This window comes from Nostoc sp., assembly GCF_054880495.1.
In genome coordinates this window covers 1-49107 of the sequence record NZ_JBTYKD010000224.1, presented here as the reverse complement: position 1 = coordinate 49107, position 49107 = coordinate 1, and the positions used below count along the sequence as shown (strand labels likewise).

General features: G+C 43.1%; 41 protein-coding genes and 4 pseudogenes. 35 read left to right on the top strand and 10 right to left on the bottom strand.

All coding sequences use genetic code 11. The features are described from left to right. Positions 1–155 precede the first annotated feature (155 nt). Positions 156–404, bottom strand: coding sequence for a hypothetical protein (locus ACYTXL_RS21385; RefSeq protein ID WP_461926485.1), 249 nt, complete (start codon positions 402–404; stop codon positions 156–158). A gap of 340 nt (positions 405–744) precedes the next feature. On the opposite strand from ACYTXL_RS21385, the gene ACYTXL_RS21380 reads away from it, so the two are divergent. The 6 genes from ACYTXL_RS21380 (at position 745) to ACYTXL_RS21355 (ending at position 7426) form a co-directional block, all read left to right on the top strand. After that, positions 745–1050 carry a hypothetical protein gene (locus ACYTXL_RS21380; protein WP_461926484.1) on the top strand — a complete coding sequence of 102 codons (306 nt, stop codon included), beginning with the start codon at positions 745–747 and terminating at the stop codon, positions 1048–1050. Between the two features lie 136 nt (positions 1051–1186). Beyond that, entirely contained in the window at positions 1187–2635 is a 1449-nt protein-coding gene (locus tag ACYTXL_RS21375) for a GTP-binding protein (RefSeq protein ID WP_461926488.1), read from the top strand. Between the two features lie 347 nt (positions 2636–2982). Beyond that, positions 2983–3681 (top strand): IS630 family transposase, encoded by a 699-nt coding sequence (locus tag ACYTXL_RS21370; RefSeq protein WP_461926483.1) that lies wholly within the window; start codon positions 2983–2985, stop codon positions 3679–3681. Positions 3682–3925: 244 nt separating this feature from the next. Beyond that, positions 3926–6562 carry a DNA mismatch repair protein MutS gene (gene mutS / locus ACYTXL_RS21365; protein WP_461926482.1) on the top strand — a complete coding sequence of 879 codons (2637 nt, stop codon included), beginning with the start codon at positions 3926–3928 and terminating at the stop codon, positions 6560–6562. Next, positions 6559–6789 carry a hypothetical protein gene (locus ACYTXL_RS21360; protein WP_461926481.1) on the top strand — a complete coding sequence of 77 codons (231 nt, stop codon included), beginning with the start codon at positions 6559–6561 and terminating at the stop codon, positions 6787–6789. Before mutS ends, ACYTXL_RS21360 begins: the two co-directional genes overlap by 4 nt. 250 nt (positions 6790–7039) lie before the next feature. Beyond that, the gene (locus ACYTXL_RS21355) at positions 7040–7426 is read left to right on the top strand and encodes a hypothetical protein (protein WP_461926480.1); all 387 of its coding nucleotides are present in this window, start codon (positions 7040–7042) and stop codon (positions 7424–7426) included. Positions 7427–7428: 2 nt separating this feature from the next. Here the strand turns inward: ACYTXL_RS21355 and ACYTXL_RS21350 are convergent, their stop codons facing one another. Both ACYTXL_RS21350 and ACYTXL_RS21345 read right to left on the bottom strand, forming a co-directional pair. Then, positions 7429–7587: a hypothetical protein gene (locus ACYTXL_RS21350; protein WP_461926479.1), complete on the bottom strand. Its 159-nt coding sequence runs from the start codon at positions 7585–7587 to the stop codon at positions 7429–7431. A 329-nt stretch (positions 7588–7916) separates the two neighbouring features. After that, positions 7917–9185: a glycosyltransferase family protein gene (locus tag ACYTXL_RS21345; protein ID WP_461926478.1), complete on the bottom strand. Its 1269-nt coding sequence runs from the start codon at positions 9183–9185 to the stop codon at positions 7917–7919. A gap of 299 nt (positions 9186–9484) precedes the next feature. On the opposite strand from ACYTXL_RS21345, the gene ACYTXL_RS21340 reads away from it, so the two are divergent. The 4 genes from ACYTXL_RS21340 (at position 9485) to ACYTXL_RS21325 (ending at position 13172) form a co-directional block, all read left to right on the top strand. After that, positions 9485–9913, top strand: coding sequence for a hypothetical protein (locus ACYTXL_RS21340; RefSeq protein WP_461926477.1), 429 nt, complete (start codon positions 9485–9487; stop codon positions 9911–9913). A 63-nt stretch (positions 9914–9976) separates the two neighbouring features. Continuing rightward, on the top strand, positions 9977–10837 hold the full coding sequence (locus ACYTXL_RS21335; protein WP_461926476.1) for an Npun_R2479 family HD domain-containing metalloprotein: 861 nt from the start codon (positions 9977–9979) through the stop codon (positions 10835–10837). A 415-nt stretch (positions 10838–11252) separates the two neighbouring features. Continuing rightward, positions 11253–12368: an ABC transporter permease gene (locus ACYTXL_RS21330; RefSeq protein WP_461926475.1), complete on the top strand. Its 1116-nt coding sequence runs from the start codon at positions 11253–11255 to the stop codon at positions 12366–12368. Between the two features lie 195 nt (positions 12369–12563). Then, positions 12564–13172 carry a hypothetical protein gene (locus ACYTXL_RS21325; protein WP_461926487.1) on the top strand — a complete coding sequence of 203 codons (609 nt, stop codon included), beginning with the start codon at positions 12564–12566 and terminating at the stop codon, positions 13170–13172. Positions 13173–13330: 158 nt separating this feature from the next. Here ACYTXL_RS21325 and ACYTXL_RS21320 read toward each other — a convergent pair whose 3' ends face one another. Together ACYTXL_RS21320 and ACYTXL_RS21315 are read right to left on the bottom strand one after the other, a co-directional pair. After that, positions 13331–14356 carry an ABC transporter permease gene (locus ACYTXL_RS21320; protein WP_461926474.1) on the bottom strand — a complete coding sequence of 342 codons (1026 nt, stop codon included), beginning with the start codon at positions 14354–14356 and terminating at the stop codon, positions 13331–13333. 30 nt (positions 14357–14386) lie between these two features. Then, a pseudogene (locus tag ACYTXL_RS21315) lies at positions 14387–14976 on the bottom strand (ABC transporter substrate-binding protein); the annotation flags it as partial. 679 nt (positions 14977–15655) lie between these two features. On the opposite strand from ACYTXL_RS21315, the gene ACYTXL_RS21310 reads away from it, so the two are divergent. The 9 genes from ACYTXL_RS21310 to ACYTXL_RS21270 all read left to right on the top strand — a co-directional run bounded on the left by ACYTXL_RS21310 (position 15656) and on the right by ACYTXL_RS21270 (position 24668). Continuing rightward, complete coding sequence (locus ACYTXL_RS21310) at positions 15656–15979, top strand: hypothetical protein (protein ID WP_461926473.1); 324 nt, start codon at positions 15656–15658, stop codon at positions 15977–15979. Positions 15980–16405: 426 nt separating this feature from the next. After that, positions 16406–17935, top strand: a complete 1530-nt coding sequence (gene psbB, locus ACYTXL_RS21305) for a photosystem II chlorophyll-binding protein CP47 (protein WP_461926472.1) — start codon at positions 16406–16408, stop codon at positions 17933–17935. Between the two features lie 134 nt (positions 17936–18069). Then, positions 18070–18174 (top strand): photosystem II reaction center protein T, encoded by a 105-nt coding sequence (locus ACYTXL_RS21300; RefSeq protein WP_292763946.1) that lies wholly within the window; start codon positions 18070–18072, stop codon positions 18172–18174. A gap of 293 nt (positions 18175–18467) precedes the next feature. Then, the gene (locus ACYTXL_RS21295) at positions 18468–19601 is read left to right on the top strand and encodes a 30S ribosomal protein S1 (RefSeq protein ID WP_461926471.1); all 1134 of its coding nucleotides are present in this window, start codon (positions 18468–18470) and stop codon (positions 19599–19601) included. A gap of 111 nt (positions 19602–19712) precedes the next feature. After that, positions 19713–20447 carry an HAD family hydrolase gene (locus ACYTXL_RS21290; RefSeq protein ID WP_461926470.1) on the top strand — a complete coding sequence of 245 codons (735 nt, stop codon included), beginning with the start codon at positions 19713–19715 and terminating at the stop codon, positions 20445–20447. Between the two features lie 98 nt (positions 20448–20545). Beyond that, positions 20546–21130, top strand: a complete 585-nt coding sequence (locus ACYTXL_RS21285) for a Uma2 family endonuclease (RefSeq protein ID WP_461926469.1) — start codon at positions 20546–20548, stop codon at positions 21128–21130. Positions 21131–22193: 1063 nt separating this feature from the next. Continuing rightward, a complete protein-coding gene (locus ACYTXL_RS21280; protein WP_461926468.1) occupies positions 22194–22826 on the top strand; it encodes a DUF4360 domain-containing protein in 633 nt (210 codons plus the stop codon). A 387-nt stretch (positions 22827–23213) separates the two neighbouring features. Further along, entirely contained in the window at positions 23214–23864 is a 651-nt protein-coding gene (locus ACYTXL_RS21275; protein ID WP_461926467.1) for a DUF4360 domain-containing protein, read from the top strand. A 156-nt stretch (positions 23865–24020) separates the two neighbouring features. Further along, positions 24021–24668, top strand: coding sequence for a DUF4360 domain-containing protein (locus ACYTXL_RS21270; RefSeq protein WP_461926466.1), 648 nt, complete (start codon positions 24021–24023; stop codon positions 24666–24668). Positions 24669–24864: 196 nt separating this feature from the next. Here the strand turns inward: ACYTXL_RS21270 and ACYTXL_RS21265 are convergent, their stop codons facing one another. Continuing rightward, positions 24865–25881 (bottom strand): sulfate/molybdate ABC transporter ATP-binding protein, encoded by a 1017-nt coding sequence (locus tag ACYTXL_RS21265; protein WP_461926465.1) that lies wholly within the window; start codon positions 25879–25881, stop codon positions 24865–24867. A gap of 446 nt (positions 25882–26327) precedes the next feature. Here ACYTXL_RS21265 and ACYTXL_RS21260 point away from each other — a divergent pair, with 446 nt between their 5' ends. Then, positions 26328–27029, top strand: a complete 702-nt coding sequence (locus ACYTXL_RS21260; RefSeq protein ID WP_461926464.1) for a transposase — start codon at positions 26328–26330, stop codon at positions 27027–27029. A 355-nt stretch (positions 27030–27384) separates the two neighbouring features. Here the strand turns inward: ACYTXL_RS21260 and ACYTXL_RS21255 are convergent, their stop codons facing one another. The 4 genes and pseudogenes from ACYTXL_RS21255 to ACYTXL_RS21240 form a co-directional block, all read right to left on the bottom strand. Further along, the gene (locus tag ACYTXL_RS21255; RefSeq protein WP_461926463.1) at positions 27385–27825 is read right to left on the bottom strand and encodes an AtaL-like protein; all 441 of its coding nucleotides are present in this window, start codon (positions 27823–27825) and stop codon (positions 27385–27387) included. A 396-nt stretch (positions 27826–28221) separates the two neighbouring features. Then, positions 28222–29109 carry an NAD(P)-dependent oxidoreductase gene (locus tag ACYTXL_RS21250; RefSeq protein WP_461926462.1) on the bottom strand — a complete coding sequence of 296 codons (888 nt, stop codon included), beginning with the start codon at positions 29107–29109 and terminating at the stop codon, positions 28222–28224. A 372-nt stretch (positions 29110–29481) separates the two neighbouring features. Continuing rightward, positions 29482–29614: pseudogene (locus tag ACYTXL_RS21245) on the bottom strand (IS66 family transposase); the annotation flags it as partial. A gap of 24 nt (positions 29615–29638) precedes the next feature. Further along, a pseudogene (locus ACYTXL_RS21240) lies at positions 29639–30040 on the bottom strand (DUF6444 domain-containing protein); the annotation flags it as partial. Between the two features lie 410 nt (positions 30041–30450). Here ACYTXL_RS21240 and ACYTXL_RS21235 point away from each other — a divergent pair. The 15 genes and pseudogenes from ACYTXL_RS21235 to ACYTXL_RS21165 form a co-directional block, all read left to right on the top strand. Next, positions 30451–31380: a PEP-CTERM sorting domain-containing protein gene (locus ACYTXL_RS21235; RefSeq protein WP_461926461.1), complete on the top strand. Its 930-nt coding sequence runs from the start codon at positions 30451–30453 to the stop codon at positions 31378–31380. A 303-nt stretch (positions 31381–31683) separates the two neighbouring features. Beyond that, positions 31684–32706, top strand: a complete 1023-nt coding sequence (locus ACYTXL_RS21230) for an IS4 family transposase (protein ID WP_461926486.1) — start codon at positions 31684–31686, stop codon at positions 32704–32706. 71 nt (positions 32707–32777) lie between these two features. Beyond that, complete coding sequence (locus tag ACYTXL_RS21225) at positions 32778–36101, top strand: type I polyketide synthase (protein WP_461926460.1); 3324 nt, start codon at positions 32778–32780, stop codon at positions 36099–36101. A 51-nt stretch (positions 36102–36152) separates the two neighbouring features. Beyond that, positions 36153–36911 (top strand): cyclase family protein, encoded by a 759-nt coding sequence (locus tag ACYTXL_RS21220; RefSeq protein WP_461926459.1) that lies wholly within the window; start codon positions 36153–36155, stop codon positions 36909–36911. Positions 36912–37000: 89 nt separating this feature from the next. Further along, on the top strand, positions 37001–37825 hold the full coding sequence (locus ACYTXL_RS21215) for an SDR family NAD(P)-dependent oxidoreductase (RefSeq protein WP_461926458.1): 825 nt from the start codon (positions 37001–37003) through the stop codon (positions 37823–37825). Between the two features lie 343 nt (positions 37826–38168). Continuing rightward, entirely contained in the window at positions 38169–39464 is a 1296-nt protein-coding gene (locus ACYTXL_RS21210; protein WP_461926457.1) for an FAD-dependent oxidoreductase, read from the top strand. Positions 39465–39473: 9 nt separating this feature from the next. Continuing rightward, positions 39474–40511, top strand: coding sequence for a methyltransferase (locus ACYTXL_RS21205; RefSeq protein WP_461926456.1), 1038 nt, complete (start codon positions 39474–39476; stop codon positions 40509–40511). Positions 40512–40568: 57 nt separating this feature from the next. Continuing rightward, complete coding sequence (locus ACYTXL_RS21200; RefSeq protein ID WP_461926455.1) at positions 40569–41888, top strand: phthiocerol/phthiodiolone dimycocerosyl transferase family protein; 1320 nt, start codon at positions 40569–40571, stop codon at positions 41886–41888. Positions 41889–41999: 111 nt separating this feature from the next. Then, positions 42000–43274 carry an FAD-dependent oxidoreductase gene (locus ACYTXL_RS21195; protein WP_461926454.1) on the top strand — a complete coding sequence of 425 codons (1275 nt, stop codon included), beginning with the start codon at positions 42000–42002 and terminating at the stop codon, positions 43272–43274. Positions 43275–43403: 129 nt separating this feature from the next. Next, complete coding sequence (locus ACYTXL_RS21190; protein ID WP_461926453.1) at positions 43404–44165, top strand: class I SAM-dependent methyltransferase; 762 nt, start codon at positions 43404–43406, stop codon at positions 44163–44165. Then, positions 44162–45712 (top strand): class I adenylate-forming enzyme family protein, encoded by a 1551-nt coding sequence (locus ACYTXL_RS21185; RefSeq protein WP_461926452.1) that lies wholly within the window; start codon positions 44162–44164, stop codon positions 45710–45712. The genes ACYTXL_RS21190 and ACYTXL_RS21185 overlap by 4 nt, the downstream gene beginning before the upstream one ends. A gap of 10 nt (positions 45713–45722) precedes the next feature. Further along, positions 45723–46196, top strand: a complete 474-nt coding sequence (locus tag ACYTXL_RS21180) for an aromatase/cyclase (protein WP_461926451.1) — start codon at positions 45723–45725, stop codon at positions 46194–46196. 14 nt (positions 46197–46210) lie between these two features. Then, a complete protein-coding gene (locus ACYTXL_RS21175; protein WP_461926450.1) occupies positions 46211–47173 on the top strand; it encodes an SRPBCC family protein in 963 nt (320 codons plus the stop codon). Then, a complete protein-coding gene (locus tag ACYTXL_RS21170) occupies positions 47173–48300 on the top strand; it encodes an alpha/beta hydrolase family protein (RefSeq protein WP_461926449.1) in 1128 nt (375 codons plus the stop codon). The genes ACYTXL_RS21175 and ACYTXL_RS21170 overlap by 1 nt, the downstream gene beginning before the upstream one ends. A gap of 208 nt (positions 48301–48508) precedes the next feature. Beyond that, positions 48509–49009: pseudogene (locus ACYTXL_RS21165) on the top strand (helix-turn-helix domain-containing protein); the annotation flags it as partial. Positions 49010–49107: the final 98 nt, after the last annotated feature.

The following is a 49107-nucleotide window of genomic DNA, read 5'->3' as shown; positions in this document are numbered from 1 at the left end:
GTAAGTGGGTCAAATTAAATATAAAACCTTACTCTGCCTCCGGCTTCCCTCTCCGAACTCACGGAGAGGGATTGAGGGTGAGGTTTTATCTTATAATTTAATTGTGCCTTCGTACTTATCTACGTTCCTTAGCCTATTAATCACGTAATCAAAATCTAGAAATTTCCCCGACCATAAACGGTAATGGCAAATGTCGCAAGTACCAAGGAATTGATATCTTGGAATAATAAAAAAGAATTAACGCTACTTCCATACATACCAGCATCACGCAAAATTTTGCTAACCAAATTAGGGATACACTCAGCAACGAGTCGGAAATAATGGTTTCCGTGCTGAAAGGCTGCGACGAGAAAGTAAAATTTCCAGTTTACCCAGAAAGCGATCGCAATATAACAATCCAGCATCGGCGGCGGAAGGCTATGAGTTAAATTTTCCAGGATTTACGTAAGGGCGATGTCTACGACGGGCTACGCCTACGCTAAAACTTGAACATATTTTCATTAAAAACATTTTTTAGCGACCAAAGATTAAAGGTTCCAAGAAGTCGTTACTTGCACCTTTGACATTAAAGTATATAGCTTCAATAATGTTTTTATGTAGAAATACAGACTTGTATAGGACTCCTATTTGATTTTTGCTAAATATACTGAGAGCCAAAACCTGATCCGGCTAGCTCTCAGTCAGTTTGGCTTTTAATAAATCAAATGCGATTGCTATATAAACTGACATTAATAGGGTTGCATTATGCTTTTATCGAATTCAACAACCAGCTTAAAAAGTCGCCAAACAAATAATAAAATCGGCACAGTTTTTTGGACTCATAGTAATATTGTGTTGCTCACGGGGTATTTAATCACTCTACCGATTTGTACATTGATAATTTTATCCTTCTTATTGCCCTTATTCACTACTAGCTTATTCGCTTCCATTGGAACCTCAAAACACTCTACATCGATTCCTTGGATAAATGATGCATCTGAATGTGAATATACTGGGAGAAACTGGCGCGATGGCAAGTGTTGGGATAATCAGCACAATCCCATGTTCTGAATGGATACCGCACAAAGAAGTTATGCAAAGAATCAGAACAATTGCTTAATTTGACAAAACAGGTTAATAGCCTGGGAATTAGATCAAAATGGATATGTAGCCTGTTGTTTGTCCAACCTTGAATCAACCTAACTTTGTGCGTAATCTGCAAGAAACTCACTTAAATCGCGCCCGTGCCAGTCTCAGACAAGCGCTGTCTTGGTATGGATATCTTCGTAAATCAGGACAGCTTTCATCTAACCCAGAATTGGTAGGTTTGGTGAAACCGGAATTGGAAGCTTTGAACGCCACACTCAACAAGCTGGATTCTAACGTGATTAGAATTGCCGCTTTTGGTTTGGTGAGTCGTGGTAAGTCAGCAGTTTTAAATGCCTTGCTGGGAGACAAGATTCTGCAAACTGGCCCTCTAAACGGTGTCACGCAATGGCCTCGTTCTGTCCGTTGGCAGCCAGGGGGTAAGGTGCTGGTAGAGTTAATTGATACTCCCGGATTAGATGAAATTGAGGGTGAGTCACGAGCGGATATGGCACGAGAAGTGGTACACCAGGCTGATTTGATTTTGTTTGTCGTGTCTGGTGATATCACGCGAACTGAGTATAAAGCACTGCTGGAATTGCGACAAGCACAAAAACCTTTGATTTTAGTGTTTAACAAGATAGATTTATACCCAGATACAGACCGGGGAGCGATTTACCAAAATTTACAACAACTGGGTGCAGGGAATCACGCCACATGCTCCACTTGGGGAAACCCCAGACGCTCGCAGACTCGCTACCGCTTCGCTATCGCTTTTAGCGTCTCCCCTTGGGAGAAGACCGCAGTGGCTCCCCAAGGAAAGCCTCTACTACCTGATGAAATTGTGATGGTGGCGGCGGAACCAGCACCAATGGAAGTACGGGTTGAGTGGTCTGACGGTCGTGTTAGTTACGAATGGGAGACACCACCACCGCAAGTAGATGAACTCAAAGAGACAATTCTGAATATTCTGAATCGAGAAGGGCGATCGCTTCTGGCTTTAAATGCACTGATCCAAGCACGGGATGCAGAAGCCGCGATCGCTCAAAAAACTATCGACTTACGCCAACAAGAAGCCGAAAATATCATTTGGCAATTTACCAAATATAAAGCTTTGGCAGTAATGCTCAATCCCATTGCTTTTTTAGATATCCTGGGCGGAACTGTTGCCGATTTGGCTTTAATTCGCGCTCTAGCTAGATTGTATGGTTTACCGATGACTAGCTACCAAGCCGGGAAAATTTTAAAAACGATTTTATTTAGTTCCGGTGGCTTGCTGCTCTTAGAATTAGGTAGTAGTTTAGTTTTGGGTTTGGGTAAGAGTACGGCGGCAATAACCAGTGCTGACAATCCCAGCAATATTACTGCCTTTGCTGGCAGTGCGATCGCTCAAGCTGGTATCGCTGGTTATGGAGCATACTCTGTTGGCAAAGCTGCTCAAGTGTATCTCGAAAAAGGCTGCACTTGGGGACAGTTGGGCGCTAGCAGCGTCATTCAAGAAATTCTTTCTCAAGTTGACCAGAACACAATTCTGTATCGTCTGCGACAGGAATTAGGGTTAGAGTTATAAGCTTTTTGAGTTGTGTTCGGAAAAGTTTCTATTAATACTTCCTGCCTTCTATACGGCGATGCGATCGCGCCAAAAAGGTAAAATATCCTTGAGCATATGCGTAGCCTGCCATAGGTAAAAACAGGATGTAGCGCTCCAGACAGGCGCATTTTCACCTAGCTTCAATGGAGCCACGCCGGAAAGGCGCGGTGTAACGTACCATTATATCATCAGGGGGTTCTACCCCCCGCCTTCAATTGTGGCTGTGCAAATTCTATCTCAAACCAATATCCCTTATCTGACGACTTTTGACCGTTGCCAGAATATCGTTGACGACGAAACGCTTGCGATTGCCAACGTGTAAGCTAATGTACCTTGCTTACCTCTGGGCAAAATATACCCTAGAGGATAAACAAGACCCAAATAAAAGAGAAGCATTTCAAGAAAAGTTAGAAGGATATTTAGAAGCCTCAAAAGCTAGCCCTGAGAAGCTACAAGTATGGTTTTGGGATGAAAGTGGATTTAGTATGAGAGTGATTAGACGTAAAAGTTGGGGGAAAAAAGGGCGGATAAAAAAAGTGACTGGAAAGAGGAGTAGAGGAAAAGTGAATGTCATGGGTGGTATCAGATACCATGATAAAAAAAGAAGGTGTTATTTCATTGAAAAGGGGAATTCAATCAGCTTTTATGAGCAGATTAGAAATTTCTATACAGAACTAAAAAATGAGTGGGTAAATCAAGGAAATATAGAAATTGATTTTGATAGCCAGGGAGCCAAGATAATCATTGTGCTTGATAATGCCAGCTATCATAAAAAGAAAGAGATTTTAGAAAAAATAGAGCAAGAAATGCCTAATATACAACTTTATTTTTTGCCTCCTTATAGCCGTGATTTTAATTTAGCTGAATTAGTTTGGCATTCGGCAAAAGAATATATCGCACATCGTTTATTTAAATCAGTGCAAGATTTGCATGATTTGTTAGATAGATTGCTCAACCAGGATGAACTAATTATTAAATGGAATAGAAAAGTTAAGAATAAGGGTAACGTTATTATTGCAAGTTAAATGTCCTACAGCTTACAACCATAGCATGGAAACAAAACTTAGTGTATAAAATAAATTACCTTTTGACAGCAAACCAATTTTGATAAGTTTTACTTATTTTTAGCCAGATGCAGAGTTAAAGGCAGTCGTTGTTTAAGTCCCAATATAACGAAGGGTAAAAAATTCTTGAGCGATCGCCATTCCTCTCTAACATCAAGCTATCATCATATATTGGGGAATTTCCGTGCGTAACTCAGTAGCATCTATGACCGCTTCTCACTCTGAAACTCCATCTCCCAAACCCGACGCGAGTACTTTTATTTCCGACCATCGACAGGTAGACCGCACCAAGCTAAGTCAAATGTACCTCCACTATGTCGAGACGAAGGATAAATATCCTCACGCCGTATTGCTGTATCGGGTAGGAGATTTCTTTGAATGCTATTTCCAAGATGCTGTAAAACTAGCGCAAGAATTGGAATTAGTCCTGACTAGTAAGCAAGCTGGAGAACAGGGACGAGTGGCGATGTCTGGTGTTCCGCACCACGCATGGGAACGCTACGCGACGCTATTAGTAGAAAAAGGCTATGCAGTAGTAATTTGCGACCAAGTGGAAGATGCTTCGGAAGCTGCTGGTAGATTGGTGCGGCGGGAAGTAACGCGCATCCTAACCCCCGGCACTTTGCTGGAAGAGGGAATGCTGAAATCAAGTCGCAATAATTACTTAGCAGCAGTAGTAATTGCCGTAAATCATTGGGGTCTAGCTTATGCAGACATCTCCACAGGGGAATTTCTCACAACTCAAGGCAGTGATTTAGAACATTTGACACAGGAATTAATGCGCTTGCAACCTTCAGAGGTGTTAGTTCCAACAAATGCGCCCGATTTAGGTAGTTTGCTGCGTCCGGGAGAAACTTCGCCACATCTTCCCGATTGTTTGCCACGATCATTTTGTTATAGTTTGCGATCGCAAGTTCCTTTTTCCCAAGCCGAAGCTAGACCAAGATTATTGCAGAAATTTAAGGTGCGATCGCTCGAAGGACTTGGTTGTGATCATCTTCCCCTCGCCGTCCGTGCAGCTGGCGGTCTTCTAGAATACTTGGAAGATACTCAAAAAGAAAACCCAGTTACCCTTCAAAGACTCCGCAGCTACACTGTTACCGACTACTTAATTGTTGACAATCAAACCCGCCGTAACCTGGAAATTACTCAAACCGTCCGGGATGGCACTTTTCACGGTTCCCTACTCTGGGCGTTAGATAAAACTAGTACAGCAATGGGTGGGCGGGCTTTGCGGCGGTGGTTATTGCAACCACTACTCGATATTAAAGGTATTCGGTCGCGGCAAGATACCATCCAAGAATTGATGGAAAATACGCCCCTGCGTCAAGATTTGCGGCAGTTGTTACGGCAAATTTATGACCTAGAACGCTTGACGGGAAGGGCGGGTTCTGGTAGAGCGAATGCTAGAGATTTAGTAGCTTTGGCAGATTCCCTCTCACGCTTACCAGAATTATCCAGCTTATTAACTGAGTCGCGTTCTCCCTTCCTCAAAGCTTTGCAGAAATTCCCAAGTGTGTTGGAAGAATTAGCACAAAAGTTACACGCGCATCTAGTCGAGTCGCCACCCATACAAATCAAGGAGGGCGGATTAATTCGCCCTAGTGTGAATTCCCTGTTGGATGAAAGAAAGGCGACTGTACAAGCAGATCAGCAATGGATTGCCAATTTAGAAGTTGATGAGAGGGCTAAAACGGGAATTTCGACACTGAAGGTAGGATTTAACAAAACTTTTGGTTATTATATCAGCATTTCCCGCACAAAATCTGACCAAGTACCCGCTAATTATATTCGCAAGCAAACCCTGACCAATGAGGAACGTTACATTACCCCAGATTTGAAGGAACGAGAAGCGCGAATTCTCACAGCGCGGGATGATTTAAATCAGTTGGAATATGAGATTTTTACGGTGTTGCGGGAAGAGGTAGCACAAGAGGCGGAGGTAATTCGCAATCTGTCTCGTGCAGTGGCGGCGGCGGATGTGTTGTGTGGTTTAGCTGAGTTGGCGGTGCATCAAGGTTACTGTCGTCCAGAAATGTTGTCAGGAAGGGAGATAAACATTGCTGATGGGCGTCATCCAGTGGTGGAACAGTCTTTACCTGCGGGTTTCTTTGTGCCGAATTCGACTCAATTGGGAGAAGAGTCATTAGTTATTAGTCATACCCTGCGGGAAGGCAAAGCGCCTATGTCATTAGCAGATGACCAAGGACAAAGGACAAATGACAATCCTGATTTAATCATCCTCACTGGCCCAAACGCCAGTGGCAAAAGTTGTTATTTGCGTCAGGTGGGATTGATTCAGTTAATAGCGCAGATTGGTAGTTTTGTACCAGCTAGGTTTGCCAGATTGGGAATATGCGATCGCATTTTCACCCGTGTAGGTGCAGTAGATGATCTTGCAACTGGTCAATCTACATTCATGGTGGAAATGAATGAAACGGCAAATATTCTCAATCATGCCACATCTAGGTCGCTGGTGTTATTAGATGAAATTGGCCGTGGGACAGCGACATTTGATGGTCTTTCTATAGCTTGGGCGGTGGCGGAATATATAGCAGTGGATATTCGGGCGCGAACGATTTTTGCTACTCATTATCATGAATTGAATGAACTGGCCAGCATTTTGCCGAATGTGGCTAACTATCAGGTGACAGTCAAAGAATTACCTGATCAAATTATCTTTTTGCATCAAGTCCAACCGGGAGGTGCTGATAAATCTTATGGGATTGAGGCGGGACGGTTGGCGGGTTTGCCTGCGGTGGTGATTCAACGGGCAAAACAAGTTATGGGGCAAATTGAAAAACACAGTAAGATTGCGATGGGGCTGCAAAATCTGGATTGAATGGCTTTGAAACGCCTTATGGGATGGAATTATTAGCGACAGTCCACTGGGTTGCCACCAAACACCCCAACCCAGCAAAAGATAGTGAAGAAGCGATCGCTCTTGTGCATAAATGGAGCAATGCCTGCGGCAACCCCTTCGGTGTACGTAAACGCAAGTTATTTAAACCCGAACATATTCGGAAAGCTTGGCAACGCTTAGGTGAACAAAACTGCTTAGTATCCTAACTTAAAGGAGCAGGAGAGTTGCAAAGTACTTGAAATATTGTTAGTATTTATAGTTAAAATTGCACAAAAGGTTTATTTAGCATCTACTAAAATAGGACTTACGCACAAGAGATCCCCCAACCCCCTTAAAAAGGGGGCTTTTAAGGTTCTCCCCTTTTTAAGGGGGGTTAGGGGGGATCTAGGTTTCAGGTTTTGAGTGCGTAAGTCCTGTAAAAGCTAAAGTTGACCCTTTGCAGGACTCCCGTAACCGATGCTGACTGAAATTTTGCCTTTCCGCTTTGAGTTAGACACGATCGCGATCGCCGGAGCGAGTTTGTGGTCGTTGGCGCTATATCTAGGTTTTTCCAGAGTCAGTGAATGGGTAATCGAGCAACTCAATCGCTGGTTTAACTTTGCGGAGCGATCGCTTTACACCAGCCAGTCAGAATTTGAAAAGACTCGTAAAGCTAGAGAATCCCAAAACGCTTTCTATGCCTCATTATTTAGCATCGCGCCTTTTTTGGTAATTGGCGCTTTATTGAACTGGGGTTTGGAAATTAGTTTAGGTGATAGCTGGGGAATTAGTACAGGTATATTAGCTTGTATGTCCGCCGGCATTTATGAACTTGGGCGAAGAGATGGAGAATCTTCTGATTAAATTCATGCACCTTCAACAATAACTATTTCCTCATCAGTTAATGCATAGAGTTCAGACACCAATTGATTTATTTGTCTATCTGTGGCTTGAATTTGTTGTTGAATTCTTTTTTTTGCTGGCGGTGTTTGTGCTTCATTTAGTTGTTTATGGAGTAGAAGCATTTGTTCAACAAGTTGAATTATTTGATTATGAATGTTTTTTCTTGAGAATTGGAAAAATCAATCAGCCGAATTGGTAATTGTTCAATAAACTGAGTAAAAAAGCGAAAAAAGCCTCCTCGCATTGTGGTACTAATATTCTTAAAATAAAAATCTAAAACCTTACTGTATTTTTATCTTTTTTATTGGGATTTTGAAGATATTGAAGAGTAAAAATGAGCAATGAGTTGAATAATACTAGATGGTGCGGTCATAATTAGTCCTTAAAATGGTTGAATTAAGCGATTAATCGCTCATTACAAACCAATTTTATTTTACCTTAATTATAATTTTCAAAATTTATCAATTTCTTCCCTGACCAAAGTTGCTAATTTTTGCGCGGCACCGCTTTCACCACGAATATTACGGAGTTTAGCGCGGATCTTAGCCAATTTTTCGGGATTGGCTAATAAGTCTAAAACCATTTCCCCAACTTCTTGCGGTTGAAGTTTACCCATAAGTTCTGGGACTATCTCTTCCTGTGCCCAGATATTTGGCCATGCTAATAAACCTTTGCGTCTCACAAATCTTAGAAATAGCCAATTAATCACCTTAGCAAAGGGCGTACCTACCCCTGGCAGATTTGCCAACAACCCAGGTAAACCATCCCAAGAACGCATAGCGTCAAGTTGCTGTGTTGGCAGCAAAACAATCATTGGTACTCCTAAAGCACCGAGTTCAGCAGTGTTTGCCCCCACTGTAGTCAAGCAAATGCAGCACTGGGATAATAAGTGATATGCAGGGTTTTCTGGCCACAGTTCCACAGTTAAACCCGTTGTTGTTTTGAGCAATGCTTTGCTTTTAGCATCCTCGGGGACAATTAAGGAAGCACCACTAAAGCCAAAGATTTCAGCAATAGAGTTCTTTTGGGGATCGGCAAAACTAGCTAAAGTTTGTAAATCCAAAGTTGGGGCTACAGGAATCACAAATTTCGTTTGCGATCTTTTTGTCTGGATGTATTCGGCGATCGCTAAACATAATGGCACTCCTTGGGCTAATTTTGCCGCCTTTGACCCAGGTAAAATGCCTATTAGTTCGGTCATTTGTCCTTTGTCCTTTGCCAAAGACGAATAACTAGTAGCTTCTACCATCAAATCTCCGACAACGGTGAATTTGTGAGCATATTTCTGGGGAACACGGGCAGAAACTTCGGTTTTCATCACGCCAAAGCGATCAATCCAGTTATGCCAACGGGCTGACCATTCGGCGTAAACCACTGTGCGATATCCGAGTTTTTTGCCTATGACTACCGGGAAAATTTGATCACCACCGAGGAAAACAACTACACCGCAACTTCTCCAGTCCCAGTTCTCAAATGTTTTGCCCGAAAGCAAAAATTGCCAAAAATGCTCTGCTCCCTGAACTCTATCTATTTCTGGGTAAGAAAGAGCGATCGCAGCTTCTTTACCACTGGCATTTGAGCAAGGTGATAATACCACAGAAATCCTCACCACAGAACGATCATCCCCTAGTTCTTGCCGCAACGCCTTCACTACTGGACGCACCCAGGTTGTTACCTCACCTGGGCCATTTGAAAGGATCAGAATATCTACTTGAGTCATCAGACAAGAGGCAAATATTACCTAATTCGTTCCTATGTTATAGGTATATACTGTAGCTTATTGATGAGATTTAATAACCTGTTCCACATTTAATATGCATAGAGTTAGCAGTCAGGATGCAGTTCAATCCTGGATTTTGAATGCTTGAATTTTGAATTGCTTATCTCTGGTCTAAATGCCTAGCCTCAAACTATCGCTCACTGGACTGCAAATTGTCAAACAAGCTCGTCAGGAAAAAGGTTGGACGATTGATAATCCACTTTGGCTGGAGGCTGCAAGTTAAATTCTCGAACCTGGCCGTGACTGGGAAAATACAGAAGTATTTGCTGCCCGGAGTAGGATTGTATAATGCGATTCCCAATGCATTAGGAGTAATTCCGTCGAATGTCAACCAATCTTGGATTGTTGCGGGTGATAGTCTCTACAGTGCTGACTTACTCAAACCAGATAAAGGTCTATCGCTACAGCAAATCCAACGTCTGGCATTTGCGATCGCATGGCATCCCTTAAATGATATTAACTCCTTGTTTATACACCAAGCTCAAACCCTCTGGAAAATCGATCCAAATGATATTACCTGGCGAAGCGCCACCAGCTATGACGCAGTATTGGTCTTAAGTAAAGCCTTGAGGCTAAGTCCTACCCGCATCGGCATTCAGAAAACACTTGCAATGGCTCAATTCTCGGTTACAGGCGCAACGGGAGTTATTCAATTTCAGGGGAGGTAGCCCTGATTATGAAATTTTGAAATCAAATCAATAAATAATTGGTATTTACCAGAGTAAGCAGATATGTTCAATGCCACTGAAATTTTAATTGATGCCTTCGTAAATGAAATTCGAGAAGGCTACCGTCGCACCTATGGCTGCTTCAAAAATGATTATCAGGACATTATCGCCTGGGCTGGTAACATGGCTTTGGAAAACATTGCTAATAGCGACGCCCTTTATCACAATGTTGAACACACTGTCCTTGTCACCCTAGTCGGGCAAGAAATCTTACGTGGCAAACACATTAGAGAAGGCGGTATTTCCAGTGAAGATTGGTTGCATTGCATCATTTCCTTGCTGTGTCATGATATTGGCTACGTTAAAGGAGTTTGCCGACAAGATCGAGAAACAGCAGGCTTATATGCCACAGGTAAAAATGGCAGAATGATTTCTGTAGCTTCTGGCGCTTCTGATGCCAGTCTCACATCGTATCATGTTGATAGAGCCAAGCTGTTTATTGATGAGCGTTTTGGCGGTCACAAGTTAATAGATGCTGAGGCAATTAAGATCAATATTGAATTGACTCGATTTCCCGTGCCTGCGGCAGAAGATCAGCAAGAGACAAAGTGCTTTGCCGGATTAGTACGTGCTGCTGATTTGATTGGGCAACTAAGCGATCCGCGTTACTTGAAAAAAATTACTTCTTTATTTTACGAGTTTGAAGAAACTGGTGTAAATAAAGTTTTGGGCTATAAAACCCCTGCGGATTTACGGAATAACTACGCTAAGTTTTACTGGAATGGCGTCTATCCCTATATCCAAGAGGGACTGCATTATCTATCACTGACACAACAGGGAAAACAAATTCTCGCTAATCTCTACTCAAATGTGTTTGTTGTAGAACACGAAAAACAACAGCAAGAACAGCAGCGCTATTTATAAAAGTTAGGAGTCGGGAGTTTGGAGAGACGCGATTAATCCCGTCTATACAGGAGTAGGGAGTTTGGAGAGACGCGATTAATCGCATCTGTACAGGAGTAGGGAGAGACGCGATTAATCGCGTCTGTACAGGAGTAGGGAGAGACGCGATTAATCGTGTCTATACAGGAGTAGGAAGAGACGCGATTAATCGCGTCTGTACAGGAGTAGGGAGTTGGGAGTTGGGAGTTAAGAATTATTAATCATGAATGAGTTATGAATTAAGATAAAACTTTGATAAGGGACTTGCAAGAAATAAATTATCTATCTTGTGGGGCGGGTGGGGATATACCCATCCCACAAAAAAATTTGAGATGTTTTTTATTTGGAAGTCCCTAACTCATAACTTATAACTCCTAACTCCTAACTACTAAGAACTATGGATTGGTGGCGACGACTGAAGAAAAATCCTTTGGCACGATTTGGGGCAATTTTGCTGTTAGTTTTCTACATAGCAGTAATTGCAGCTGATTTCGTGGCTCCTTATGATCCCTATGCTTCACAAGCTAATGGTTCACTGCTGCCACCAACTAAGATACACTGGGTTTCTCAGTCAGGGCAGTTTATCGGGCCTCATGTTTATCCGACGACTCAGGGAGACACGAATTTAGAAACAGGCGATCGCCAACTCATTGTAGACTTTAAAAAGCCCTCACCCCTGCGTCTATTTGTCTCCGGTGCAGAATACCGATTGTTGCAGATGAGTTTGCCATTACCCCCGAAGTGGGATGAGGTCACAATCTTTGCTGGTATCCCTTTAAATTGGCATTTATTTGGGACAACAAGTGGCACAAAATTCAACATCTTCGGCACTGATGACCAAGGCCGCGACCAATTTAGTCGCCTACTACATGGGGGTCGCATCAGTATGTTTATCGGGATTTTTGGCATTATCATTACCTATCCCCTCGGTTTGCTCATCGGGGGAATTTCTGGTTATTTCGGCGGTGTGACTGATAGCGTGATTATGCGCTTGGCAGAAGTGCTAATGACCTTCCCTAGTATTTATCTTTTGGTGACTTTGGGAGCAGTCTTGCCAGCTGGTTTAAGCAGTACCCAGCGCTTTTTGCTGATTGTGGTGATTACTTCGGTGATTAGCTGGGCTAGTTTAGCACGGGTCATTCGGGGACAGGTACTATCAATTAAAGAGCGAGAATTTGTCCAAGCTGCGCGTGCAATGGGTGGGAACCCAATTTATATCATCATCCGCCACGTTTTACCGCAAACGGCTAGTTATGTAGTTATCTCTGCGACTCTTGCAATTCCCAGCTTTATTGGTTCTGAGGCAATACTGAGTCTCATCGGCTTGGGAATTCAACAACCAGATCCATCTTGGGGAAATATGCTTTCTCTGGCTAGCAATGCTTCAATTTTAGTACTGCAACCTTGGTTAATTTGGCCGCCGGCTGTGCTGATTATCCTCACAGTGCTAGCATTCAACTTACTCGGTGATGGGCTGAGAGATGCCCTCGACCCGCGTAGTTTGCGGAGATAAGCCCTTAGAATAGCAAATATTCCGGCGTAGCCAACCGTAGGCGATCGCTGAAATAACAAATGCTCCGGCATACCCAGCCATAGGCGATCGCTGAAATAGCACCAACAGAATTGTTGACGGTAGTTTCTACTTTAACTTGGATGTTGGATGGTAATTTCAGTCTTCTGTTTAAAAACGAAAGGGAGTATTCGTTTTATGGCTTACAGCAAGTTTAGTTTAGCTAAAGCAAAACAAGAATTTAGTTTAACCACATTAGAAAAACGCGATATTTTCGCTGCTGTTCCTGAATTAACAGCGAGTAATTTACTTGCAGAAACACTCAATTATAACCTGGAGATCGCTTTAGGGAGTAATAGTGAAAAAGCTCGTTCTGAGTTAATTATTGCTCCAATTTTAGTTGATTTACGCCGACAATTACACGAACAAGTTAGTTTATTTTCTGGAGTAGATTTTACTGTCGACAATAGCAAAGCATTAAACGGCACTTGTGATTTTATTATTACTAAATCTCCAGAAATTCTAATTTTGACAGCACCAGTAATTACAGTTGTAGAAGCTAAAAAAGAAAATATAAATGGGGGTTTGGGTCACTGTGCGGCGGAAATGGTAGCAGCCCAAATTTTTAATGAGCAAGCTGCAAGTGAGATTAAAACAATTTACGGAGCAGTCACAACGGGCAGTATTTGGCAATTCCTCAAACTAGAAGCACAAACATTGACCATTGATTTAAGCGAGTATTATCTCAAAGATGTGAATAAAATTCTTGGGATTTTAGCCAGTGGTATTTCAATACGGTTCGGATAAGGTTTTTTCATGACAGATTCTAGATCACAAAGACGCGATAAATCGCCGTCTTTACAATAATCAGTGCTTTGTAGAGACGGCGATTTATCGCGTCTCTTGCCTTAACCGAACCGTATTGAGTGGTATTTCTCAAGAAATTTAACAAAATGTCCAACAGATTAATAACGAATTCGCGGATCTACATAAGCATTTAAAATATCAATCAAAATGCTGGCACTCACAACGATCGCACCAAAAAACACCAGCACTCCTTGAACTGTAGGATAATCGCGATCGGCGATCGCTTGATACAATCGATTGGCTAACCCAGGCCAAGAAAATGTCACTTCGGTCAAAATCGCCCCACCCAACAGAGACGCAAAAGTTAATCCCAAGACTGTGATCACTGGGATTAGGGCATTCTTTAAGGCATGGGAGGCTAAAATCTTATTTTCACCAATACCTCTGGCTCTAGCGGCTTCTACATAATCTGCTTGCAAGGTTTGTTTTAAATTCACTCTTACAATTCGCTCAAAAATCCCACTGAGCAAAATTCCTAGTGTGAGACTCGGTAACGCAAGATGGTGCAAAGATGTGAAAAATTGGGTAAAGTTTCCACCGAGTAAGCTATCAATTGTATACAATCCTGTTACAGTCGTGGGAGCCGGAAGATTAGGCGGAAAGCGATTGGAATTAGGAAACCAACCCAATTGGACTGAGAAAATCAACTGCAAAAGCATTCCCGCCCAAAACATGGGGAGTGCGTAGGTGATGATACCAAATAAGCGCCCCCCGACATCAAAATATGTTCCAGGACGGGAAGCCGAAAGAGTCCCAACCGCAATTCCGACGATGAGTGCAACGGCCATACTAAATACTGCTAACTCCACCGTCGCCGGGAAATATTGCGCAATTATGTCCCAAACATTCTCTCCGCGACTCATTAAAGAGGTTCCCAAATCAAAACGCAGTATGCTTCCCAAATAGTTTAGGTACTGTAGCCACAGAGGAAGGTTTAAACCTAGTTGTTTTCGCAATTCTTCTTTAGCTGCTTCTGGCGCACGTCCACCGAGAATTGCATCTGCTGGATCTCCTGGTGTTGCTCTTAGTAAGAGAAATACAATGGTGATAATCGTTAATAGCTGAAGTGGCGCGAGAAGCAATCGAGAAACAATGTAATATTGTAAAGCTTTAGAGCGAGACATATTTAGTTAGGAGTTAAGGTGAATTATTGAGGCGATCGCTTGTCTTACCTCTAATTTATCTAAAGGCTTTTGATTCCGGTTTAATACCAGATAACTTACTACACTACCCTCAGCTGCGATCGCTTGCCGCTTAATTGTTAACTCATACTCGCCTGTAGTTTTTGCCGAATCTACTATATCAGCTAGTAAGAATGAGGGTTTTCCTTTATTTTCAATAAAGCGCTGGATGGTAAACGCCATTGCTTTAGCATTGAAGGGAGTTCCATCGTGATAAACGACTCCCTGACGTAACGGAATGGTATAAGTTAAGCCATCTTGACTGACTTTCGGTAATGCTGTAGCTAGCTGGGGCTTAATTTCTGTGCTTCCTGATTCGTAGGTGTAGAGGCGATCGCTCATATTAAACACCAAACCTAAAGATGCTAACTCATAAGCATCAGCCGGATCAAGGGTTCTTGGCTTTGCTCATCACCTGTAGGGCTATTTACAGAACCGGATGGTGGCGTAGCTGGCTGTGGACGAAGAGCGCAACTAACAACTAATAATAAACATAGACAGAACAAAGATAAGAATTGTGTAATTCTACCCCACCGTTTCACGGACAAGGAAAACCAGGTCATAGAGTTAAATTTTATGTAATGATCGGTCAGTGATTATACTATATCTTCGCTAGTTTTATAGCATTTATTACAATTAATTACTAATGTGCCCACTTTTGATACAGGGTTTTGCTCTAATAAATAGATATATTTGAGATTATTAAATGAAAATACTTAGAAAGTTGTGATAGTTGATTCTCTTAAATGCTAACTATAGTATGTAGAATTTTGCCATACATTAAGTTTAATACTATCTTTTGATGCGTAGAGTTAAGAGAACAGTACTTTAATATAAAAAATTCTTTTCCCTTATATCGTTCGCCTTTAAAGTTATCTTTTTTTCTTTTTCCATTTTTTTGATCATCGGTTCTATTAATTGTATAATTTCATTCTTTGTCGTGTATTTCCAATGCCCAGTCATATAGTTCTCTAATTGCATCGCTATTATCATAAGTTATAAGAAATTTGATTCTTTTGCAAAGTTGACAAAAGAATCAAATTAGTAGGTTGAGATCAGATGTTATGAACTTGTTATTTTTTCTACTGAGTCATCTGATGTAAATAATGATTTTTGCTATTAAAACGTGGACACTAAATTAGATAGCCTTAATTTAAAATATTATTAGTTATACATTAACAAATCAGATATGTACGATATGGTAAATAGCAAATAGAAAGTCCAAACAGTGAGACTAAGATCGTGAAGTATTTCTTTCTATCTGAGGGATGGACAGTTGCTAGAGTCTGGGCATCTGATGGACTATGGCAAATAACTGCATGGCGACGCCAACCAGATATTCAGCAAATGAATATTTGTTTAGTCGAACAAAACGAATTGCTATGGCTTTATCGAGTTGAAGAAGCCATTTTAACCGTAGAAGTCAAGCCAACAACACCAGTAATTGCCAGTAAAGCCATAGGCCAAGTAGTACTCAAGCGTCTGATGAGTGCTGAACAGGTAATTGAACGCCTGGGTACGGCTGAGGCGAAGTGTCAATTGCAAAATATCCAGTTGGTGGTTTAGTAGGGCATTGGGCGTGGAAAAGAGACAAGGGAGAGACTTGTTCAATAATTCCCCCTTGTCTCTCCTGGTAAAGAAAATATAAGCAAATTTAATCCCCGACTAGTGATTGGTAGCGAAAAAACTTTCAGATGCTACGCGATCGCATCAATTTACACGCTTGCAAACAATTCCATCAATAGTTACACTTTTTAAAACATTCTCATTTTTGCTTAGGCGATGGCTACCCTACGGGGTAAACCTCCCAAAGCGAGTAAGCATTGCCAAAACACCTACGCTGTCTGACTTTTAAGATTAAGCTGTGGTAAGACTCTGGCTCTGGCAATAACAAAAAACAAGAGAGAGTTTTCTGAGTGACGGCTTTCGTCTCTCAGAACCTCAGTAAGAAAATTGCTTTGTAAACTAACTCATAGAGGAGGAGCGTAGTCAATGGGACTACCCTGGTATCGAGTACATACAGTCGTTCTGAATGATCCAGGTCGGCTGATTTCTGTACACCTCATGCACACAGCCTTAGTAGCAGGCTGGGCTGGTTCGATGGCACTCTACGAACTGGCTGTTTTTGACCCTAGCGATCCGGTTCTCAACCCGATGTGGCGTCAAGGGATGTTCGTACTGCCCTTCATGTCACGTTTGGGTGTTACCCAATCTTGGGGTGGTTGGAATGTTACTGGTGGTCCAGCAATTGATCCTGGCTTCTGGTCATTTGAAGGCGTTGCTGCCGCTCACATTGTTCTTTCCGGTCTTTTGTTCCTAGCCGCCGTATGGCACTGGGTTTACTGGGATTTGGAACTCTTTAGAGATCCCCGCACTGGTGAACCCGCCCTAGACTTGCCAAAGATGTTTGGCATTCACCTGTTCTTATCTGGTCTACTTTGTTTTGGGTTTGGTGCTTTTCACCTCACGGGACTGTTTGGTCCAGGGATGTGGGTTACTGACCCCTACGGTATAACTGGTGCCGCGCAAGCAGTAGCACCGGAATGGGGCCCAGATGGTTTTAACCCATATAACCCTGGTGGGATTGTGGCTCACCACATTGCCGCTGGTGTTGTTGGTATTATTGCAGGCTTATTTCACCTGACAGTCAGACCCCCGGAACGGCTCTACAAAGCCCTGCGGATGGGGAACATTGAAACAGTACTTTCTAGCAGTATTGCAGCAGTCTTCTTTGCTGCTTTCGTTGTTGCTGGTACTATGTGGTACGGTAACGCCGCCACACCCATCGAATTATTTGGCCCTACCCGCTATCAATGGGATCAAAGCTACTTCCGTCAGGAAATTGATCGTCGCGTTCAAACTAGCGTTGCTGAAGGCGCAAGCCTAACGGCAGCTTGGTCGCAGATTCCAGAAAAGCTGGCTTTCTACGATTACGTCGGCAATAGCCCCGCCAAAGGCGGTCTATTCCGTACAGGTCCGATGGTCAAAGGTGATGGCATTGCCCAGTCTTGGCAAGGTCACGCCGTATTCAAAGATTCTGAAGGACGGGAATTGACCGTGCGTCGTCTCCCCAACTTCTTTGAAACCTTCCCAGTGATTTTGACTGATGCAGATGGAATTGTCCGCGCTGACATTCCTTTCCGTCGGGCAGAATCTAAGTATAGCTTTGAGCAATCTGGTGTCACCGTTAGCTTCTATGGTGGCGATCTGAATGGTAAGACCTTTACAGAGCCAGCCGATGTGAAGAAGTATGCTCGTAAGGCTCAAGGCGGTGAAATCTTTGAATTTGACCGGGAAACCTTGAACTCTGATGGTGTATTCCGCACCAGTCCTAGAGGTTGGTTTACCTTTGGACATGCTGTATTTGCTCTGCTGTTCTTCTTTGGTCATCTCTGGCATGGCGCTCGGACAATCTACCGAGACGTATTTGCTGGTGTTGATGCCGATCTAGAAGAACAAGTTGAATGGGGTCTATTCCAGAAAGTGGGTGACAAGTCAACCCGCCGGAAGGAAGCTCTCTAATTTAAGTGCTGAGTTATCAGTGCTGTGTTTCGAGTTAAGGCTCTGACTCAGCACTCAGCACGGGCGAAACGCCCCGCTACCGCTAACAGCACTCATAACTTTAATTACTGGCTAGATAGGCAGAAAATCGTAATATGGAAAGCGTTGCGTACATCTTGATTTTTACACTCTGTATAGGTACTATCTTTTTTGCGATCGCATTTCGCGAACCCCCTCGTTTTGAGAAAAAAGATAAGTAGATCCTATTCCCAGACCTTTAAGCGGATTTAATATTAATATCCGTTGCTACCAAGGATAGTAGTAACGGATATTATTATATTTGTCCTTTGTTGGTTCTAACTACTAAGTAAATAACCAATCATTTTAAGATTGTGATATAATTTCCGATCTTTGGACTAGATATGTGTTAATACTAGCTTTTCTGCGCTAGGATGAAAAAGGTCTTAAGTGTAAGCTGCCATAAAAGCGCTTGCATAAGACATCGCGCTTATCGCCCAAACTTTACGGAGACTAGAACCAGGAACAAATTAGCATGGTCAATCAGAATTTAACCGCTACAGAAATTGGATTCACTCACGAAGATTTCGCTGCTCTACTTGACAAATACGATTATCATTTTAGCCCTGGTGATGTTGTACCAGGAACAGTATTCAGTATAGAGCCGCGCGGCGCTCTGATTGACATTGGTGCTAAAACCGCAGCATATATACCTATACAAGAAATGTCTATTAACCGGGTAGATAGCCCGGAAGAAGTTTTACAGTCAAACGAAACGCGGGAATTTTTCATCCTTACCGATGAAAACGAAGATGGACAATTAACCCTTTCCATTCGCCGTATTGAATATATGCGGGCTTGGGAGCGCGTGCGACAGCTGCAAGCAGAAGATGCTACTGTACGTTCTGGCGTATTTGCAACCAATCGCGGCGGAGCATTAGTACGGATTGAGGGATTACGTGGATTCATCCCAGGTTCCCACATCAGTACCCGCAAACCTAAAGAAGAATTGGTAGGCGAGGATCTGCCATTGAAATTCCTAGAGGTGGATGAAGAACGTAATCGCCTAGTTCTATCTCATCGTCGGGCGTTGGTTGAGCGCAAGATGAACCGCCTAGAAGTCGGCGAAGTAGTAATTGGTACTGTTCGTGGCATCAAGCCATACGGTGCTTTCATCGACATCGGTGGCGTCAGTGGTCTACTGCACATTTCTGAGATTTCCCACGAACATATTGATACGCCTCACAGCGTGTTCAATGTCAATGATGAACTGAAAGTTATGATCATTGACTTGGATGCGGAAAGGGGTCGGATTTCCCTATCTACCAAGCAGCTAGAACCCGAACCCGGCGACATGATTAAAAACCGGGATTTGGTTTACGATAAGGCAGAAGAAATGGCTGCTAAGTATCGTGAACAGCAGTTAGCCAAGCAGCAAGGTGCTACTGCTGCGCCGGCTGCACCTGCGGAAGTTGTAGCAGACGAAGAAATAGAAGTTCCACCAGCAGCAGAACTTGACGAACAAATTCCAGTAGTTGCGGAAATTGAAGAAGAGATTCCAGCAGCGACGGAGACTGAAGAAGAAATTCCAGTAGTTGCGGAAATTGAAAAGGAGATTCCAGCAGCGACGGAAACTGAAGAAGAAATTCCAGTAGCTATTCAAGAGTAATACATTTATAGCTTTACTTGTCTTTAAGTAAGAGTATCACATCATGTTATAAAGAGGGTTTTTCCCTCTTTTTTTCTGTGGAGAATCAGTAAAAGTTAAGAGTTAAAGATTGTGGCAACCATTAAATGTAGAAATATCATTTTTAATAATATCCAGGCAATTTTGTTTGACAAAAACGGTACTCTAGAAGATTCTGAAACGTATTTGCGATCGCTCGCACAAAAAGCAGCAAGATTAATAGATGCTCAAATCCCTGGAACTGGGGAACCCCTATTAATGGCATTTGGTGTCAATGGCAATCTTCTAGATGTGGCAGGTTTAATATCAGTAGCAAGCCGCCGTGAAACAGAAGTTGCGGCTGCGGCATATATTGCCGAAACTGGTAGCGGTTGGTTTGAGTCCTTAAAAATAGCCCGTCAAGCTTTGGATGAAGCGGAAAAATACATTGGACAAACTCCTTCACCACTGTTTGTGGGTAGCTTAGAAGTTTTGAAATCCCTGCAAGAAGGCGGACTAAAACTCGGTATCCTGTCAGCTGCGACAACTGAGGAAGTACGTAAGTTTGTCGCTAATCACCAATTAAGTGATTATATCCAGTTGGAAATGGGAGTCGATGAGGGACCGAGTAAACCAGATCCAGTGCTATTTTTGCAGGCTTGCCAAGCTTTGAAAGTCGAACCAGGAGCTACATTGATGGTAGGTGATTCAGTTGGTGATATGCAAATGGCGCGTAATGCTAAAGCCGCAGGTTGTATTGGTATCACTTGGGTAGGTAAGTCAGATAATGTCCGAGGTGCAGATGTGGTGATTAATCAACTTGATGAAATCCAGATTTTAGAGGATTAATTTATAAGCAAAATATTTTGCCGATATCATACTAATTCTGATATGTCAAGTTAAAGATGGTAGGATATTAATTGCTCCTCACAGTTGCTAAACAAGCCATGCAAAACACAGAAACGACGTTAAAACTGCGCCTGTGGACAGTAGAGGAATACCACCGGATGGCTGACGCTGGGATTTTTAGTGCAGATGAACGAGTGGAACTCCTAGAAGGAAAGATTATCTGGATGATTGCAAAAGGGACAGCCCATAGGTCAGCAGTGGGAAGAACAGACTACTTACTGAAAAATAGGTTAGGAAATCGGGCTTGGGTATCCATTCAAGACCCAGTAAAGTTAAATGAACGGTCTGAACCAGAACCGGATATTGCTGTCGTTAAAGTAGATCTACTGGACTATGCAGACCACCATCCTACCCCTTCTGAAGTTTATTTAATTATTGAGGTAGCAGATAGCAGCTTTAAACTAGACTGTGAAACTAAAGGAAAAGCTTACTCAAAGGCGGGAATTATAGATTATTGGGTGGTAGATGTGATTGGCCGGCAATTGCACGTCTTTCGAGAACCGGCTGAGGATGGCTATCAAAGTCAAGTAATTGTAGAGGCAGATGGGATTATTTCACCTGTACAGTTTCCTGATTTAAGCATTGCAGTTTTGGAAATGTTACCACTGTTGAGAGTAACTTAGAGGATGTTTGAAAAGTCCTCTTGTCGGTAGCAAAAGGTTCTAGATCCCCCTTCTTAAGGGGGACTTTGATTCCGGTTCCCCCCTTTTTAAGGGGAGCCAGTGCGTTGGGCGGCTCCCCCGACTTGTTCGCGCAGCGTCTCCCCTTGGGAGAAGCACCTGGCGTGGGTTAGGGGGGATCTGAAAGTGCCTAAACTTACAGTTAAACACTTTTCAAACAACCTCTTAGGTAAAAAGGAAAATATTTGTCAGCTACTGATAAAACTTATTCTGGATAACGCCAAATTTCAGTTGTGCCAACTTGTTCAAACATAGGCCAAAAAACTGGGTATAGAACTCTGTTACTTCCCTTCATATTCACCAAAACTTAATTTGATATTCACCAAAATTTAACTTGATTGAACACTTTTTGTGCTATGTCAGAAATGAATGCTTGTATTCAAAATACTATACCGACTTTGATGATTTTAAGTTAGCGATGCCTAGATTGGGCTGCGCCTACGCTAATTGTATTGCCACTGCTAAAAAATAAAAGCTGGATACGTTGCTAGCTGTCAATTTCCCATCTTTTAAAAAAGTCTAGGTTTTAGCCAACCCTTCTTTTAACTTTATAAAAAATGAGCTAATCGTCAGCTATTAGTTAATTTGTGTAAATAATTACAAAACATATCTCTTTGGAGAGATTCAATGTAGTTATCATGTTACAGTATGATTGTTAACAGCTTCTTATTATGTCAATTCTTACAGCAGTTTTCATGTATTTGAACCACATCTGTCGTAGGCACAGCATGCTGTGCCCCTACCGCGTGGTCTATTTACCTGAAAATAGTTGTAAATAAATAAAATACGCTGATAAATAATTTAGGAGCCAGAAAATAAATTCATTATTTGTTATTATTTTCTGTCTCCCTTAACCAAAGCGTATTGCAGACAAATAAGAATTGGTATAAATCCCCAAACCCCAAAGAGGCTGCTGGGTTAAATTCCTTTGTTTAGAAGTGTCTTAGGGAATTTTCAGTTGCAGCTAATGTCCAGAGGCAATTACAGGTTTTAGCGGAGTCCTTGTATGAAGATTTTAACTGCTTTTATTTCCAGTTTGACGCTAGTAAGTTTAAATGTTGTGGGTTTGTCTCAGGTACAGGCTCAACCAGTAGGATTTCAGTTTGAAAAAGTTCCAGTAACTCTTTTTGGAAATGGTTGCCCAGCCGGAACAGCAGAGGGAATTTTGAATGGAGATACTCTTTCAATAACATTTTCTGAGTTTGAAGCTTTAGCTGCACCTCCTAAGGTTGTATCAAAATCCTGCAATCTGCGGATCGGTCTGAATGTACCTTCTGGATTGAACGTTCAGCCAATTAACATCAAGTATATTGGCTTTGCAGATGTGCCTCAAGGAGGCAGTGCTGACGTAAATGTTAAAGTACTCTTTCAAGGTCAACAAATTCCAACTATCAATAATCCAAACGCAACGTTTAAGCCTAACTTCTCAGATGTTTGGAGCAAAGATGTAGGTATTATATTAGGGACAATAAATGCCTGTAAGAACCCAGTGAGTTCGATTTTTGGTATCAATACCAATCTGACCGCAAGAGCTAGAGGTATACCTGTAAATCAAGAAACTCAAATCAGAATTGATACAATCGACACCACAATCGGTCCTGTATTGTTCCAAATCAAGTTTGGTTTTAAACCTTGTTAGGTTTTTTAAATGCAGAGTAAGTTTTGCATTTAGTTTTTTATAAAAGCTGAACCCTCTAAAGCTGCTTTATCAACTTCTGGAAAGATTTCTTGCAATCGCTCTGAAGAAATCTTTGACTATCTGTCTTCAGAAATAGTATTGGCAACAAAATAGCAATTCTTAAATAAATGAAATACGCTAATAAATAATTTAATAGTCAGAAATGCCTTTTTTTTCCTATTTCTGTCTACCTTAACTAGAGCCTATTAAACACAATTAAGAATTGCTATAAATCCCCAAAACCTAGAGAGGCTGCTGGGGAAATTCCTTTGTTTAGAAGTATCTTAGGGAATTTTCAGTTGCAGCTTAATGTACACAGGAAATTACACATTTTCGCGGAGTGATTGGATGAAAATTTTAAGTGGTCTGATTTCCAGTTTGACGCTACTGAGTTTAAATGTTCTGGGTTTGTCTCAAGTACAGGCTCAATCACAAGAAGGATTTGAGTTTCAAAAAATTCCGGTAACTCTTGTAGGAAATGGTTGTCCACGGGGAAAAGCACAGGGAATTTTGAATGGAGATACTCTTTCAATAACATTTTCTGATTTTGAAGCTTTAGCTTCACTTCCTAAGGTTGTATCAAAATCCTGCAATCTGCGGATCGGTCTGAATGTACCTTCTGGATTGAACGTTCAGCCGATTAATGTCAAGTATATTGGCTTTGCAGATGTGCCTAAAAAAGGCAGCGCTGACCTGAACGTTAAAATACTCTTTCAAGGTCAAGAAGTTCAAACTAACGATAATCCAAACGCAACGTTTAAGTCAGGTTTCTCAGATGTTTGGAGCAAAGATGTAGATATTACATTAGGCACAATAAATGCATGTAATAAACCAGTGAGTTCGATTTTTGGCATCAATTCAACTCTGACGGCAAGAGCTAAAGATATATCTGTAAATGAAGAAACCCAAATCAGAATTGATACAATTGACACAACAATTGGTCCTGTATTGTTCCAAATAAAGTTTGATTTTACTCCTTGTGTTACAAATCAAACTTGATTTTAATCCTTGTGAGGTTTCTTAAATGCATAGTTAAGTTTTGCATTTAGTTTTTCTACAAAAGCTAAACTCTCTAAAGCTGCTTTAGCAACTTATCGGAAGATTTCTTCCAATCGTTCGGAAGAAATCTTTGACTGTCTGTGTTTAGGAATAGTATTGACAACAAAGCTGATAAACTCTCCTTATTTAATTATGAAAGTCTTAAGCACTCTTGTTTCTAGTTTGACGTTACTGAGTTTAAATGTTGTAGGTTTATCTCAGGTACAGGCTCAATCACAAGGATTTCAGTTTCAACAAGTTCCAGTAACTCTTTTCGGAAATGGCTGCCCGTCGGGAAATCCCCAACCAAGTTTGAAAGGAGATACTCTGTCTGTAAATTTACCTCAATTTCAGATTACAGCTTTAGCTCCTAAGGTTGTATCAAAATCTTGCAATTTGAGAATTGGTCTGAATGTGCCTAAGGGGTACAAAGTTAAGCCCATTAACATCAGGTATGTTGGCTTTGCAAATGTGCCTAAGGGAGGCAGTGCTGACCTAAAAGTTACATTAGTGTTTCAAGGCAAAAATGTTCCAAATTCTAGTAATGATCCAAACCCAAATTTCCCGTCTGGCTTTTCAAATGGATGGGTAAAAAATGTAGCTATTACACCAGATGCAATAAACGCGTGTGCTAACCCAGTGAATTCGGTTTTCGGCATCAACACAACTTTGATAGCACGTGCCAGAGATGTAGTTGCGGGGCAGCAAACCAAAATTCTAATTGATCGTGGCTATCAAATTAAGTTTACTTTTACTCCTTGTTAGGAGGGGCAGATATAACGGGGTATTTAGAAAGTTTGGACTTTGGACAAAAAAACGTGTTCGCGGAGAATATCCCCGAATAATTTATATAGACATCATAAATTACCTCAGTTATTTTAAAAACTGAGTTCAATGACTATAAAGCCAGGATATTTAGACAAGTCCGTAAATGGTTTAGAATTTCGCGCAATACTGCCAACTAAATTGAATAAGACAGTGGAAAGGACTTCGCATCTTTTGGCTTGACATACACTCGCTGTTTTGTTTGCAACTCTAAATCATTAAAGCGATCGCGTGTTAAATGCGCCATCACCACTTGTCCATCATCGAAAGTTAATTCCACCTGAATTTCCCAACCCAAATGTACCAATCGGCTGACTGTCGCAGGTGTAGTGGCACCGTTGGCAACCTTTTCCAAAATCACATCTTGCGGACGCAAAAACACTTGTGGGTGTGGCGCATCAAATCCGCTACTTTGAAAAATCTTCGAGGTGCTGGGTAATATGTTCACCGGACCGATGAAGCTCATCACAAATGCGGTAGCAGGATTATCGTAAATTTCTGCTGGTGTCCCGACTTGTTCGATCCGCCCTTTATTCATGACCACAACTTCATCGGAGACTTCCATTGCTTCTTCTTGGTCGTGGGTGACGAAAACCGTGGTAACATGAACTTCATCATGGAGGCGGCGTAACCATGCCCGTAAGTCTTTGCGAACTTTAGCATCAAGTGCGCCAAAGGGTTCATCTAGCAGTAAAACTTCCGGTTCTACTGCCAGCGCCCTTGCTAATGCTACCCGTTGTCTTTGACCACCAGAAAGTTGTGATGGATAGCGATCGCCTAGTCCAGTCAACTGCACCAATTCCAGTAACTGTTCTACCCGCCCTTTAATCTTCTTTGGCTGTGCCTTACGAATTTCTAAGCCAAAGGCAATATTCTGCCTAACGGTCAGATGCTTAAATAGGGCATAGTGCTGAAAGACAAACCCAATATTTCGCTGTTGCACACTTTGATATGTAGCATCCTTACCGATGAGCAAGATTTTGCCACTATCTGGCATTTCTAAACCTGAAATTAACCGTAGTAGCGTAGATTTACCTGATCCCGATGGACCGAGCAACGCAACTAGCGCACCACTCTTAATTTCCAGGCTGACTTGATCAACTGCCTTGAAACTCCCGAATTGTTTGGAGACGTTCTCAACTACTATGCCCACTGCTACTGTACCTCTGCAACTAAATCTACAGTTCCTTGCTAGGATTACTGTGTCTTATATATACCATACATAATTATTTATAGATGAACAAGATTTGGCTACTGCGGCTGCTGCGATCGAGGAAGCTACAATGAGGCGGTAATATTATGCTTGGCTCAAAAGGCGCAATAGCATCAACCTTTCTATCCCTCTTTTGTCCCTCTCCGGGAGGGTAATAGCTAGAAGCCTCATCAGGCAATCAATACAAGCTATCCTATTAGAAAAAAATGGGTGTTGTATTTGTTATTAGAAAAAAATCGTGTGAACCCTTGGTAGATAAAAGCTCTAGAATTCAGAAATGGCAAATGTTTTCGGAGAGTGACAGAAGAGGGCTATAGGACTCCTATTTGATTTCTGAACAAGACTGCGAAATAATACGTAAATGTATACAAGTCTAATAAGCAACGATGATAAGTCCGCATTTACCAACTGGGACACTTCCACCAGGAGTATCCCGGCAACAGTCAGCAGAGCAAATAGCACTTTACGCGATCGCGGAACTACAAGATTTTATAACTCTGCGTCCAGATGCGCCTGAAGTAAGGAAAGCTTTGGCAGTAAAGTTGGTTTATCAAGGTTACTTGTATGATGAGATTCAAACAATTCTAGACGTATCACGAGGGTCAATAACAGCTTGGAAACAATCCTACGTTCCAGTTGTGAACGAGCGAGATAAGCAGACATACTATGGAGCAGTTGACTATCTCCTTGGAGAATTAGTTCTCAAAGCAAATGAAGCAGGAAACTCAAAAAATACTATCGACTACCTAGAATACTTACTAGCTAACTCTCCCGACCAGCGATTACTAATTTTTTGGGATGGGGCTAGCTACCACTGTTCCAAGGAAATTAGAGGTTTCTTAGACTCTGTTAATCAAAGCTTACCAACCGAGCAATGGAAAATACACTGTGTCCGTTTCGCCCCTAATTGCCCAGTACAAAACCCGATAGAGGATATTTGGTTACAAGCCAAAACATGGGTTAGACGTTTTTGTGCTTTAGCTCCTTCATTTTCACATTTAAAGTGGATATTTGAGTGGTTTATTAGACACACTACCTTTGATTTTGACACTCTACAGATGTACGGAGCTTATTCAAAAATCAAATAGGACTCCTATAGATGTTGCAATAACTATAGCTGTTAATGCTATTAGTGATGAAAATGCTCTAAATTGGTTTAATCATTGTGGTCTGTTTGTTGAGCCTATTAGGTAGTTTTTATTGTGGCTGCTTTGAATGCAAACTGCTGTAAGAGGGCTTTCGATAATATTCGCAGGTTCAGCCATCTCTGCGTTAGCGAAGCTCCTCCCTTTTCCCTTTGGGAGGCTCGCATAAATTCCTACCTTACGATTCAGATTTTCAAATCAGCACTCCATAACCAGAAGCTATATCTTTTACATAGCAGAGGATTTAAATATATCTGCATTATTTGAGCCTTAACTGAACCGTATTGGAAGTAATCCTTCATTGATTCTCGTCGTGCTGTTCTGCTAATTTTTTTGTCTGTAGCAAAACCTGCTGCATGTGTGCGGCAAGTTCTGCTTCATTAACCTTTTCTGCTTCCTCATTCAAAGGATGCCAGTTTCGGCTAAAAGTAAGAATCAAGGGATCGCTAGAGTTTTCAGTAGGTATATCTATCTTGTTAAGAAGATATCCTGAAAACAGAGGATGATCCACCAAAGTAGATTTTATTTCTCTGACTTGCTCGTTGATAGTGATTCTTTCTTTCACGAGCGTGCCACGAACTTTTATTTCCCGCAGCATACCATTCTCATTCTTTTCAAAAAAATTAACCTCTTCAACATCCGCGATATAACTTCGAGGATCTTCCAGTTTCTCCAGCAATATTTTCCAAAGAGTTGTTAAAGAAGCGTTTACCGGAGTGCTAAATGTGCTGTATGGCATAAGTTATCACCTTAGATGATTGATTTTTTAAACTCAATTTTTTGCTTTTTAAAGTGAAATCAAGTGAAAAATGCCTGTTTTCCTGATAAGTAACTGAAAAAATTAACTTGAAATTCTTACAGGTTATGACTTACGCATGGACAGAAATCATCAAATATGGAGTATCAATTTTCCATTGTTTGATAAGGTGGGCAGTGCTCCTAGCGGATCTTTAAATCTGTAGAATTTGAAGAATGCACTGCCTACCCTGTTTCTGTGTGGTTCCAAACCGTGTCGCAGTGTTAGTACACGTGATGGTCAATTTGTACCATAAGTAAGTCCTACAGGTAAAGCTTTCACAAATAATCAGGTTGACTTATCACTTTTGGTAAACGAGAGCCGTTTGCTCCCTATATACTACAAGCCTGCATTTGAAGCATTAACCCGCCCTACAGCTGACCAGTCTATGTCACCGTCACCCCGCGCTACCCCTGAAAGGAAATGATCCCGTAGCAAGCTAGCCAGTGGTAGGGGCACAGCAGCACTTTCTGCGGCTTCGAGGACTAATCGCACATCCTTCAGTCCTAAGTGCAGTTTGAACTCAGCCGGTTCGTACTGCTCTTCGGCAATCATTGTTCCTAAAACCTCGTAGACCGGCGATTTGAAAACTGCCGTGTTAATAATCTCTAGAAATTGTCGGGGAGATATGCCCGACTTTTGTATCAGCACAAAGGCTTCGCTCAAAGTCTCCAAAACTGAGGCGATCGCAAAGTTGCCCGTCACCTTAACCAGATTCGCCAAGTGAGGCTGTTCGCCTACTACAAACACACCCTGACCCATCGATTCAAACAAGGGACGGCAGCGCTCAATTTGCTTTGAGTCACCCGCACTCACAACCCATAACTTTGCCGATCGAGCTGTTTCTGGTCTGCCAAAAACAGGGGCAGCTAAGTATGCTTGACCGGCTGTTTTGTGTGCTTGCTCTAGCTGCTGGGACAGTGCTAAACTAATCGTACTCATCGACACGTGTACGGCATCCCTAGCAAGTTTATCAATTGCGCCGGGAATTTCTGTTGTACCGAAGATCACGTCTTTGAGGGCAGTATCATTGGCTACTATGGTGAGCAATACCTCAGCTTCCTGCACTGCATCGGCAGGTGAATCTGCTACTCTTGCCCCTAATTTTTGTAGTCTCTCAGTGGCGCTGCGGGTGCGGTTGTAAACGGTTAACTCGTGACCTGCTGCCAGAATATGGGGTGCCATTTCAGCACCCATATTGCCAAGCCCGATAAATGCTACTTTCATTTTAATTTCCTGTAATCAATTCCTTGTAATACTTAGCACTACAGTTCCCAAAGCTATAAATGCCACTCCAAGAGCAGCCATAAATAACCTTCGCATACTCATTAATCTCCAAAAAAAGTGTGGGGCTTCAAGTGTGCCAAAACATTGCCACAAGGCAATTTAGTATTAATACTAATTATTAAATAATACACATACATGAAAAATATATTTGATAAATTTTTGTAACTGCCTAGCTAGTAGTAATTGAGGCGAGAAAAACAGAGACATTACCAAGTAGCGCCTCAGTAATAACTTCCAAGAGATTAAGACCATGCTTAGAAGGAGTAGAAACAAAAGAACGAATATTGGCGAATGAAACTGCAAACTCAAAGGAACGAAAGCCGCCAGAAATTTTCTGCTTGCATTTCATCATTCGCAAATCACGTTCTGCTTGATTATTGGTAAAGGGAACATCAGGTTCGGTAAGAAACCGTAAAACATCACCCTGGAAATTTTGAAACCGCAACAGCAGGTTATTACATTTTGGACATTCTTTGACTGCTACTCTGTGTTCTGTGACTATAATTCTTGGGACTGGTACATCAAATACTTGTCGCTTAATAATTTTTTTGACTCCTACAACCCCAATATCACATCCGCATCCTGGACATGAGCATGGTGTTGGATGTTCTACTATTTTCTCTGGCTCCAATACTTGTTCTAATGTCTGCCCTGGATGACCTATCTGTCCTCCTGATGGCCGCTTTCCTTTTTCTCTTAAACTTTTTGTCCGTATTTTACTTGACTTTTTGAGTCCGTCGCTGGCTGGTGGTTTTGAGCTTGTTTGGCTATCTAGTCCCAAACTCCTCTCTAGCTCTGCTATCCGTTCCCGCAGTGCTTGATTTTCTTGCTCCAGCCTCTCTATTTTTTGCTCTTTTTCTTCTGGACTCATGTTTGAACACTACCATCTTTCTTCCCTCGGCGGAATATCCCTGACTTTCCTACCTGGGCAGTTACCATTTTTTTACATCCAATTCTTGAAGGGATTTCAAAGATAAATAAAGTTTTGAAGAAGATGCGGTAAACCTAAGTAAAAGTTTCGAGGTTATGGTAATCTGAGTCGTAAAGTAATCCTAAGTATTACGCCCCTAAAAAGCAAAGAAACAGAAAACCTCGCTAAGGCTACAGCGTAAATGTAGTATCGCAAGTCCATCAGTTTTACCACCCTTGCTGCCGCTGTGGTAAGGGCATACCGAGAGAAAAGTCAAGCAGTCAGTGTAATAACTTGACCCATCAGAACTTTTCAAAAATCCTCTTAGAGAGGTATATTTCAAAACGTCTTTACTTCAATTGGGAAATTATATGACACTTCCGAAAAAACTGACTCTGAACGCTCTTACTTTGGCCGGGTTAGTAACATCCACCCTATTGATGGCTGAATCCGCTAATGCGGCTAAGTTTGACTTTTCTTATTCTGCAGAAGGGCTTTATGCCAGTGGGGTACTCACAGCAACGGATCTAGGAGATGGAAAATATCAAGTAATTGATATTGTCGGGGAACGAAATGGAGCTAGTATTTCGAGCCTGATTCCTTCAGGTTTATTTAATAACGACAACTTCATTTTTCCGTCTCAAAGTAGCGTAGTTGATTCCCAAGGTTTTGCCTATCAGGTCGGTAATAATGTTTCGGTTTTCTCAAGTGACTCCGGTTACAGGGATTTTTCTCTGAACCCCGATCGTAGCACCACCTCCACTACGCTCAACTCATTGACGATTAAGCCCTTTGAGACTCCAACCTCTTTGGTTACTTTTGATTTTACCCAGATATATCCTCAAGGCTCTGTTAGTGGGACGTACACGGGGGCGATTCAACCTGATGCCAAATTTTTGACAGCCTCCGATCTTACTAATTTTTCTGTTTCTCTAAAGAATTCGGGGTTTACCCCATCTTTTGCGGATCAGATACTGACTTTATCAAACGTTAAATCGCTTTGTAGACAGTTAGCCGATATTCCCTGTCCGAATGGTACAGATGTCGATATTACCTATCTAGTTGACGGTCTGCCTTTAGTAGTCAGTGGTAGAAAAGGTTCAAACACGGCAACAGCTACGTTAAATGGGGTATTCTTCCCGACACCACTTGAGAGAATTGAAACGATAACAAGAACATCCATAAGCGTTCCAGAACCTTCTTCAGTTGGAGGCTCCGTGGCAATGGCAGGATTGGTAGGAGCCTTTCTACTCCGCAAAAAGCTGATCTCTCGCCAAACAGCAGCGACAAGCCTGGATTAAAACCAGTGAACATCCTCCCTCACTATACCGCTTGCAGTTAGTGAGGGCTTTCCGAATTCACAGACGGGCATTTCTGCTTCAGAGGCTGAGTAACCTCTAAGCCTCTGAAGCAGACTGATAACGTGAGTCCCACGTCGCTTAATCCACGCTCTAAAATATTCAGTGCAGTATTCCAAAAACCCTTGCTGCGCTTTGTTCATTTTTTGTACCAAATCAGAAGTGTTGAATGTTAAGAAAAATCCGATAAAAATAGCCAGAAATATGGTATTGTGGGGCGAATGCTTAAAATATATTAGTTTGATTGTGATTATAAATTCATTTGCCAAAATTGTCAAAGATATCCTGAAAAGCCTGCCAAAAAACGATTATCCAGTATTGAATAGTCGTCTATTCTTTGAGTGCTGGCTATCCTATGCCCTGGATAACAGTTTAACAAGTATGCGAGATTTATTTCAAAGATTAAATAACACCGGATTTGAAGTAGATATTTCTGCATTTTATAAGGCAAGTTCTCACCGTAGTCAAAAACCCTTTCAAGAAATTTATCAGAAATTGAATGAGTTAGTACAGAAGAAAATTCACAAAAAATTACACGATAAATATGCTATTTGTCCTATTGATTCAATAATTATTACCCTGAGAAGTAAATTGTTATGGGTTTTGGGTCATCATCAAGTGAAACTTTTTAGTTCTTTGAATTTAGCTACAGTTAGCCCAGAAGATAACTTCATAAATTTTGGACACGATCATGATTATAAATTTGGTTCAAAGATGATGTCTAGTCTACCAACTAATGCTGTAGGGGTAATGGATAGAGGCTTTGCAGGATTAAAATTTATCCAAGAATTGGTACAAGAAAACAAATATTTTGTTTTGCGGATTAAAAACAATAGGAAACTAGAATTTGAGGATGCAACTGGATTAGTCAAAGTAGGTGCATCTGATGATGCTCAAGCTTATAGAGTTATTAATTTTTGTGATTTAGAAACGAAAACTGAGTTTCGCTTAGTGACTAATTTACCAGAGTCGGGAAATGCAGCTGTTCATGATGATGAAATTAGGGATATTTATCGAATACGTTGGGGAGTTGAAGTCTTGTGGAAGTTTTTAAAGATGCACTTAAAAATTGACAAATTAATTACCAAAAACCTCAACGGTATCACCATACAAATTTACGTTAGTTTGATAGCCTATCTGATTTTACAGCTTTTATCTATTCTCGCACAATGGGGACATACACTATTAGATAAATTCCGCTATTTGCAATCTTGTATGTGTCAGAAAATCAGTTATGTTCATTGGTTTGAGGAGATGATGTTTTGTTGATTAATTTAAGCTTTTGAGACTTAGTGTAACTAAAGATGTAAAGTTTTATATCAGCATTCAACATTTCTGCTATGAATCAATTTGAAGACAGTTTGAATCTCCGTTCCGCCTTGGAAAACTCGGTTTTAGTTATTCAGAAGCTTGAAAGTCAATTAAATCAGCTAGAGCGAGAGAAAACTGAACCTATAGCAATTATTGGCATGAGTTGCCGATTCCCAGGAGCCAAAGATCCAGAGAGTTTCTGGAAAATATTGCGCTCGGGTACTAATATGGCTCGGGAAATTCCTGAAGATCGTTGGGATATCAAAAATTATTACAGTTCTGACCCAAATATCCCTGGTAAAATGCCACTGCGGTACGGCTACTTTTTAACAGATATCGACCAATTCGATGCAGAATTTTTTAGAATTTCTCCGCGAGAAGCTGGTGCTATCGATCCTCAGCATCGCTTGCTTTTAGAAGTCAGTTGGGAGGCGCTAGAAAGAGCCGGACACGTACCAGATAGATTGGCAGGAAGCCCCACTGGTGTTTTCATTGGTCTAACCTGTGAAGATTACAACGATATCATTCAAAAACGACCGCCCGAACTTAATCAACAACACGAATTGTTTTTTGTTACAGGCGTTAAATCCTACGCTGCATCTGGACGAATCTCCTACACCTGGAATTTGACTGGACCTGCCATGACGATTGATACAGCTTGTTCTGCTTCGTCAGTAGCTATCCATCAAGCCTGTACTAGCTTGCGTCAGCGCGAATGCGAAATGGCTCTGGCAGGAGGAGTGAATCTCATACTCGACCCGACCGTTCACCTCTACACCTACAAGGGCAAAATTTTGACTTTGGACGACCGTTGCAAAGTCTTTGATGCGAGTGCCGACGGATATGTCAGAGCCGAAGGTTGTGGCGTTGTAGTTCTTAAACGTCTATCCGATGCGATCGCCGATCGCGACAATATTTTAGCAGTCATTCGCGGTAGTGGCGTCAATCAAGACGGCGCGAGTTACAGCTTTTCTGCACCGAATGGGGAATCGCAGCAGACATTATTGCGTTGCGTTCTAGATCGAGCTAAAGTCGATCCTTCTGAAGTTAGCTATTTTGAAGCTCACGGTACGGGAACGGCAGTTGGCGATGCAACAGAATTGACAACCGTTCAACAAGTTTTTGGACCCTACCACTCAAAAAAATCCCCGATATTGGTCGGCTCGTGCAAAGCCAACATTGGTCATCCAGAACCAGCGAGCGGTATTGCATCTTTAATCAAATTGGTCTTATCCCTTCAAAATCAGGAAATTGCTCCTCAGATCAATATTAAGGAAATCAATCCCTGTCTTGACTGGGAAAAGACCTCAGTTAAAATTCCCACTCAGCTCACTCCTTGGTCAACCTCTAAGCGGCGCATTGCAGCCCTGAATTGCTTTGGTATCAGTGGCACTAATTCCTGTATGGTGGTGGAAGAATCTCCTGAAATTGCAACTGTAACCTCTGAGCGGGAACGTCCTGAGCATATTCTTGTTCTATCTGCCAAAAGTTCTGTAGCATTAAAGCACTTAGTGGAGCGGTATCGTCAGCATCTAAATAATCATCCAGAACAAGCACTCGCTAATATTTGCTTTACGGCTAATACAGGACGGCTCCACTTGAACCACCGCTTGAGTATTGTAGGAGCAACTCCTGAGGAAATCGGGGCTAAATTAACAGTCTTTGCTCGAAATGAGGAAGCTGTGGGGTTTTTCAATAGCGAAATAAATAATTCAGAACCGCCAAAAATTGCTTTCTTGTTCACCGGACAAGGTTCTCAGTATGTCCAGATGGGACGACAACTCTACGAGACGCAGCCAACTTTCAGGAACGCTCTCGAACAGTGCGATAAAATTTTGCAGTTATATTTAGAGAAATCCCTGCTTGAGGTTATCTATCCTCAAGAGGGCGGTGAGAACTCACCTCTAGATCAAACAGCTTACACTCAACCAGCTCTGTTTGCGATTGAATATGCTTTGTATTGTTTGTGGCAGTCTTGGGGCATTACTCCGACGGCAGTAATGGGTCACAGTGTTGGAGAATATGTCGCTGCTTGTATTGCCGGAGTTTTCTCTCTTGAAGATGGTCTGAAATTAATTGCAGCGCGAGGAAAGCTGATGCAGAAGTTACCAAATGATGGCATTATGGTAGCGCTGACGGCTTCCCAAGAGCGGGTGGCGGCTGCCATAAGCGAGTATGCAGGAAAAGTGGCGATCGCTGCCATCAATGGTAAGATCAGCACCGTTATTTCTGGGGAAGCTCAAGCAGTTAAAGCCGTTACGGCGAAGTTTGAAGCTGAAGGTATTAAAACTCTTCAGTTGCAAGTTTCTCATGCCTTCCACTCGCCACTAATGGAACCAATTATAGCCGAGTTTGTACAAGTTGCTAGCGAAATATCTTATTCGTTACCAAAGATTAGCATTGTCTCTAATCTCACCGGACAAGTCATTTCTGACGATCTGGCAACTCCTGAATATTGGTGTCATCACGTCCTTTTACCCGTAAACTTTTTAGCGGGTATAAACAAGCTACACAGCCTTGGTTATGAGGTATTTGTGGAGTGTGGGCCTAAGCCTCTTTTATTAGGGATGGGACGTCAGTGTTTGCCATTCGGGTTTGGAAGCTGGCTACCGAGTTTATCTCCAGGAAAAGCGGATTCGCAAATACTCTTGCAAAGTTTAGGACAGTTGTATGTAAGTGGTGCGAAAGTAGATTGGTCTGGTTTTGACAGAGATTATCCGCGACGCCGGGTAGTTTTACCCACCTATCCCTTCCAACGGCAACGCTACTGGCTGGAAACTGAAAACGACAAGGGTCATTCAACTGCATCTGTTCAACTTGTTAATCAAGTGAAGCCAAATATGGCTGATGATAAACAGGGGAATCAAATGCTTTCCACCAAATTAGTAAAAGTTTTGGAGCAGCAGCGGCAACAGCTCCTCGAATTGCTGCTGGAGGGAAAAGAAGAAGTGTTTGATCTGCCCAACAAATCTCACCAACTTAATGGACTTAATGGAGAGAGATATTTAAAGTCAACCGAAAAAATCAGTCAAGAAATCTCCTTATCTAATTTCAGACTACAGGCTGATATTCGGCAACAGTTGAAGGCGGCAAAGAGCGATCACAGTACAATCTTAACTAATTATGTTCAAGCTCAAGTGGCAAAGATTCTTGGTAGACCTCAGACTCAGTTGCAAGTTACGCGATCACTTATTGAATTGGGCTTAGAGTCGCTTTCAGCAATGGAGTTGAAGGAAAAGTTCAAACGAGAACTGGATGCGAACATTGATGTAAAGCAATTGCTAGGAGGCATCAGCATTACTCACCTTGCTGATGAAATTCTTCGCGAACTCAGCCTGGATAACGCCATGTAATTTGTAATTTTATATCTATTCAATTGAGAAAATTAGAGACAATAATTGGTTATGAAACTGATTGACCTTAGCGTTACAATGGAGCCTACAGAGGGCGAACCTGTTCCCGTTCAAATCGAGTATGTGAATCACGAAGAAGGAGCAGATTTGCTAGGTAAACCAGCGGGAATCGATCGCACGGCATTTCCGTCTGGCATGGGGTTATCCATAGAATTTGTGAAATTGACAACCCACTCTGGAACCCACATAGATGCTCCCGCTCATTATGGCCCTCTCTGTGAAGGACAGACCGCTAAAACGATTGAAGATTTACCCCTTGACTGGTTTTTCCATAATGGTGTGCTGATTGACTGTTCAGAAAAGCATACCGACAAACCGATAAATTCTGCGGAAATTCAGCAGAAGCTGGCGCTGATGGAGTACAATATTAAACCATTTGATATCGTATTATTACGCACTGGAGCAGACAGGTATTGGGGAAAACCAGAATATTTTACCACCTTCCGGGGCGTGACTCGCGAGGCGACTGAGTGGTTAGTTTTACGAGGCGTGAAAGTCATTGGAATAGATAGTTTTGGTTTCGATGCGCCGTTTCATCGGATGTTGGAAGAATACAAGGAAAAACAGCAGTCCAATGTTTTGTGGCCCGCTCACTTATATGGTAGAGAAAGAGAATATTGTCAGATTGAAAGACTTACTAACCTCGACAAAATTCCTGTAAATACGGGGTTTACCGTAGCTTGTTTTCCCATCAAAGTCCGCAATTGTGGAGCCGGTTGGAGTCGGGTTGTGGCGATCGTTAACGATTAAATAAACAAGGTTTAAAACAACCTTAATGATGTAGAGTCATCGCTCGACATGTAGGAGGTGTAATTAACTAAAAAATGGAGGAGCTTTAAATGGTTTCACAACTACCCTTGAAAGAGAAAGTATCCTTGATTACCGGAGGCAGCCGTGGGATTGGATTGGCGATCGCGCGCGCCTTTGTAGAAGCCGGTTCTCACGTCGCCATCGCCGCGAGAGACTTGGGACAACTGAATGATTCAGTATCTGCCTTAAAAAACTTCGCTAGCACCGTTGATTCCAACAATGGTTCAACAATTAAAGTTTCTGGCGTAGTCGCAGATGTGCGCGACCAAGCGCAGGTAGATGCGATGGTAGAAGATGTGATAAATATCTACAACCGCATTGACATTTTAGTTAACACTGCTGGACGCGGAGGCGGCGGTCCAACTGTTACCACCGCTCCCGATTTGTGGTACGACATCATTGACACCAATCTCCACGGAGTTTACCGAGTTACGCGCACAGTTATTGAGCGATCGGGCATGTTAGATCGACGTTGGGGACGGATCATTAATATTGCTTCTACAGGAGGCAAGCAAGGAGTTTTACTTGCCGCTGCCTATACTGCCTCTAAACATGGAGTCGTTGGCTTTACGAAATCTTTGGGATTGGAACTAGCTAAAACAGGGGTTACAGTCAACGCTATTTGCCCCGGCTTTGTAGAAACAGACCTGGCAGTAAAAGCGCGGCAAGTGTACGCACAAACGTGGGAAATCACCCCTGAAGAAGTGTTAAAACGCTTTGAGACGCGCATTCCTTTAGGGCGCTATGTAGTTCCTGAAGAAGTAGCACCGATGGCAGTTTATTTAGCATCAGATATGGCAGCACCCATACTGGCGCAGGCAATTAATATCTGCGGAGGGTTGGGGAATTATTAGGCGTTGCTGAATTACGACATGAATTATGCATGTAGAGACGCGACGCCCTTCGGATGACGCTCGTTCCTGGCTACCGCTTCGCTAACGCCAGTTGCCTACGGCGGGAAACCCGCCTGCATCACTGGACTCACCAGTCGCCTACGGCGGGAGACCCTCCTGCAGCGCTGGCTCAAATTTCGCGTCTCTACAAGGATTATAGATACCCAAAAAACAAAATTCATACATGAAATCAGCAACGCCAATTATTAAACAGAGGCATTTGTAAAGTAAAGCAATCGTGCTCTTTATTAATGCAGCAAGCTTTACCGAAACTTGATTTGCCAAGATTTGTCCAAGGAGAAGCATGTCTGAAGTTGCAGAACAAATTCCCATCACTGCCACAGAATCCCCGACACCCAATACCATTCTCGACGTGCAGCAAACAACCTGTTGTATCGTTGGAGGAGGGCCGACAGGGGCGGTTCTCGCACTGCTGATGGCACGTCAAGGCATTCCCGTGATGCTGCTAGAGGCACACAAGACCTTTGATCGCGACTTTCGGGGTGACGTAGTTCATGGCGGGGGCATGGAATTGTTAGATCAATTGGGTCTAACCGAGCGCTTGCTCGAGCAGATTCCCCACTCCACGGCTAAGGCAATTCAATACATTATTGACGGGAAAACCATTCCGTTCGTAGACTGGAGTCGCTTGAAAGGGACTCGGTATCCCTACATGACAATAATTTCCCAGGTCCAGTTGATTCAGTTTCTCACTGCTGAGGCAAAACGCTACCCAAACTTTCAGTTGCTTATGGGTGCAAATGTGCAGCAGCTAATTGAAGAAGATGGAATCATTCGCGGTGTCCGCTATCGGGGAAATGGTGGATGGCACGAAGTGCGATCGCACTTGACAGTCGGCGCCGACGGGCGCTTCTCCCAGATCCGTAAATTAGCCGGGATGGAATTAATCGAGACTGCTGCCCCACTGGATGTCTTTTGGTTTCGCCTGCCCCGACACACCGAGGAACCAGAGGGTCTGTTTGTACGCTTGGGTAACAAGCGCTTCCTAGTTACATATAACACCTATGACGGTAATTGGCAAATTGGCTACTACATTCTCAAGGGTCAATACCGCGAGATTCAGGCTGCTGGCATCGAGGCGCTGCGTCAGTCTATTGTTGAAGTAGTCCCAGAGTTTGGCGATCGCGTACAGCATTTGAAGAGTTGGAAGCAGGCATCGTTTCTCTCAATCAAAGTCGGCCGACTCGACCGGTGGTATCGCCAGGGCCTGCTTTTGATTGGTGACGCCGCTCACGTGATGTTGCCTATGGGTGGGATTGGCATCAACTATGGAATACAGGATGCTGTTGTCGCAGCAAACGTCCTGATCGAACCGCTTAAGCACGGCGAGGTGCAGCTAAATCATCTGGCAGCAGTGCAGCGCCAGCGCAAGTGGCAGATACAACTCATCCAGGAGTTGCAGTACTTTATGCAGAGGCAGGTGAGCATCAAAGCGCTGCAATCGGGTTATACGTTCAAACTGCCTATATATTGGGGTCTGCCGCCGTGGCGCGATCTGATTGCTAGGCTGCTTGCGTTTGGGGTTTTGCCACCGAATGTGAAGGCTGAATACAAGAAGATAAGTTATAACAACCCTTAAATAATTGCTATGTCCAAACAAAATAACACTCAATCGTCTCAAAATATGCCGCCACAGTTAGCACTATGGCCAATGATCAGTGCCTACTATGTGCCACAGTTGATTTATGTGGCCGCGAAGCTCGGTATCGCTGATATGTTGAAAGACGGTGTGAAAAATTGCGATGAGTTGGCAACAGCAACTGCAGCAAACGCGCGAGCGCTCTATCGCCTCATGCGCGCGCTTGCAAGTGTGGGGGTTTTTGCTGAAAAAGAACAAGGTTATTTTGCCTTAACGCCAGTTGCTGTTTATCTCCAAAGCGATATTCCTGACTCGATACGTTGGGCAGCGATTATGTTTGCGGAGGAACAATATAAAGCTTGGGGAGAACTTCTGTACTCCATTAAAACGGGAGCGAGTGCTTTCGAGTATTTGTACGGCATGGAGCTTTACGAGTATTATGCCCAAAACCCAGAACCGGGTGAGATTTTTCACAAGGCGATGACGAGTATTGCGATCACAAGAGAAGATGCCGCGATCGCGACTGGTTATGACTTTTCGTCCATTAAAACATTAGTGGATATAGGAGGGGGACGCGGAAGTACGATCGCTGAGATCCTCAAGGCTAACCCAACCATGAAAGGGGTTCTTTTCGATTGTGCTCCAGCCCTAGAAAGTGCAAAGGACTTAATAGAGGCAGAGGGAGTTTCGCAACGCTGCGAATTCACAGTTGGAGATTTCTTTGAGTCCGTGCCCAGTGGCTGCGATGCTTACATTCTCAAGCGTATTCTGCACGATTGGGATGACGAACGAGCCATTACTATCCTCAAAAATTGTCATCGCGCTATGGCAAAAAATGGCAAGATTTTGGTAGCTGAGCGGTTGATTCCGCTCGGTAATGAACCCTACGCGGGCAAATTGATCGATCTGGATATGCTGGTAATGACTGGGGGCAGTGAGCGGACTGAGAGCGAATGTCGCTCGCTATTTGAGAGGGCTGGCTTCCAAGTGACGAAAATCGTATCTATACAATCTGATATGAGCTTAATTGAAGGTATTCCGGTCTAGTCTTTTGAGTTAAGTCGGCACGGGTCTGTCTAAATGAGGTTGTGAGAAAATTTAGGAATGAACCGATTATTAGGAGTTTCCGAGCATCTAAGATGGCTGCTAGACCAAAAGTGGTCTTTCAATTTCGCTTTGACGGCGCGAGTTAGAGGGGCGATCGCCGTCAAAGAGCTAACTGATGCCCTAGCTTGGGTGCAGCGCCGACATCCCTTACTGGCTGTGAGAATAGCCGGTGACGACAATCAGCCGCCGCGATTTGTATCGGAAGGCGTTCCCCCAATCCCGCTGCGAGTAGTCTCCCGACCAGGAAATGACCATTGGTGTCTGGAAACTGAAGCCGAACTCTCACTTCCTTTCTCGTGCAGCACCGGACCGCTGCTACGTATAGTGTTTCTCCAGGGCGCTCGTGTGTCGGAATTAATTATCACTTGCCACCACTCCATCGGTGATGGTTTGTCAGCGATCTATTTAATCCGAGACATTTTGCAGGAGATCAGCACCCCAGGCAGCCGGAGCGAAATCTTGCCAGAATTGCTCTCTTGGGAAGAAGCTATTCTCATGTTTCAGGGCAGCATTAACAGTGATGCTCTTGTCCAGAATGCACCACAAGAGACAAAAGCCGCATCTAATACGGGCGTAGAGTTAAATCGCCTCAGCGACAAACAGACAATTCAAAGCAACCAGCGCTCTAGCATACTTCACTGGTGTCTCTCTCCAGAGGAAACTGTGATGCTTGTTTCAAGCTGTCGAAACCAACAAACCAGCGTTCACAGTGCTATCTGCGCTGCCTTTCTCCTGGCAATGGCAAAACAAGTGAATTCGCCAGAAAATGCACTTTACAAATGTGTCTCTCCGTGCAATGTTAGAAATTACGTTGTCCCAGTGATTGGTGAAGATTTTGGCCTCTATGTATGCGGTTTATTCACTGCTCACGTGATCGCTCCTGAAACCAGCTTCTGGGAAGTAGCGCAAGATGTTAAACACCAAATAAATGAGTTGACAGTACCAGAGAAAATATTTCAGTATATTCGACCAACCAAAGCTTTTCTCTCTACCCAGCCCGACCCGCAAATTGTGTATCAGCAAATAGCACAAAAGGGGGATTTATGTGTCACAAATCTGGGCTGCTTAAATATACCACAAGAATTTGGCTCTTTATATCTAGACGCTATCTACGGTCCAATAGTGCAGTCTTCAGAGAATATAAAAATTGTAGGCGTAACAACTTTAGGAGGCAAGATGTTTTTAACTTTAACTTTCTCAGAATCTGTTTTGCCACGATTGCTGGCGGAACAAATCAAGAGTGAAGCAATGCAACAAATTAAAGAAGCGATTTACTCAGAAACTTACAGTAAGAGTTTCGATATTAAGCTTACTTAAAGAACTTTCCATTCATAATGCTTGAGTGAGTGAGTGGCAAAAGAAAACTTTATAAAAGCTTTTAATTTTTTAACAGTTGAATTGACAAAATGGATTTAAAGGATATCTTGTATGCCCGAAGTTAGAGAACAAACTACCAAAACTGTTAAAGACCTTTTGATTCCCGATACCATTCTCGACGTGCAGCAAACAACCTGTTGTATCGTTGGAGGAGGGCCGACAGGGATAGTTCTAGCACTGCTATTGGCGCGTCAAGGTATTCCCGTAATGCTGCTAGAAGCACACAAAACCTTCGAGCGCGATTTCCGGGGCGATTTAATTCAAGCCGGGGCGATGGAAATTATGGACAAACTAGGTCTGACGGAGCGCTTGCTCGCGCAGGTTCCTCACTCCAAGACAGGCGAAATAGAATTCAGCCTTTGCGGTCAGACTGTTTCCTTTGCAGACTTTAGTCGCTTGAAGACTCGGCATCCATACATCACAATTATTCCCCAGGTAAAGTTAATTGAGTTCCTAACTGCTGAGGCAAAACGCTACCCCAACTTTCAATTGCTCGTGGGTGCAAATGTACAACAGCTAATTGAAGAAAATGGAATTATTCGCGGTGTGCGCTATCGAGGAAATGGTGGATGGCACGAAGTGCGATCACACTTGACAGTAGGCGCAGACGGACGCTTCTCGCAGGTTCGTAAATTAGCCGGGATGGAATTAATCGAAACTGCTGCACCAATGGATTTGCTTTGGTTTCGCTTGCCTCGACACCCTTCGGAGCCAGAGGGTTTGAGGGTACGCTATGGTAGCAAGCGCGTTTTAGTTACATACAATACCTCTGATGGGAATTGGCAGATTGCTGCCGTCATTCCCAAGGGTTCCTACCGTGAGATTCAGGCTGCTGGTATAGAGGCGCTGCGACAGTCTATTGTCGAAGTCGTCCCAGAATTTGCCGATCGCGTAGAGCATCTGAAGGATTGGAAACAAGCATCGCTCCTCTCAGTCCAAATGGGCAGACTCTCCCAGTGGTACTGTCCTGGTCTACTTTTGCTAGGTGATGCTGCCCATGTGATGTCGCCTCTGGGTGGAGTTGGTATTACCTATGCAATTCAGGATGCTGTGGCGGCAGCGAACATTCTGAGCGAACCGCTATTGTGTGGCAATCTGCGGATTTCTCATCTAGCGGCAGTGCAGCGAAATCGCGAATTAGCGATCAAAGTTATTCAATGGTTTCAGAGCTTTATGCAGAAGCGCATTACCGCTAAAGCAGTGCAAGCAGATAACTCGTTGAAGCTGCCAATATATTTGCGTTTGCGGTTTTTAAGCGATCTTCGTGCCAAACTGCTAGCGTTTGGGGTTTTCCCTCCTCATCTGAAGGCTAAATATAGATTGTAGATTGTCGGTTTCCATGCTGCCCTGTGACCATCTGAAAGAGCATTTATCAATTCAATCTGCAAAGTTTTTGTTTTTGTAAGTTAAACAAAGGAGTCGAAGAAAATGTTTGAGTCTGAAGAGCTGATTAAGATGAGAGCTAAACTGGCTGGGGAAGCTGGGGCTGCCTATCCTCAGTCGAGAAAACATGACTTTCAAGTCATCTATCAATACCTCAATCCCCAACCGGGAGAATACATCTTAGGATTTTGGGAAGGAAATGGCGTTTTTTGTAAGGCGATCGCCGAAGCAGTTGGGCCGCAGGGAAAGTATCTAGTTAGCGATCCTTCAGCCTATCTACTCGATCGCATAAAAGCCAGAGTGAATCTGCCGCAGGTTGAAGTTATAGTCAGTAGTTCTGAAGACTTAGACCTGCCTACTAAATCTTTGGATAAAGCTTGGAGTTTTGGAACTTTCCATGACGCCCTCTGCCAAACCCAAGTGGTTGCCAATATTTACAATGCCTTAAAACCAGGCGGATTATTATTTCTTGCTGACGTTTTTCAAGGAAATTCAGCAGCAAAATTTTTAGACTTGACAGTAGCCAAATACCGCGAAGGCGGACACGAGGCGAAATTCTTATCAGAAGAATTTTCTGATTCTCTCTGCTTTATTAATGGATTCAAGAGCGAAAAGGTTCGCATCGTAGACTTGCAGCAGAAATGGTACTTCGAGTCAGAAATCGATATCGGAGCGTTTCTGTATAAAGTTTTTGCGATGAACCTATTCCCTGGAGATGAAGCTGATAGAATCAAACAAACTCTTGTAGAAGCCAGAAAAACTCTCGAAATAAAATCCACCGCAGGGATGTACGAATTAAGTTGGCCCATGAAGGCCATTATGGCTGAAAAATGAAAATTCTGTCTTTCCTGCACTGTCCAGATGAATCCAGTTGGAAAAAACCCGCTTTCGTCACTCCACAGCAAATTTACACCTATCAGGACGTGCGCGATCGCGTGGCGGCAATGGTAAATTTTCTGCACGCCAAAGCTTTGATGCCCGGACAGCGGGTTTTAATGATTTCCGACCACGACGAATATGCAGTTTTCTTTTTCCTCGCTGCCAGTGCGCTTGGCATTCAGGTTCTTATTCCCTATAATCTAAAAGAAGCCGCGTTGCCCGAATGGCTGAATATTATCGATACAGCCCAACTCGACCATATTATCTACCTCAAAAAAACAGCAGCGGCAATTGACAAATTGCGGGCGTCCGGCGTCAATCTCGTTGAGATTGATCGGACTCAAATCGAGATACAGGACATGGCAGTTTCTGATATTGCGATCGCCACTCCTAATCCAGTTGAGAAATTCCTAGTTCTCTTTACTAGCGGAACCACGGGCAATCCCAAAGCCATCAGTCTTCAAGAAAAACTTATCGCCCTGCGGGTGCTAAAAGTATCGGCGGCATTAAAATTTCACTCTGACGCACATATAATGATGTCAGGGCTGATGAACAATACGACTGGGATTATTTTTTCCTTGGGTGCCCTAGCGCATAAGGCTACCCTCTTTTTTCCAGACAGTCCAGATGTCGCTGATTGTGGACCACAAATACAAATAAGCCGCATAACCCATATCATGCTGCGCCCAGTCTTCATGCAGCATTTCCTTGAGGATTCACGCACAATTGAAGCGGATTTGAGTAGCCTACAAGTAGTTGCTTATGGCGCTGCACCATTGCCTGTAAAAATACTGCTTGAAGGGCGGAGACTGATGCCGATTGAATGGATTCAAGGCTATGGTTTGAGCGAAACTTTCGGCCCTTTCTGCTGGCTGACGGATGAAGATCACAAGGCGGAACGATACCTCCACTCCGTTCATTGCGTCGGACGCCCCGATGATACAGTTGAAGTCTCTGTTTTCGATGCCGATGGCAACGAATTGCCATCTGGCGAAATTGGCGAGATAGCCGTGCGCGGATTGGGGATAATGTCCGGGTATTGCAACTTCCAAGAAAATACCATTCAGTCTGTGGGTGAATGGTTTTTCACGGGGGACTTAGGCACGTTTTCCAGCGATGGCTATCTGACCATAAAAGGAAGGGAAGCTGAAACCATCCTAACACCAAACGGCCACAAAATTTATCCCAGCGAAGTCGAGAATCTTCTGTACCGAATTCCGGGTATTGAAGAGGCAGTGCTTGTCGGTTGGTCATCTTCTGAAACAGCAGTAAAACATCCAGTTGCCTGCATTTATTATTCAGGAAACGGACGTAACAACTATGCAGATATGGCGAATGCGTTATCTGAAAGCTTCCGGAAGGCACTCAGCCCTGAAAAATGGCCTAATTTTCTTTACATATCGCCCTCAGCACTGCCAAAAAATCAAAACGGAAAAATTGTCAAACGGGATATTCTGCCGTTTATTAAACCTGAAACTCTTATAAAATTTCCTGAAAGTTGAGGACGCGATCGTGAAAGCAACAATACATTCTATCCTCTGCAGCACTCCCTCTGATGTTATCTATGGAATCATTTCCAACAGCGCGCGATGGCCTGACATTTTTGAGCCGTGTCTTAAGGTGGAATCCCTTGAAAAAGGGGACGGCTATGAAGTCATCCGCATTACTGCGGATGTAAACGGCGTGGAAATGCAGTGGGTTTCCCACCGGGTTTTACTACAGCATATTCATGGCATTGACTTTGAAACAAAACCTCCGTTGCCGCTGTTAAAATCCATGCAGGGTCGCTGGCGGGTGGTGCCGATAAAAAAGGGAGAAAGCCTGCTTTTCCTAGAACATAATTTCGAGGTCAAAGATGACGTGAGCGGTCTGGTGGAGGGCGTAACCACGCCAACGGAAGCCGTTGACTTTATGATGCAAGCGCTACACAGCAACAGCCTCAAGGAATTGAATTCCATTAAAGAACTCGCTGAAAAGAATAACTAGCAGGAAATAAAATTATGAAAACTACATTTCATTCGATTACATGTCATAGCCCAGTAGAGGCAGTTTATCAAATTATTTGCGACACTGCAAAATGGCCGGAGCTTTTTGAGGCTTGCATCAGAACGGAGGTTCTAGAAAAAGCGGAGGATTACCAACTGGTTCGCATTACAGCCCTGGAAAATGGGAAGGAAATGACATGGGATACGCACCGGACATTCTTGCCTGATGTCAATGGAGTTGATTTCTACCTTCCCAAACCCATGCTGCTGCTGACGGATATGCGAGGCTCTTGGCGGGTTGTGCCGTTAGATGGTGGTGGAAGTATGCTTTTTGTTGAGCGCAACTTTGCAGTAAAGGATAACGTGACGGGTTTGATAGAAGGCGTGACTACACCGGAAGAAGCCGTCGATTTTATGATGAAATTTATCCAGCGAAATGGCTCGAAGGAAATGAGCGCCATTAAAAGCCTAGTGGAAGGAAAAAACCAGCAGGAGGATGAATTTTCCGTCTCCTTTGAATCCAATCGCGTTCTGCTCTTTCCGGCGGCAGACATTTACAGTCTTTTAGCCGATGCGGCAAACTGGCCGAGCCTGCTTCCGCACTGTCACGCTGTTGAGATGCTTTACGATGACGGCAGCAATCAGGAATTTATTATGGAGGTGGGAACAGCGTATGGAAGCGAACGCATTCGCAGCATCCGCCGATGTCGCCCAGATGTCCTGACTATTGAGTATTTCCAGCCTGAACCGCCTCCGATCATGAGCAGACATAGCGGTCGCTGGAGGCTCAACAGTGTCCCTGGTGGAACGGAAATTTTCATCCGTCACGAGTTCCGAATCGAGCCGAATGCTTGCCGCAATTTATTGGGCGACGGCGATTTAGCATCCTACAAGCAACGGATTCAACATGCTTTGGATAAAAATTCTATGACTACCATTGAATCCTGCGGGCGTTTTCTATCTGGGAGGGAATCCTAATGAGTGTTGTTTCTATGCCATTGAGCGTACCAGAAGAAATCTATCTCGCTTGCCGATATTTTTTACCGCGCATTCTGTTCTGGCAATCTCAGTGGGGCGATTTGGCGATCGCTCTGAGTGACTTTCCCAAAGGCTGCACGGATGTGAGTACCCCAGAGTTCTGGGAACACTGGATGAAAGGTTGGTCACAGCTTGGCGATCGCTATGTTGCACAAGCCGAAACCTGCTCATATCAAATGGGGCGGCGTCAGCTGTTTCGCAGCGCAACAAGCTGCTACCACTGGGCGGAGTTTATGTACTTCTCCGATTCCGCTCGTAAGGGAGCATTGCGACAGCGCGTTAAGGATTGCTTTCTCAAAAGCTGGGACGAAACCGCTCGCCCCCTGAATCGGGGTAAAATGCAGTGGAACGGTGTTGAAATTCCCTACTATTTGCTATTACCTGATAACATTGACGAACGCCAACCGTTGCCCTGTGTAATCCTTTCCAACGGTCTTGATTCAGTTACGGAAGTTGAGGTGATTACTTTCGCTGAACATTTTGTGAACCGTGGACTTGCTGCCTTCTTGTTCGACGGACCGGGGCAAGGAATCAATCTCGGTCGTTCTCCAATTCCCGTAAAATTTGAGGAAGTGGTTGCCAGTATTGTTGATACCTTGTCGAAAAACGCACGCATTGATGAAAATCGGCTTGGTTTCTTTGGAGTTAGCTTTGGCGGCTATATTGCTTTGCGGGTAGCGAAACATTTGGCTAATCAATTCAAAGCAGTTGTCAATCTGTCAGGTGGTCCACATCTCACACCGTTTGAAAAAATGAAGCGCCGTCTCAAAGAAGATTTCCAGTATGCGTTCATGGAACCTGAAAAAACTGCTATGCCTGGTCTTTTTGATCGCTTAACACTGGATCTATCTGGCGGTTGCGAAACGAACGTTTTGTCAATTCACGGCGCTATGGACGATATTTTTCCCGTTCGTGGTATTCAAGATCTCGATCGTAAATGGGGCGATCACCACCGCGCGATCGTTTATGAACAGGAGGTTCATGTTTGCCTGAACCAAATCAATCAGTATATAGTAGCGATCGCTGACTGGATGGGATCGTGGCTTGCCCCTGACAGCGCAGCTTAAGTATTGACGTAAGAGCGATCGCTCTCTTGGAGGTTCATCTCACGCTCATCGCATTGCTCCCCTGTAGACATCACTTGTGGTATCTACTACCTTAGATTTTCAATCAAAATAGTTTGTCCTACACGCAAATTTACTATAGGAATCCTATTTGATTTTTGAAAAAGAGTACGAGATAATACGGTTGAGCGTAAAAGTGTAAAAGCAGACAATGATAAATCAGCATCTACAAACTGCAACACTAAAGACGGAAGTGGCAACTGCGATCGCGATCGCGGAGTTACAGAATTTTATCGCAGCTTGTCGTGATGGTCGTGAGGCAAGAAAAGCCTTGGCGGTCAAGCTGGTTTACCAAGGTTACTTATACGAAGAAATCCAAACTATTTTAGATGTGTCTTTAGGCTCGATAACAGGTTGGAAACAAGCCTACGAGGAATATGGAATTAATGGACTGCGGTTAAACCACAAAGGGAGGAAAAGCCACCTGAATGCCGAACAGCGAGAAGAGGTGTTGAGTTGGCTCTCTACAAAGGACTGCTGGGAAGTGGGGGAATTGGAGTATAAATTAGCCTTCGAGTATGACGTGGTTTATGAGTCAAAACAAAGTTATTATGACTTATTCGATGCAGCTGACATCAGTTGGAAGAAAACCACAAAGCTAAATCCCAAAGCTAACCCAGAGGCTGTGGCAGAAAAAAAAAAGAGATTGAAACACTAAGTAAGTCGGCGGGAAAATTTATAAGTATGTAAGGAAAATTTAACCAGAGGAATTAGAGTTAAATTTAATACGTTGTGTGCTGTAGTTTCCTC

Bases quoted from the DNA above. Each gene is read 5' to 3' on its own strand.
- ACYTXL_RS21385 (WP_461926485.1), bottom strand. From the start codon at position 404: ATGCTGGATTGTTATATTGCGATCGCTTTCTGGGTAAACTGGAAATTT.
- ACYTXL_RS21380 (WP_461926484.1), top strand. From the start codon at position 745: ATGCTTTTATCGAATTCAACAACCAGCTTAAAAAGTCGCCAAACAAAT.
- ACYTXL_RS21370 (WP_461926483.1), top strand. From the start codon at position 2,983: ATGTACCTTGCTTACCTCTGGGCAAAATATACCCTAGAGGATAAACAA.
- mutS (WP_461926482.1), top strand. From the start codon at position 3,926: ATGACCGCTTCTCACTCTGAAACTCCATCTCCCAAACCCGACGCGAGT.
- ACYTXL_RS21355 (WP_461926480.1), top strand. From the start codon at position 7,040: ATGCTGACTGAAATTTTGCCTTTCCGCTTTGAGTTAGACACGATCGCG.
- ACYTXL_RS21350 (WP_461926479.1), bottom strand. From the start codon at position 7,587: ATGCTTCTACTCCATAAACAACTAAATGAAGCACAAACACCGCCAGCA.
- ACYTXL_RS21345 (WP_461926478.1), bottom strand. From the start codon at position 9,185: ATGACTCAAGTAGATATTCTGATCCTTTCAAATGGCCCAGGTGAGGTA.
- ACYTXL_RS21335 (WP_461926476.1), top strand. From the start codon at position 9,977: ATGTTCAATGCCACTGAAATTTTAATTGATGCCTTCGTAAATGAAATT.
- ACYTXL_RS21330 (WP_461926475.1), top strand. From the start codon at position 11,253: ATGGATTGGTGGCGACGACTGAAGAAAAATCCTTTGGCACGATTTGGG.
- ACYTXL_RS21325 (WP_461926487.1), top strand. From the start codon at position 12,564: ATGGCTTACAGCAAGTTTAGTTTAGCTAAAGCAAAACAAGAATTTAGT.
- ACYTXL_RS21320 (WP_461926474.1), bottom strand. From the start codon at position 14,356: ATGTCTCGCTCTAAAGCTTTACAATATTACATTGTTTCTCGATTGCTT.
- psbB (WP_461926472.1), top strand. From the start codon at position 16,406: ATGGGACTACCCTGGTATCGAGTACATACAGTCGTTCTGAATGATCCA.
- ACYTXL_RS21300 (WP_292763946.1), top strand. From the start codon at position 18,070: ATGGAAAGCGTTGCGTACATCTTGATTTTTACACTCTGTATAGGTACT.
- ACYTXL_RS21295 (WP_461926471.1), top strand. From the start codon at position 18,468: ATGGTCAATCAGAATTTAACCGCTACAGAAATTGGATTCACTCACGAA.
- ACYTXL_RS21285 (WP_461926469.1), top strand. From the start codon at position 20,546: ATGCAAAACACAGAAACGACGTTAAAACTGCGCCTGTGGACAGTAGAG.
- ACYTXL_RS21280 (WP_461926468.1), top strand. From the start codon at position 22,194: ATGAAGATTTTAACTGCTTTTATTTCCAGTTTGACGCTAGTAAGTTTA.
- ACYTXL_RS21275 (WP_461926467.1), top strand. From the start codon at position 23,214: ATGAAAATTTTAAGTGGTCTGATTTCCAGTTTGACGCTACTGAGTTTA.
- ACYTXL_RS21260 (WP_461926464.1), top strand. From the start codon at position 26,328: ATGATAAGTCCGCATTTACCAACTGGGACACTTCCACCAGGAGTATCC.
- ACYTXL_RS21255 (WP_461926463.1), bottom strand. From the start codon at position 27,825: ATGCCATACAGCACATTTAGCACTCCGGTAAACGCTTCTTTAACAACT.
- ACYTXL_RS21250 (WP_461926462.1), bottom strand. From the start codon at position 29,109: ATGAAAGTAGCATTTATCGGGCTTGGCAATATGGGTGCTGAAATGGCA.
- ACYTXL_RS21235 (WP_461926461.1), top strand. From the start codon at position 30,451: ATGACACTTCCGAAAAAACTGACTCTGAACGCTCTTACTTTGGCCGGG.
- ACYTXL_RS21225 (WP_461926460.1), top strand. From the start codon at position 32,778: ATGAATCAATTTGAAGACAGTTTGAATCTCCGTTCCGCCTTGGAAAAC.
- ACYTXL_RS21220 (WP_461926459.1), top strand. From the start codon at position 36,153: ATGAAACTGATTGACCTTAGCGTTACAATGGAGCCTACAGAGGGCGAA.
- ACYTXL_RS21215 (WP_461926458.1), top strand. From the start codon at position 37,001: ATGGTTTCACAACTACCCTTGAAAGAGAAAGTATCCTTGATTACCGGA.
- ACYTXL_RS21210 (WP_461926457.1), top strand. From the start codon at position 38,169: ATGTCTGAAGTTGCAGAACAAATTCCCATCACTGCCACAGAATCCCCG.
- ACYTXL_RS21205 (WP_461926456.1), top strand. From the start codon at position 39,474: ATGTCCAAACAAAATAACACTCAATCGTCTCAAAATATGCCGCCACAG.
- ACYTXL_RS21200 (WP_461926455.1), top strand. From the start codon at position 40,569: ATGAACCGATTATTAGGAGTTTCCGAGCATCTAAGATGGCTGCTAGAC.
- ACYTXL_RS21195 (WP_461926454.1), top strand. From the start codon at position 42,000: ATGCCCGAAGTTAGAGAACAAACTACCAAAACTGTTAAAGACCTTTTG.
- ACYTXL_RS21190 (WP_461926453.1), top strand. From the start codon at position 43,404: ATGAGAGCTAAACTGGCTGGGGAAGCTGGGGCTGCCTATCCTCAGTCG.
- ACYTXL_RS21185 (WP_461926452.1), top strand. From the start codon at position 44,162: ATGAAAATTCTGTCTTTCCTGCACTGTCCAGATGAATCCAGTTGGAAA.
- ACYTXL_RS21175 (WP_461926450.1), top strand. From the start codon at position 46,211: ATGAAAACTACATTTCATTCGATTACATGTCATAGCCCAGTAGAGGCA.
- ACYTXL_RS21170 (WP_461926449.1), top strand. From the start codon at position 47,173: ATGAGTGTTGTTTCTATGCCATTGAGCGTACCAGAAGAAATCTATCTC.